This is a genomic window from Bacillus sp. FSL K6-1006, from assembly GCF_038593175.1.
Taxonomy (GTDB): domain Bacteria; phylum Bacillota; class Bacilli; order Bacillales; family Bacillaceae; genus Bacillus; species Bacillus safensis.
The window spans coordinates 2,474,067-2,531,737 of sequence record NZ_CP151970.1; the positions used below are offsets into that span (position 1 = coordinate 2,474,067).

The following is a 57,671-nucleotide window of genomic DNA, read 5'->3' on the forward strand; positions in this document are numbered from 1 at the left end:
GATGCTGTGCAAACATTTGGAAAGATTCGTGTGTCCATCAAAGAACTGGGAGTCGATGCCGTGTCCATCTCAAGTCATAAAGTGTATGCTCCTAAAGGCGCTGGTGCCGTTTATATGGGCGCACATGTTCCTTGGAAACCTTTATATACAGGTGCAGTTCAGGAAAATGGCTTACGTCCAGGGACAGTGAACGTTCCATGTATCGGTGCTTTTGCGGCCGCGAGCGAACAAACGATGCTTAGGCTGGATGAACAGCATAAATTAGATAAGCAGCTGCGTGATTATTTTCTTCAGCAGTTAAAAATAAGACAGCTGCCAGTTCGTACACTTCAGGACAATGACAATCGCCGCACGCTGCCTCATATTATTGGTTGTTTTTTTGAAGGGTTTGAAGGACAATATGTAATGTTAGCATGTAACCGGCATGGGATTTGTCTTTCAACTGGAAGCGCATGTGCTTCTGGTTATCACCATCCTTCCCCTGCTGTGAAGGCATTGCGTGTATCAGATCGTGATGCCCTTCAATTTATTCGACTATCATTTGGATGGCAGTCATCAAAAGAGGACATCGATCAGCTTTTGCATACATTTGAGCATTTGCAAAAGGAGAAGAAGGGAGCTTAGGACGTGGAGCAAGAGAGGAAACTCATTGGCGAAGAAAGAAGAAACGCCATTTTAGAGTGGCTGAAAGAAACAGACACACCGCTTACTGGAAGCTTTTTAGCTAAAAAGGCGGCTGTCTCTCGGCAAGTCATTGTACAAGATATTTCATTATTAAAAGCAAAAAACGAACCCATTATTGCCACAAGCCAAGGCTATGTGTATATGGCAGCGCAGCATGCGCCAGAAAGAGAAATTGAACAAATCATCGCCTGCAAGCATGATCCTGCTCGTACAGAAGAGGAACTGACCTTGATTGTAGACTTTGGTGTGACGGTGAAAGATGTGATCATTGAGCACCCTGTTTATGGTGAACTGACGGCCTCTATTCGCGTCAGTACACGGAAACAAGTCGCTGATTTTGTGCATCATATTTCTAACACCGGCGCTTCCTACTTGTCAGAACTAACAGACGGCGTGCACCTGCATACTCTCACTTCTTACAGCCAAAAGCAGCTTGACCAAGCCATTCAAGCGCTGGATGATGCTGGGTTTTTAATAAAAGACTAAAAAAATAGTGTCCTGCACGGGACACTATTTTTCATTCGTTAATTCATATGTTTGATAGCTGCCGAGCAGCTTAACCTCACAGCCAATCGCCTCTAATTCTTGAATCGCACCAGGAACGAGGACATCATCCATTTCTTTTTCAATATCAATAATAAATAAATAATGTCCAAGACCTGTTTTTGTCGGACGAGATTCAATTTTTGACAAGTTGAGATTCCGCCAAGAAAAAGCAGACAGCACGCGGTGCAATGCGCCTGATTGGTCATCCTTAGGCAGACTGACCACAATGGTCGTTTTTGGCTTTGATGAGAAACCAGAATTCATTGGGAACGATGCGTTAGGATCTTTATGTAAAATCACAAAGCGTGTATGGTTGTGCGGATAATCATGAATGTCTTTTTTTGCAATCGTCAAACCATACGTTTGTGCGGCAATTTCATTAGCAATAGCCCCGACAGCTTCATCTGGATGCTCACTGATGTATTTTGCTGCATAGCCTGTTGATTCCACTGGCCGATGAGGAATATGAGGGTACTGCTTTTTCAGAAATTGATGACACTGGGCAATCGCGTGAGGATGTGATTGAATGACATCTAACGTCTCCCAGCTCTCGGCTCTTGATGGGTGGACAAGCAAATGCTGCCGAATTGGTGCTGTCATTTCCCCTACAATGGACAGCGCTTCTTCATGAATTAAATAATCAATCGTTAAGTTCACAGAGCCTTCGAGTGCATTTTCAAGTGGAACGACCGCCAAGTCGACTTCGCCCTTTGACACAGCATCCATACATTGCGGAATCGTTGCATAGGCACGCTGCACCGCATCTTTTGGAAAACAAGAGCATACGGCCAAATGAGTAAATGTTGCCTCTGGTCCAAAATAACCTACAGTTAATTGCTTCATCTGCTATGATCTCTCCTTTTACGCCCCGGAACCTAAAATTTCGACTTTTTCGACAAATTCAAGCTTTCTTAATTGATTCATGACGGTGTTGATATCATCTTCCATACCAGCTGTACTAATTGATAAGGTGACATTCGCTCTTCCTTGCAGCGGAATCGTTTGGTGAATGGATAACACATTACAGCCAGAGTCAGCCACAATTTGAAGCAGTCTTGATAAAGCCCCAGACCGGTCCTCAAGGTGGAAAAACAATGTGATGATCTGCTCTTTCACCATTGTATAAAATGGAAAAACAGCATCTCGGTATTTATAAAAAGCACTGCGGCTTAAATCCGCTTTTTGAACAGCATCGGCAACTGAATCCGCTTTTTTGCGATCGAGAAGCTTTTTGACTTCAAGCGTTTTTCGCATCGCATCTGGAAGTACATCCTCTCTTACTAAATAGAACGTTTCTTCTTTCACCTGTTTTCTCCCCTTTTAAAAACGGGAGAGCCCATGGTCTGGACCCTCCTTTTGATCAATCAATAAATTCGAATTCAAATTCAAGCAGACGAATGATGTCGCCATCTTTTGCTCCGCGCTCACGCAAGGCATCATCGACACCCATTCCGCGCAGCTGTCTAGAGAATCGTTTAACAGATTCATCTCTTGAGAAGTCTGTCATCTTAAAGAGCCGCTCAAGTGCTTTACCCGTTAAGACAAATGTGCCATCAGGATCTCTAGAGATCTCAAATGGTGCATCGCCTTCATCAAACCTGTACATCACGCGGTTATCCGACAGCTCCTCTTCATTATAGAGCGGGAATTCCGGTGTTGTTTCAAGCTGATTGGCGATTTCAAATAAGAGCTCACGAAGCCCTTCTCTTGTGATCGCACTAATCGGGAACACTTTATAGTCATCCGTTAATTTTTCCTTAAATGCCTCTAGATTGTCAGCTGCATCTGGCATGTCCATTTTGTTCGCAACAATGATTTGCGGACGCTCTGTCAATCTCATATTGTACTGCTCAAGCTCTTCATTAATCGTCACGTAGTCTTCGTATGGGTCACGTCCTTCAAGTCCAGACATATCAATGACATGGACAATGACACGTGTACGCTCAATATGACGTAAAAATTGATGACCTAAGCCAACGCCTTCGTGCGCTCCTTCGATCAGTCCTGGCAGATCCGCCATAACAAAGCTTCGGTTATCGTCTGTTTCAACAACCCCGAGGTTCGGTACAAGCGTTGTAAAATGGTAATCCGCAATTTTTGGTTTCGCAGAAGAGACAATCGAAAGCAGCGTTGACTTCCCGACACTTGGGAAACCAACAAGTCCAACATCTGCAAGTACTTTTAATTCTAAAATGACGTCACGTTCTTTACCTGGCTCACCGTTTTCAGACAGCTGTGGTGCAGGGTTTGCTGGTGTTGCGAAGCGTGAATTCCCACGTCCGCCACGTCCGCCTTTGGCAATTACAGCCCGCTGCCCATGCTCTGTCAAGTCAGCTAGTACTTGTTCCGTCTCTGCATCTGTCACAACCGTACCCGGCGGAACTTTGACAATCATTTCTTCCGCATTTCGGCCATGCTGGTTTTTACTCATTCCGTGCTCGCCGCGGTCAGCCTTGAAATGGCGCTTATAACGAAAGTCCATTAACGTTCTGAGTCCTTCGTCTACTTCAAATACAACATCTGCACCATTTCCGCCGTCGCCGCCTGCTGGGCCGCCCTTTGGTACATATTTTTCACGACGGAACGCCACCATACCGTTTCCGCCGTCACCGCCTTTAACATACACTTTAACCTGATCTACAAACATAACTTCCTCCGTTTCTCTGCATCACATATCTCGTTCTTGCCTCAAACAAAGCTCAATCATGGACTCATGAGGCGTCACATGAAATTGCGTTATACTCATACATGGATAGTTTGCGTCATGAAACGCATTTAACGCATCCAAACTTGTTAATTTTCCTTTGAAATCAAAATATAAGATCACATCATTTTCTTCATGATCTGTTTGGAACGTGACCGTTAAATGATTTTCAGTTTTTTGGCAAACTGATTGATCGAATATCGAAAACAACTCCTGTGATACCGTTAGCAGCTGCGATTCATATGCTGATAAGTCTCGGGTTTCACCAAGCACTTCATATTCTAAGGTGATAAAATGCGACTCCCAATTAAATGTTAGAAAGTAATAGGCCAATTGGGGAATTTTTAAATTTGAGAGTTTGGATTCATGCTGTGCTTCAATGACCATTTCTTCTATAATTTCAAACACGCGGTCATATTTTTCTAATGTCAAGTTGCCTTTGATCAGCTGTAATTTATTCATCCAGTCGTGTCTTGAACGACTGAGCAGATCAATCAATTCATTTGTTAATGCAACGTGAGTTAATTTTTCATTTTCTTTACTTGGTATCTCTTCCATTATCGCACTCCCAATCGTTTGGTCTCTCTTTTAGGAGTCTTATCATCAATATGTCTCCCTGAATTATAACAGAGAAGACAGCATAGAAAAACACTAGTTATGTGAGGAAAGGTTGTTTTTTCTGATCGTATAGGAGAAAATGAGGCAAAGTCAGCAAACGTTCTTTGATATTTATGGAGTGCATCTTCTTTTATCATCTTCGGTACTGCTTGTAAAAAGTGAAAAAAACTCCAGTCAATGACCGGAGTTTTTAGCAATTATTGTGCCGCAGGATATACGCTCACTTTTTTACGGTCACGACCGAAACGTTCGAATTTAACTGTTCCGTCGATTTTAGCGAAAAGAGTGTCGTCGCCTCCGCGTCCAACGTTTTCACCTGGATAGATTTTCGTTCCACGTTGACGATAAAGGATAGAACCACCAGTTACGAATTGACCATCAGCACGTTTAGCGCCTAAACGTTTAGACTCAGAGTCACGTCCGTTCTTTGTAGAACCTACCCCTTTTTTAGATGCGAAAAATTGAAGATCTAATCTAAGCATGAAGTTCACCTCCTATTTTTTTGTTGATATTCTCACATAATCGTGATAATCTCGTTCAATTGTCTCTAAGGAAACGACCATGCCTTCTAAAAGCAGCTGGGCTTTTTCAAAGGATACTGGATCTGTATCAGCTGGCAGTTCAAAAGAGAAATAGCCGCCTTCTTCACCAATATCAAGCAGTGGGTCCAATCCTGTCAGTGCAATAATTGAATTGACTGAGCCGAAAACAACAGCAGATACACCTGCACAAACGAGATCCTGACCTTTTTCAGCAAACTCGGCATGTCCAGTCATCTGAAAAGACGTAATGCTTTCATCTGCTGAAGACCGAGTAATGGTTGCTTTGATCATATCACTCACACGCCTTAAGCGTTGATTTTTTCGATAACAACTTTAGTGTAAGGTTGACGATGACCTTGTTTCTTGTGGTTGTTTTTCTTCGGTTTGTACTTGAACACAGTAATTTTCTTACCGCGACCTTGTTTTTCAACTTTAGCCGTTACTGTTGCTCCAGCAACTGAAGGGTTACCCACTTTGACAGTGTCTCCGCCGACAAACAATACGTTTTCGAAAGTTACTGTTTCACCTGCTTCAGCAGCTAGTTTTTCAACATAAACAGTTTGACCTTCTTCAACTTTTACTTGTTTACCACCAGTTTCGATAATTGCGTACATCTCTGCACCTCCTAATAAACTCAGACTCGCCGAATACAGGGGGCCATAGGCACTTTACACCTGCTCCGCGCGGTTGTAGCACGGGTGCTACATATCCATAACATTAAAAAATATATCAAACTAGACGCAGAATGTCAATGTATTTTCACCATTAGTACGGTAAAAGAAGCTCTTCCATTGAGGAGGTGGTTCTGCGGTCTGAAAAATACGCATGGAGCAGTTCATTTTCATCAAGCTGGCTCATCTTCACGCCATCTCTTTCAATAATAATCGGATGTTTGCAGCCCCTTTGAAATCGTGCCATCACTTCGTATACTTTTTCCTCTGCACTTGCTCTCAGCGGAATCAGTTTTTCTACCTTTTGCTCTTTTTTACCGTAATACCGTTCTAGTAAAAAGCGAACCCTGACGTAATGCCGCTGCCTGTGCTCCATCACGAGTGAATAAGCTAAAAAAGTGAGCAGCACCCAGCCATTGAATTGCAGCGGTGCAAACAAAAGTAACCCTCCTGTCAATAGACCGAAAAAGACAAGTGAGCCTTTTATTGCTAGGGCATGTGCACGTTGGAAAGGGTAAAAAACGGATAAGAGCAAAAAGAATAATTTTCCGCCATCAAGCGGCCAAACGGGCAAAAGATTCACAAGAAAAATCGCCATATTATAAAAGGTAAACATCGTAAAGACGTCATGCGAAATAAGAGAAGCCTCCATGAAAAGCCATGCCATGAGCTGGAGCGGTACATGCTGAAGCGGCCCGCACAAAATGACCGCCAGCTCTTCTTTTAACGGACGGTTCCCATGTTCCTCTACTTCCACCGTTCCGCCAAATGGCAGTAAAAAAATCCGCCGAATGCGCCAATGATAATAGCAGGCAGCCGCTGCATGTCCAAGTTCATGGACACAGACGATGATAAGCAGACAAAGCAGCGGCTTAATTTGGCCTGACAGAACCGCAAACGCCATCACAATCCACAGCAGCGGATGGATATGAATTTTCGTCAGCATGAGCAGCCATCTATTCAAAGGTCATCACCTGAATAGGATCGATAAATTGTTCATTTTGCTTAATGGCAAAATAATACGTGCCCTTCCCTTGATCATCAAGCGAAATCTGGCCAATTTTTTCACCCTTATCGACAAAATCGTATAAGGCCACATCCGCTTTCTTTAATTGACCGTACCAGCTATAGCTGTTATCTGCATGCTGCACCACCACGGTAAGCCCTGTATCGCTTTTCTTTTTCACCTCAACCACATAGCCTTCCTTCATACTATCTATGGCTTCAGCGGATGTCTCCACTTTGACACCTGCTCCATTTTGCGTAAAGGATTCCTGCACTTTACCAGAGGCAGGAACAGCCAGTTCTTGATTCGCTTGTACGTCCTTTTGGCCATCTTTTTTCTCTGTTAAAAAGGCCAGCGGATGTCCAACTGTTTTTTCAAACCAGCGGTTAACAGCAGCAAATTGAAAATCTTGCTCAAAGGTCTGAGTAATCATCGGCTTCAGCTGCTGAAACGGACCTGTCTGACCTTTAAATGAAATGGCTGCAATCAACACAAGGGACGCTGATAATAAACATTTAAGCACAAAGGTATTCGGGTTAAATAAGGGATGACGATATTTCTTTGGCTGATGGGACGCCGGTTCATAGGAGGTCGAGCCAGAATGCTTTTCTTCCTCTGTCAGCATAACCCATGGCGGGATATCTTCTTTTTTCTTGAAAGCCGTCTTCTTAGGGAGAGCAGCTGGCTGCATCGTTTTGCGGCGCTGCGCGATTTTCTTTCGGTACTCGTCCACTCTTTTCATGAGATCACCCTTTACATACAAACAGTTTGTACATTTTATGTGACAACCCCATCTGATATGCAACAAAAAGACCGATTCACATCGAATCGGTCTCAGCGTGCAGAGAAACCCTCGCATTCAGTGTCGGTCTGCGCTCCGGTGCTCACGAATGTCAAATTCGCTTCGCAAAGGTTTTCTATCACGGTTCAGTGATTATGCTCTTACACCAAAAAATGCTTTCAGCTTTGCAAACATTCCCTTGTTTTCTTCTTCAAAAGATTGAAGCGGTACTGATTCGCCTAGTACGCGGCGGGCAATATTGCGATAGGCAATCGATACTTTGTTTTTAGCATCCATGACAATCGGTTCACCATTGTTTGAAGCCTTAATCACATCATCATCATCTGCTACGATGCCAAGTAGATCAATCGATAAGTGATGTACCACTTCATCTACATCCATTGAATCGCCATTTTTCGCCATGTGTGTACGAATACGGTTGACAATCAAACGAGGCGGTTCGATATCTTCTTGTTCTAACAAACCGATGATTCGGTCCGCATCTCTCACAGCTGAGATTTCAGGCGTCGTCACGACAATAGCCTTGTCTGCACCGGATACAGCATTTTTAAAGCCTTGCTCAATTCCAGCAGGGCAGTCAATGACAACATAATCAAAGTCTTGTTTCAATGATTGAATTAATTCTTTGATCTGTTCCGGCTCTACAGCCGTTTTATCGCTTGTTTGAGCAGCAGGTAAAAGATACAAAAGATCCTCGAAACGCTTATCTTTTACAAGCGCTTGGTGAATTTTGCATCTTCCTTCTACTACATCGACTAGATCATAAATAATGCGGTTTTCTAGCCCCATCACGACATCCAGATTCCGAAGGCCGATATCGGTATCAACTAGACACACTTTTTTCCCTTGAATTGCTAGTGCTGTGCCTAAGTTTGCAGATGTTGTTGTTTTGCCAACGCCGCCTTTTCCTGAGGTAATCACAATAGCCTCGCCCAATTTCACATTCCTCCCTCAAGCCTTGTCAGATTAGGTCTTATATGAGCCAATTGCTGCAGGCGTTCAATGATCATATTGCCATCTATATCTAAATAAGCACATTCCATTTCATTTCCATCTTCTTTTTGATCTGGTGCACGGTTAATAACTTGTGCGATGCGAAGCTGTGTTGGAATCATATGTGATGCCGCAATAACAGCCTGTTTGTTGCCATTACATCCAGCATGCGCCACACCTTTTAATGCGCCAAGCACAAAAATATTTCCCCCTGCGCGAATCGTTCCGCCAGGATTGACATCTCCTATTAATAAAAGATCTCCTTCGACATACAGCACCTGTCCAGAGCGTACAATTTTTGCTACAGAAGTAATTTCAGCCTCTGCTTTTAATCGTCTCGCCTCTTCAGTTGACATGACGTCACTTTCAATGGAGTGGATAACGAGATGTTCATTTTCAGACACCGCTTCGGTCAAACGTGTCTCCTGATCCTCTGTTAAATAACGAAAACCAAGCTTAATATGCACATTGACCTTATGTCCTTCTCTTCCATCTGTATATTGCTCAAGTAATAGAACCTCTCGCAAGCCAGAAAGAAGGTCATCAAACGAACAGTCATCATTTAACTGTAATGTTAATCCGTTTTTTGTACCTTTTATCGTCACATATTGCTGTTTTTGAGTTTTCAAGATGCTCACCTCAACAACATACTCATTTCGCCGTAATTGGACAAACTCCTGCTTTTATTCGTCGATCAGTTCTTGTTTCACATGGGTGAAAAAGAGCCTTAGCGGCACAACAAGTATGAGAGACGCAGCAGTATTTAAAAGAATCGTTGGAATAAAACGTTCAATGACATACGTATTAAACGGCATAATCCCTGGTTGAATTGTTGCTTGAACGCCGTATACATAAAACTCCATCACGGAAACAGCAATAATCGACAGAAAGACGACAACTAACATATTCGTTTGCAGAACTTTAAAGGCTTTTGCTAACAAATAGCAAAGCGCCCCAAAGCCAAACATATGAACACCAAGTATACCTGTATATGAAATATCATATAAAAGTCCAAAGATAAATCCGTAAATCACACCATATTTTTGATTCACAAAAGCAGTCATAAATACAAGTGCGAGTAAAATGAAATGAGGAGCTAAAATTTGATTCTCTGAAACAAATGGGAGCTTCACTAAATCAACAAAAATGCTGTCAAATACGAAGATAAACAACATGACGAAAGCAAGAAGGACACGTTTCACGAGCCTTCCTCCTTCGTCAATTCAGATGCATCTGCAGTACTTGTGCTGCGATTCACCACAATCACGCGGTCTAAATTGTTGAGTTCAGCCGCTGGTTCTACGTAAATGATCTTTGTCAGGCCGTAATGGTCTGGCTCAATTTCACTCACCTTACCAATCGTTAAGCCTTGCGGGAATACGCCCCCTGCTCCAGATGTTTCAACAAGATCTCCTTTTTTGACATCCCCATCTGCATCGGATTTCAGAATATTCATAGTCAGCATTTTTTTCTTGCTGTCATAACCGTTAATGATTCCATTGAGTTCTTCTTTGCCCTTTTTCGCAAAAATTTTCGTTGAAATTCTATTATTTTGGTCAGTAGAGCTTAGCAACCTTACAGTCGAAGTAAAATTGTTGAGCTTATCACTTTCAATTTTCCCAATTAACGCACCACTCTCATTTGTGACCGCCATATCTTTGTCCACGCCTTGTTTTTTCCCTTTATCAATCATCACAAAGCTATCCCAAAGAGATGGGTTTCTTGCGATAACAGTTGAGAGAATTGGCGTGTAGTCACGAATAGAGTTCACATAGCCAAGCTGTTTGCGAAGCTTTTTGTTCTCATCTTCTAGTTCTTGAAGTTTCGCCTCATATTGGGTTTGTCCATCAAGTTTTTTTCGAAGACGCTCGTTTTCATCATATGTGTTCTTTAAATCTTGTACGTTCCCATAAATACCGGCAATAAATTGTGATGGTTTATGAAAGACACCTTGAAAAAAGCCTGTCGTATCCCCCACTAATTTTTCCGGCCATGAAGCACCTCTGCCGCTTTTCACTGAAAAACCAATCATGGCCACCAGTACGATGACACAGACAAGGAGCAACATTAATCTTTTATTCATAAAAAACTGCGGCATGTCTTACACCTCTTTAATTACGACCGATTATCTTTTGATTTTCCTTTGAACAAATGAATATGTTCTAGTGCTTTCCCTGTTCCGATTGCCACACAGTCAAGCGGGTCTTCTGCAATAATGACTGGCATTTTCGTTTCATCACTAATGACTTTGTCAAGATTACGAAGCAATGCACCGCCTCCTGTTAAAACAATTCCGCGGTCCATAATATCTGCTGCCAGCTCAGGCGGGGTTTTTTCAAGAGTCATTTTCACTGCATCGACAATTGTTTCCACCGTATCGCGAAGCGCTTTTGCAATCTCTTCTGCCGTAATAGAGATTGTTTTTGGCAGACCTGTTAAAAGGTCACGGCCGCGAATGTCCATCTCATCATGTACATCAGGCTGCGCAGAACCGATTTCCATTTTAATCGCTTCTGACGTACGATCACCGATCATTAGGTTATACGTTTTACGGATGTAGCTGCTGATCGCATCATCCATTTCATCTCCTGCCACGCGGATTGATTGTGATGTCACAATGCCGCCAAGAGAAATAATCGCTACCTCTGTTGTACCGCCGCCAATGTCCACAACCATACTTCCTGTTGGCTCCCATACAGGCAGGTTAGCACCAATTGCCGCAGCAAATGGCTCTTCAATCGGGTATGCGTCACGTGCACCAGCTTGTCTTGTTGCATCAATGACTGCACGCTCTTCTACAGCTGTAATACCAGATGGTACACATACCATGACGTAAGGTTTACGAGCAAAAAGCCCTTTGCCTTTTAATGCTTGATTAATGTAATATTTCATCATTGTTGCTGTCGTCTCGTAATCTGCAATGACTCCGTCTTTCATTGGGCGTAATGCCACAACATTACCAGGTGTACGGCCAATCATGTTTCTAGCATCATTTCCGACTGCCACTATAGACTTCGTATCAGTTTCCAAGGCTACGACCGAAGGTTCTCTCACAACAATGCCTTTTCCTTTAATAAAAACAAGCGTGTTCGCTGTTCCAAGATCTATTCCAAGGTCTTTTGTACCAATTCCAAACATATGTATGTATCTTCCTTTCTTAAACCAAAATTCCCTTAGGGAAAAACTCATAAACTCTATTATATCGTAAAACATTGAAAAAAAAAGTGTTACAAATACCCTTTTTCCTTCAAACTCACAAATTTTTGATCACCTATGACAAGATGATCAAGCAGCTGTATTCCAATCAGCTTTCCACATTCAAAAAGTCGCTGTGTGACTTCAATATCTTCCCTGCTCGGCGTCGGGTCTCCAGATGGATGGTTGTGCACACATATAAATGAAGCAGCCGAACGTTTAAACGCCTCTTTGAAAATTTCACGCGGGTGAACGATGGATGAGTTCAAACTTCCAATAAACACAGTATGTTTATGAAGAACTTGATTTTTTGAATTGAGATAAAGACAAACGAAATTCTCCTGTTGTAAAAACCTCATATCTTCCATCACATATTTTGCCCCATCCTCTGGTGTGCGGATCACATAGCGGTTGTCCGTCGTTTGATGGTGTAATCTAGTGCCGAGTTCTAAAGCAGCTAATAGAGAGACCGCCTTCGCCTTTCCAACTCCTCGAATCTTCGACATTTCTTCAATTGAGGCTTCTCTTACAGAGCGAAGACCGCCAAATGTTTGCAGAAGTCTTGCAGAAATTTGGAGAACTGATTCCTTTTTTGTGCCTGTCCTTAAAAGAATCGCAACAAGTTCATGGTTTGACAGACTGCCGGGACCATATTTCATAAATCGTTCTCTCGGCTTTTCATCTTGAGGAAAATGCTTTAGCAACATAGGGAAATCGTTCATGATGCCCACTCCTTTTAGATTCCTTCCTGTCATCAAAAAGGGGTGATTCCAAATGTTTCGAGCACTCTAACTGTTTTGGCAATAGGGAGACCGACAACGGAAAAATAATCACCATCTATTTTTTGAACAAACAGTGCGCCTTTTCCTTGAATGCCATAGCTTCCCGCTTTATCAAGCGGTTCTCCCGTTTCGATATAACGGTCTATTTCATTTTGCGCAAGTGTCCAAAACGTCACTTCTGTTTGTTCATAAAATGTTTCTTTTCTATTCTCTGACTGAATCGTGACACCCGTCAAGACTTGATGTGTCTTTCCTGACAATAATTGAAGCATTGAGGCCGCTTCTTCCTTGTCTTTTGGTTTCCCAAGACATTTGCCGTCAATTGCAACAATCGTATCTGCACCAATAATCACAGCTTCGGGATATAATCTTTGAATATTACTTGCTTTTTGTTCTGCCAACCATTGGACGTTCTCTGCAGGAGAAAGGTTTCGATTTATTTCTTCTTTTAATTGACTTGCTTGAATGTCATAAGAAAACCCTGCTAGATCAAGCAATTCTTTTCTTCTAGGGGATTGAGATGCGAGAATCAATTGGTTCATGTTTGTTCATCCTTTCAGGGTTTAGCCTAAGAAGTAAGATACCCATTCATCCTATCAAATGTACATCTTACCGACAATTTACGAAAATTCATTTTTCATGTTCCTTCATCATTATGTTGGATGCAAAAGAAAAAAACTAGTCATTTTTTGACTAGTTTGGTTTCTTAAAATATGATTTTACGTATTTAATTGATCAAGCAGTGCCTGCTGAGATTTCCACCCGTTTTCAGCAGTAGGTTCATTTAACAGCTGCACCGCTTTCAGCAAACTGCTTTTAGCTGGTGCGTCCGTTGTTTTGGCACTTTCAAGCTCAGAGATCAGCTGCGCAACGTCCTTTTGATCCACATCATCCCCTGCAATGACCTTAGAGGATAAAACAGATGCCTTTTCTATTAAACTAGTCAGCTCCTCCGGTACTTGAAATGAGAGCTCCTTGCCTCCCCACGCCTCAAAGTGCTGATCAATCAGCTTCTTCCCAACAGCACTTGTCATGCCCTGTTCTGTCGCAAGCCCGGCAATAACATAATAGCCATCATCCATTGAGACCTTTTTCCCCGCGTATCCTGCTTCTTTTAAACTGCCAACTAATTCATCTGCTCCTTTTTCAGAGGAAAACTTTCCAGCCTGTACAACATATGTTGAAAAGCTGCCAGAGGCGCTTTTTTCATCTTTATTCTCTTTTGATTCATCAGCAGTATCTGCTGGCGGCGCATCCCCGCCCGCTCTCATCGATGATTGATTTCCGGAAGCTGAAACACTGATATCTCCCCCTGATGGATTCTGATTACCATCTTGACTTAAGCTAAGTGCAAACACACCTAGGCCTGTCCCAAGAACCACTGCAAACACAATCGTTGTCATCACTCTCTTAAACGGGCCGCGGTTTTTACCGAACTTCTGATCAAAGGAGCCTTTTTTCTTTTGATAAGGTGTGACGACCTTTGGATCAGAATGATAAATATGATCAGCTGCATCATCCCACTGGAAATCTTCTTCTTTCGGTTTAGCCGGTTCTTCCTCGGAAGCAGCAGTCTCCAGTTCTGACTGCCTTTTTTCCTCCCAATTCGAAAACGTCACTTGATCATCCTCTTGTTGTTTTAGCGGCTGATGGTCATCTTCATGAAGCATTTCTTCTTTGCCATTAATATTGACTTTTAACCCTTGTTTTTTTGCCTGCCTTTTTTTCACTGTCATTCCCCGCTTTCTGACATTGTTTGTAAGAAAGACCTTTTTGTCCAATGAATCAGCGCGAATGTAACCCGTCCTTCTTTCTGTTTCACACTTTAACATAGCGGATAAAAAAAAGAACAAGACTTTTGTCGGCAGGGAAAAAAAGTGTTCGCCAATTTTTTTAACCGGTCGACCCGGTGAATGGGAGCATGACATGAGCTCCATAGAGATACAGCCAAAAAGAAAAAGAGATCGCAGGAACAAAGGGAAATGGCTCATCTAATCGAAAGGAAAAAACCTTCGCATAGACGATTCCAGCGATACACGAGAGGAAAAGAATGAGAAGGAATGGCTTGAATCCTAAGCAAAATGCAATTACTCCGAACAGCTTGACATCAGCTCCGCCCATGCTATTTGGCTTGAGACGATCTAAACTATAAAACAAGAGAAAGCAAAAAAGAAGCGAAGCCGCTCCTTCCCACCAAATAAGAAGAGGTTCAAGCGTGCGGTATATGACGAAAAGAGGGAAAAAGAAGAGAAACAGCTCGTTTGGCACCCTCATATAAAGGAGATCGCTCACGACAGCAATCACAAATAAACTACAAAGAATCACAAGAAAAAGACCTTCAAACGAAATACCAGCGATTCTATACATGAGCAAAAAAAGACTGCCTGACAGCAGCTCAATCAGTGGATATAGCAAAGACAGCCGAGTGCCGCAATGTTTACAAGCCCCCCTCAATAATGCATACGAAACTAGCGGAATCATCTCGCGCAAGGAAAGCGGCTGTTTACAGGCTGTGCAGTGAGAACGAGGAAAAAGAATAGACCGCTTCAGTGGCAGCCTTTCACCGACTAGATGAAAGAATGACCCCATGGTGATGCCCGCAAGAAACACAAAAATGCCTATCATATATCGTGACCCCTTCTGAGAATAAGATAGACCGGATTTTACCACGACCGTATTCATTGAGCACATAGCAAAAATATGATTTCACTTCCCTCCTGCGTATCAAAAGAAAAAAACGCAAGAGGCATTGAAGCCATTTGCGTTTTTTTGTTACCCGATCATACGATTTCGTATATCTGAAATAAAATAAAGAGAGCCTGTCACAAGAATCACCGCTGAAGGATCATCACTTTTTTTCTGAATGAACTCAAGCACTGTACGAGGGTCATCATCATACGACTTTGCGTCTAAATGACTGCATACATAAAGCTTTTCAGCTGATTCGGCTCTTGGAAAATCAAATGAAACAAAATGGATAGAAGAACTAACGGCTTCAAGCTTTTGAATCATTTGCTTGTACGGCTTATCTTTTAAAGCACTAAAACATATATGCACCTGTTTAGTAGAAAAATGAGCTTGCACAGTTTCAATTAAACGGTCGATCCCTTCTTCATTATGAGCACCGTCTAAATACACTGGAGGATGATCTTTGACTTTTTCAAACCTTCCAGCCCAAACTGCCTGCCGAATGCCTTCATATATTTGCTCTTCTGTCACGCTAATATAGCCTTCTTGCTCCAGCCATTCAATGAGTAAAACAGCAAGGGAAGCATTTTGCCTTTGATGCGTTCCAATTAATCCTGTTTCAAGCTGAGGATACTGCCTTTTTGATGTGCGTAACGTGAATCGTTCACCTGTTTCTGTCGGCTGCTGCTCATCAAAACTACAAGTATCATGTAATGAAATACATTCGGCATTCTTTTCTTTGGCTGTGTTTTGAATGACAGAAAGAGCTTCAGGCTGGTGAACTGCCGTGATCATCGGAATACCCTCTTTGATAATGCCCGCTTTTTCAGCTGCAATTTGTTCAAGTGTGTCACCTAAAATGGCCATATGATCATGACCAATCGATGTAATCGTTGTTAAGATAGGCACAGCAATATTTGTAGAATCAAGCCTTCCGCCAAGCCCTGTTTCCAAGAGGACAAAGTCTACTTGGTGCACATGATCAAAATAAGCAAATGCACATGCTGTAATGATTTCAAATTCTGTTGCTGCGCCAAGCTCTGTTTGATCTAATTCATCAACAAGAGGCTTGATTTCATTCACCAAACTCAGCCATTCTTCATCCTCTATAGGCGCTCCGTTCACGCTGATTCTTTCATTGAACGTTAGTATAAATGGGGAGGTGAAAGTTCCGACCGAATAGCCGGCTGCCTGTAAAACAGAACGCGTAAACGCAATGGTTGATCCTTTACCATTTGTACCTGCAACATGTATTGCTTTTATGCTTTGTTCCGGATTTCCTAGTCTGTTCATCAGCCATTTCATTCGTTCAAGACCCGGTTTTACACCAAAGGCCAGTCTGCTGTGAATCCACTCAATCGCTTCATGATAGGTTGTAAACAATGTCATCTCTCATTTCATACGAAATTTTCAAAAAAGACGACTCCATTTCATTAGGAGCCGTCTTTTCAACCTTATGCTTTCAGCTCTTCAATACGCTTTTGAACAGCTTCGCGTTTTGCGACATAATCACGTTCTTTCGCACGCTCTTCTTCTACGACACTTTCAGGCGCTTTTTTCATAAAGCCTTCGTTGCCAAGCTTTTTCTGTACTCGTTCCACTTCTTTTGTCAGCTTATCAAGCTCTTTTTGCAGACGTGCAATTTCTTCATCCAAGTTGATTAAGCCTTCAAGCGGCAGAATGAGTTCTGCTCCAGAAATAACAGCCGTCATCGCTTTATCACTAGCTGGAACGTCTGTGCCAATTTCAAGAACACTTGGGTTCGTGAAGCGCTCAATATATGAACGATTATTCTCTAAACGTTCCTGAACATCAGACGTAGATGCTTTAATGTAAAGCTCAACTTGTTTGCTCATTGGCGTGTTCACTTCACTGCGAATGTTACGAACAGAACGAATGAGTTCAACAAGCAGCTTCATATCAGCAGAAGCTTGTTCGTTGGAAAGCTCTGGCTTCACTTCAGGCCATGCCGCTACAGTAATGGACTCACCTTCATGCGGCAGATGCTGCCAGATTTCTTCTGTTAAGAACGGCATAAACGGATGTAGAAGCCTCATCGTTTGATCTAATACATACGCAAGGATCGAACGAGTCGTTTTCTTCGCCGCTTCGTCTTCACCATAAAGCGGAAGTTTCGCCATTTCAATGTACCAATCACAGAAATCATCCCAAATGAAGTTGTATAAATGTCTGCCCACTTCACCGAATTCATACTTGTCAGCAAGCTGTGTGACACTTTCAATCGTTTCATTTAAGCGTGTTAAAATCCATTGATCAGCAACTGATTTTTCCCCTGATAAATCAAGCTCATCATACGTTAAACCATCCATATTCATTAAAGCAAAACGGGATGCGTTCCAAATTTTGTTCGCAAAGTTCCAAGTGGATTCAACCTTTTCAAAGCTAAAACGAAGATCCTGACCTGGTGAGCTTCCAGTCGCTAAGAAATATCTTAATGAATCCGCACCGTATTTGTCGATGACCTCCATTGGATCAATTCCGTTGCCAAGCGACTTACTCATTTTACGTCCTTGTTCGTCGCGGATGAGCCCATGAATGAGGACATCTTTAAACGGTTTTTCTCCTGTGAATTCAAGTCCTTGGAAGATCATGCGGGATACCCAGAAGAAAATGATGTCATAGCCTGTTACAAGCAGATTGGTTGGGTAGTAGCGCTTGAAGTCTTCACTGTCTGCATCTGGCCAGCCCATTGTAGAAAACGGCCAAAGTGCTGAACTAAACCATGTATCAAGCACATCGTTATCCTGTTCCCAGTTCTCAATATCTTCTGGTGCTTCAAGTCCAACGTATACTTCTTTCGTTTCTTTATGATACCAAGCCGGAATTCGGTGTCCCCACCATAGCTGACGAGAAATACACCAGTCACGGATATTTTCCATCCAATGTAAATATGTCTTTTCAAATCGGTCTGGAACAAATTGAACTTGGTCGTCCCCTTTTTGCAGATGAATGGCTTCGTCTGCCAGCGGCTGCATTTTCACAAACCATTGTGTCGATAAATACGGTTCAACGACAGCTCCACTTCGCTCACTATGACCAACTGAATGCATGTGGTCTTCAATTTTGAACAAAATGCCTTCCTCTTGTAAATCCTTCACAAGCTGTTTGCGGCATTCGAAGCGGTCCATCCCTTTATATTGCAGTGCATTCGCATTCATTGTGCCATCTTCATTCATGACAAGAATACGCTCTAACCCATGGCGGTTTCCAAGCTCAAAGTCATTCGGGTCATGAGCAGGTGTAATTTTCACAGCACCTGAACCAAACTCCATATCGACATAGTCATCACCGACGATTGGGATTTCACGGCCTGTAATTGGTAAAACCACTGTTTTTCCAATCAAATGCTGATAGCGTTCGTCATCAGGGTGTACGGCTACGGCTGTATCCCCCAGCATAGTTTCAGGTCTTGTTGTCGCAATTTCAATTGAACCTGTTCCATCTGAAAGCGGATATCTCAAGTGATAAAACGCACCTTGAACATCCTTATAAATCACTTCAATATCAGAAAGTGCCGTTTTCGTTGCTGGATCCCAGTTAATGATGTACTCTCCGCGATAAATAAGCCCTTTTTCATACAATTGAACAAACACTTGGCGAACGGCTTTATTCAGACCTTCATCTAAAGTAAAACGTTCACGGGAGTAATCGAGGCCAAGGCCCATTTTCGCCCACTGGCTGCGAATAAAATCTGCATATTCTTCTTTCCACTTCCACGTTTCTTCTACAAATTTCTCCCGGCCAAGGTCATACCGGCTTACGCCTTCTTCGCGAAGCTTTGCCTCGACTTTTGCTTGAGTTGCAATACCGGCATGGTCCATACCTGGAAGCCAAAGAACGTCATAGCCCTGCATCCGTTTCATACGTGTCACGATGTCTTGTAGTGTAGAATCCCATGCATGCCCAAGATGCAGTTTTCCTGTCACGTTTGGTGGAGGAATGACGACTGTATATGGATCTTTCGTTTTGTCATTTTGTGCTTCGAAGAATTTCCCTTCAAGCCAGTACGTATAGCGGTCTTTTTCAATCGCATTTGGATCGTACTTTGTTGGCATTTCTTGATTATTTGTTCCCATTTGTGTAACCTCCACATTTTTTCGGCTGATGAAACATAAAAAAAAGCCTTTCCATCCTTATAAAAGGACGAAAAAGCTTTTTCGCGGTACCACCTTTTTTCACGAGACACATATACGTGTCCCATACACTCTAAAGGATAACGGGGTTCTCCCGAATTTCTCTACTTGTTCATTCAAGAAATTAAGCTCACAGGCGACCTTCCAAACAAGTACATCCTAGGAAACCTTTCAGCTCTTGGTTTCCCTCTCTTTAGGGTCTTGCTCGTACTCTTCCTGATCCACGCTTACGATATATCACGTTCATCAGCACATACTCATCTTTTATTAATATTACTAAATGCCTTTTGTTTTCGTCAATCATCTTTTCCGCTTTTCTTCTTCTTTATACAAATTGGGCAGGCACCCTTCGCCCTTTTGCCCATATGATAATAACAAAATGAAGAAGGAGGGCGTTTGATTTGAAGAAGATCAATCCTTACACACTTCCCCCCTGGTTGAGACAAATTCGGGCAGTTGCTTCCCAAGTCGTTCTCCCGATTGCTATATTTCAAGGATTTCGTACGATCATTTTCCCTACGACATTTGACGTCCTCATTCTAGGTATTCTTATTTTTCTCGCCTGTGCCTTTCACCTTGATTGGTTTTAAAAACTTATCATTATGTACCTGCCCATATAAAGCCAGCGCAGCATAACCTCGTCATTCCGCCGATGACGAGGCACTTTGTTCTTCTTCAAGCCGTCTAGCCTGCTCAATCTCGTGAATCTTCATGACAGTCGGCTCTGAATTTTTCATCTGCCAATACGCTCTTAACAGCTGCTGGCAGCTTTCCATTTCATCCTGCCCGCCTGCTTCATAGGCTTTTACTGTATCAAACAGACCTTGCGGATAAGCGAGGTAGCTTAGGAATAAATGCAGTTCTTCCTCCCGAAGTGGGTTTCCTTTTTGATACGTATAAAACAAGGAAGTGCATTCAGGACAAGACGTGGGATAGGTTTTGAATGTCCGAAAGTAAAAGGTCAGAAGATCATAAATGGGGGCGGCTTTTTTAGACCGCTCAAAATTGGTGAAATGTCCTGTCCCTACATCATTATACAAAAAGTGATGGATCGATAGCTGTCCATGATTTAGCACAACACGCGTTGTCTCTTTGTCTGTCATTTCTTCATGCCAATCTTCTAAACGTTCAAGCGCAAATTCACTGGCAGACATCGCCTCTGAAAAATACATAGCAGCGGCCAGCTCAAATGGCGACATATACCACGTTTGTTCTGCCCGCTCTATGAATCGTTCATACATGTCTTTCTCTGTTTCCCATTTGGTCTTGATTTGTGTGTAATGTGCTTCTATCTCTTGCGCTGTGATATCCATCATGACTTCAGTCCGCTTATGAAGTCTTGCAATCTCTTGAAATAAATATTCATGCTTATCGTCCTGCTCTTCTCTCTTTTCATTCGTCAGCCACGGCATCAAATAGTATGCATACCGGCTTTCCCGATGACTTGAGAAAAAGGAACCGCTCTTCGTCCGATAAATCGGCACAAAGGAGCGATAGCCCTTTGATTCCAGTTCAAGCATTTGTTCTGTAAATTGCATATGCCGGCTGGCTTTTACTCGTTTCAGAGCAAATACACCCTGCTTAGTATAGACCTTGATGACAGCAGGACTGACAGGTTCAATATATTCAGCCTCAAGCCCGTATTCGTATAAGACAGATTGGATTTCATCCACGTTCACTCACCACATTTTCTCGGTCAGTCATCGCTTGCTATGCATTGCTTTTTTGATATTCAGGAATATAAAGAATCTGCCCTTCCTCAAGCTCCGCATCCATCGATAATGAGTTTGTGCGAAGAAGCTGCTGCACATTCAACTGATATCTCTCACAAATACGATCGACCGTATCTTCTTGCTGCACTATACATATTTTCATGCGGGAAAAATCTTCCTCCTCCTGCTTAGCGAACAGCTTTGTTAAATAAAGAGAGTTCTCACTGCCAGACGTTTCTCTCACGTCTTCTTCAAGCTCCTCTTCTTCTTGAGCTGACTCATATATTTTAGGTGCTTCCCGTTCATATAAGCGCCCGAGCTGATATTCATCATCGTGCGCCTCATGCTCAGGTTCCACTTGATCAGCAGGTGTTTCAAAAGCCGGATACGACTGTACCGTTTCTTCCTGCTCTTCAGCAGCTTCCGGATCCTTTCTCACTTCCACTTCAAAGAACGGATCTTCTCGGTCCTCTTCTTCTAAAAGCTTTGGCGGTTCAAAAAATGGCGGTTCCTGCACCTGAGCTTCAGGAATAGATCGATAGCCAGACGCCACCGCTTCTTCTTGGTTATTAGGCTGTTCCGGCTGTTCCGGCTCTTCTTGTTCTTCCGTTTCTTCGGGCGTTTCCGCTACTTCCCTCACCAGCTCTATCTTAATTTCTTCTTCCTCTTCTTGTTCTTCTTGTTCTTCTTGTTCTTCTTGTTCTTCCTGCACTTCCTGTTCCTCTTGCTCCGCGCGCGTGGCATGTTGGAATACAGGCTGATTCTCATCATGCTCACGTTCTTCGCTTTGCAGCTCTTCTTGTTCTTCTTGTTCCGGCTGCAACTGATAATCGTAGGCCATATCGCCATAATCCTCTTCAGGACGATGGACAAATTCATATGGCTCCTCTACAGGCGCTTCAGGCGTTTCCTCGTCTAACAAGCCCTCAATGGCTAAATCAGCCTGAATGGTGAGCAAACGATTCTCTGTCAGCTGGTAATCAAACGCATCAATAAACACAAACACATCATTTAAATGACTAATTTTGTTCTTCGGAATGGTGATATCGACTGGAAATTGATGCAGAAGCTCCGCCGTTCCGTCTTCTCTGACCTTTACCTCATCTGCTTCCCTGTATGTTGGAAAGGAACTCAATTCACCCAATAGCTCCTCTTGATTTATGTTGTATTCTCCTGTTAGCTCGAGTGAACCTCTAATGGAAACATAATCATTCACTTCTTGAACGAGAATGTCAGGGTCGAGAGAAATTGACAGCAGCTCACTGACTTCCTGTCCGCTTTTGAAATAAATGGATTCTTCTACCGAAAACTGTAATCGATTGTTTTGAGACAAGTCGGTGTCCTCCTTTCATCTAATCCTTAAAAAATAAAATTAGATGTCAATACAGTTGTATGAGGGAGGGAGTGAAAATATGATTGGTTTTCTCCAATGCAAAAAAGCCGATATGTCTCCATATCGGCCTTTTGTTTTATCGACGTAGTTTTTGAAAAACCTTTTCCACTGTCTCAATTGTATATTCGATGTCTTCATCTGTATGAGCTGTTGACAGGAATAGTCCTTCAAATTGAGAAGGCGGGAGGAAAATGCCGTGATCGGCCATTTCCTTGTAAAATTCAGCGAATAAAGCAAGATCAGCTGTTTTCGCTTTGTCATAATTGATCACTTCTTCATTTGTAAAGAAGAATCCGATCATGGAACCCGCACGGTTAAACGTTAATGGAATTCCGTATGCTTTTGCCGCTTTCGAAATGCCTTCTTCTAAACGGTCACCTTTTCGTTTAAATTCTTCATAAGACTCAGGTGTCAACTGTTTTAGAGTTTCTAAGCCTGCTGTCATCGCAAGAGGGTTACCAGATAACGTTCCTGCTTGATAAATTGGACCATTTGGCGCAATTTGTCTCATAATATCCGCTCTTCCGCCATAAGCACCGACCGGAAGACCGCCTCCAATCACTTTACCAAGGCACGTCAGATCAGGTGTGATGCCAAAATAGCCTTGCGCGCAGTGATAATCCACACGGAAGCCTGTCATGACCTCATCAAAAATGAGTAATGATCCATATTGCTCCGTGATGTCTCTCAGCCCTTGCAAGAAACCTTCTTGCGGAGGGACAACCCCCATATTTCCTGCAACCGGTTCTACAATGACACCCGCGATATCGTCTCCAAATTCTTGAAAAGCAACTTGAATGCTTTCTAAATCATTGTACGGTACTGTGATTGTGTTGCTTGCAGTCCCTTCAGGAACACCAGGACTATCCGGCAGTCCAAGCGTCGCCACTCCAGAACCCGCTTTGATGAGCAAAGAATCACCGTGGCCATGATAGCAGCCTTCAAATTTCACAATTTTATTTCTGCCTGTAAAACCGCGAGCTAGACGAAGTGCACTCATCGTCGCCTCTGTACCAGAGCTGACCATACGAATAACTTCGATGGAAGGAACCCGTTCTGATACAAGTTTAGCTAATTCATTTTCAACTAACGTAGAAGCACCGAAGCTTGTCCCATTTTCCGCTACTCGCTGAATGCTTTCAACAACACGGTCATTTGTATGTCCTAAAATAAGCGGTCCCCATGATAAGACATAATCGATGTATTCATTCCCATCAATATCATAGATCTTGGCACCTTTGCCTCGTTCCATAAAAATCGGGTCTGTGTTGACTGATTTAAATGCACGTACAGGGCTGTTGACACCACCAGGCATTAAATGCTGTGCTTCTTCAAATGCTTGCTTTGATTTTTCATAGCTACGTCCCATTTCAACGTCCTCCTGTCTATCCGTTCTTTATTCTGAGAGCCATTTTGCTGCATCTTTTGCATGATACGTAATGATGAGTTCTGCTCCTGCACGTTTCATGCTTGTCAGCATTTCAAGAACAAGCTCTTTTTCAGAAATCCAGCCATTTTGAGCAGCGGCTTTCACCATCGCATACTCTCCGCTCACATTGTAAGCAACAACAGGGAGTGTAAATTCATTTTTCACATCACGCATAATGTCTAAGTAAGAAAGAGATGGTTTAACAATCAAGAAGTCAGCTCCCTCTTCTACATCAGATTGCGCTTCTCTTAGAGCCTCTAAACGGTTTGCAGGGTCCATTTGATATGTTTTACGATCTCCAAACTGCGGTGTACTATGTGCCGCATCACGGAACGGACCGTAAAAAGCACTTGCATATTTCACCGCATATGACATGACAGGTACATGAATAAAGCCTGCTTCATCAAGTGCCTCACGAATGGCAACAACAAATCCGTCCATCATATTTGAAGGCGCGATGATATCTGCACCTGCACGCGCTTGGCTGACAGCAGTTTTCGCTAATAGCTGAAGAGATTCATCATTTAAAATTTCTCCATCTTCAACGATTCCGCAATGCCCGTGATCTGTATATTGGCATAAGCAAGTGTCTGCAATGACCACGAGCTCTGGGAAATGCTTTTTGATCTCAAGCGTTGCCCTTTGAACAATGCCATGGTCGTGATACGCCTCACTGCCTACATGATCTTTATGATCCGGCACACCAAATACAATGATCGATTTGATGCCAAGATCAACAAGCTCTTGAACTTCTTCTTTCACAAGGTCTACAGAAATGTGATATACACCCGGCATTGAAGAGACTTCTTTTCGTACATTTTCTCCCTCTACAAAAAAGATCGGGTAAATGAAATCAGATGGTCTTAAAAAGGTTTCTCTGACTAATTCTCTCATTCCTGCGCTTGTCCGCAATCTGCGGTGTCTGTTAAATTTCATCAATGGTTCAACTTCCTTTCAGATAAACGGCACATTAAATCTAGCATTCCGTCTATCGTATAAGTATCTGGGGTTTCAGAAGAAATCCCGTATTGAAGCAGTGCCTCTTTTGTCAGAGGACCGATCGTCACAAAACAGGTGTCAGATGCAGCCAGCATCGCTGCGTCTGGTTCCATCACATGCATAAAAGAATGAACAGTGGATGAGCTCGTAAATGTAATAAAATCAAATGATTGCTTTGTCATTGCCGATTTAAGTGCAGCAATTCCTTCCTCATCCTTGACTGTTTCATATAAAATCCATTCTTTTACTTCTATGCCGAGCGGAACGAGGGTCTCTTTCACCACATCTCGTGACAGATGCCCTTTTGCTACAAACACACGCTCTCCTGGGCGTACATGATCAAGTAATGCATCTGCCAGCTCTTCCGCTATAAATCGTTCTGGCACCACATCCACCTTCAAGCCGTGCTGCTCAAGATAGGCAGAGGTTTTCTCTCCTACAGCAGCGACTTTCAAATGGGTTAAGCTCTTATGTAAATGATGGTCTTTTATGTAATTCAGAAAAAAAGACGCACCATTCACACTCGTGAAAACAAGCCAGTGGCTATTTTGTAAGTCCTTTAAAAAGGCCTGCGCTTTTTCTTTTGTGAGCGTAGGCTCAAACCGAATAAGAGAGGTTAAAACCGCATGGCCGTTCAGCGCTTCGATCTTTTGCTGAAACACGCCCGCTTGACGTTCATTTCGAGTGACAAGCACCGTCTGTCCGTGAAGCGATTTGCCTATGCTCATTGAGACAGATCCTTTTTCACCTTGTCGATCAAATCCTTTGCTCCCTTATCGGCCATCTGCTTCGCACACGCTGTTCCTATGGCTTCAGGGTCAGTGCCTGTGACGGTTTCTCGAATAATCGTGTGCCCATCAGCAGATGCAACAAGACCTGTTAGTTCAATTTCATTATGCTCATTCATCGTTGCATAGCCGGCGATCGGCACCTGACAGCTTCCATCCATTTGTTTGAGGAAGGCTCTTTCTGCGAGGACCGTTTTCTTCGTATATTCATTCGTAAATTGGGCGAGAAGCTTAAGCAGCTCTTCATCATCCCCGCGGCACTCAATCGACAGCGCGCCTTGTCCAACGGCAGGAAGGCACGTCTCAGGAGATAAGAATTCCGACACGACCTCTTTGCTCCATCCCATTCTAGACAGACCGGCGGCCGCTAAAATAATGGCATCATACTCTTCATTTTTCAGCTTTTCCAATCTTGTATCAATGTTTCCTCGAATCCATTTAATCTCAAGATCTGGTCTCTCCTGAAGAAGCTGGGCGCTGCGCCGTAAGCTGCTCGTTCCCACAATTGCGCCCTTAGGCAGTTCGCTGAGACTCAGATGATCCTTCGAAATAAGTGCATCCCGCACATCTTCACGCTCAGGAATACAGCCAATCACTAAACCTTCCGGAAGAGCAGCCGGCATATCTTTCATGCTGTGCACCGCCATATCGATGTCATGATTCAGCATCGCCTGCTCGATCTCTTTAACAAACAGTCCTTTTCCGCCAACCTTAGATAAGGTCACATCTAAAATTTGATCACCCTTTGTCACAATTTCTTTTATTTCAAAAGAATAAGAAGGGTTTAGTTCAGACAGCTTTTGAATGACCCATTTTGTTTGTGTAATTGCCAGCTTACTTCGTCTAGAACCTACTTTAATTGTACGCAATACGTCTTCCTCCCGACAATGCCTTTAAGACTCATCATTATTGAAACCAATGAAAGGTTGATAAGCTACCAAGCAGAAAATAATTGATCATCAGCACAAGAAATGAAGCGACATTCCATAGTGCCACGATTTTGCCCTGCATATTTCTCACCAATCTGATATATAAGTAAAAGCCGTATAAAAACAGCATAATAAACGAACCAAGCACCTTTGCATCTGTCCAGTACAACGTATCATACGAAATATATGCCCAAATGATGCCAAGAATTAAACTAAGCAAGAGCATTGGCACACCAATAATGTTTAATACGTACGCCATATGATCGAGCTTTGATAAGTCTTCAATTCTCAGAAGCCATTTTCCCCATTTTTTCTTTTTCAGTAAACGATATTGAAAGAGATAAAGCAGTGAAAACGCAAATGAAAGTGAAAAGGCACCGTAGGATAAAATCGCCATCGTAATATGAATCACGAGCAGTTCACTCGTGAGCTTCCCCGTTAGTTCTGCTGAATGGAGGTCAGATGGTGTAAAGGTGTGAATCGCCATCATGGAAAAACCGATCACATTTGTAAAAAAGACAATAAATTCAACGCGCAATACCTTTGTTAGGACAAGAGAAAGTGTCACAAGCACCCACGTATAAAAATATAACCCCTCTGCTACATTCAACACAGGGAATCGGTCTGTTTCCATCATAATATAGAACATGTAGACTGTTTGCAGCAGCCAGACAATAGAAAGCAACCAGAAAGCCATTTTTCCAGCCTTCCGGTTGTGTTGAAGAAAATCTATGAAATAGAACAAGACACTTAGTGCATAGATTAAGATCGTCGCTTCATTGAGTCTCGCTACAATGGATTCCATCATCGCTTAATCACTCACTGGCAACTGTAGCAAAGCCTTGTGCCATATTTGGTTTGAACAGCTGAAATGATCCTTGCTCCACCTGCATTGGCTCGACCTTTTGCTCTTCATCTTCAACCTGTAAATCAAAGATTTCTTTAAAGAGTAAAAGCTTTTCCTCTGCATTCGGCTCCGCGGCAATTTCTTTTGCCTTTAAGATAGGATCTTTCAGCATTTGGTTGATGATGCTTTTCGTATGTTTATTTAACAGCTTCATTTCACGGTTTGTGAGGTTTGGAAGCTTCCGCTCAATACTCTGCATCGTATCGGCTTGAATTGTAAGTGCCTTTTCTCTAAGGGCAGAAATGACCGGAACAACACCTAACGTATTCAGCCATTGCTTAAATTCCACAATTTCTGCTTCAATCAGGAGCTCGACCTGCTCAGCTACTGCACGGCGCTCTTTTAAGTTGGCAGCCACGATGCCTTCAAGGTCATCAATGTCATACAAAAAAGCACCTTCTACTTCAGAAATGGCTGGATCTAAATCACGTGGTACAGCTATATCTACCATAAATAGAGGTCTGCCCTTCCGCTTTTTATTCGCACTTTCGACCATTTCTTTTGTAATGACAAATTGTTTCGCACCCGTTGAGCTGATTAAAATGTCTGCTTCGGATAATGTTTTTTCTAATTGGTTTAAGCTCTTAGGCTCTCCTGAAAAACGACCGGCCAATTCCTTTGCTTTTTCAAACGTTCGATTGATGACCGTTACTTGGCCGATTCCTTGACCTTGAAGGTTTTGAGCCGCCAGTTCGCCCATTTTGCCCGCGCCAAGAATCAGGACATGCTTATCAGAAAGACGTCCAAAGATTTTTTTGGCAAGCTCAACAGCTGCATAGCTGACAGATACGGCATTAGACGCAATATCCGTTTCCGCATGAGAGCGCTTTGCAACGGTTACCGCCTGTTTAAATAAATAATTGAAAACGGTACCAATGGTCTTCTCCTCTTGAGCTACTTTAAAGCTGGAACGTACTTGACCGAGTATTTGCGTTTCACCAATGACCATGGAATCAAGTCCACAGGCCACACGGAATAAATGCTCAACCGCTCCATCGTTTTCATAGAACTTCAAATAAGGAGAGACATCTTCCTTTTCTAAACCGAACCAATCGGCTAAAAATCTTTTTATATAAAACCGTCCAGTATGAAGCTGATCTACTACTGCGTAGATCTCTGTTCGATTACATGTTGAGATGACGATATTCTCTAGAATGCTTTTTTCTTCTTTAAGCTTGGACATCGCTGTTCCGAGCTCACTCGGTTCAAAGCTCAGCTGTTCCCGTATCTCAACAGGGGCTGTTTTATAATCTAAACCCACAACAAGAATATGCATAACTTCAGCTTGCACCCCCAACGCCCTGTCTAATTTATAATAATTACAATATAGAATTTATTATTTATAATGATTATAACATATATTCATTTTTAACTGGATAAAAATTGTGAACAGATTTCAAAAATGTTGTGATATAGTAGAAAAATGTTCGACACTGTTTATGCCATATCATCACTTCAAGCAATTTACCAGATTTGGCGCGTGCGGACAAATGATCTGCTTAAAAGAAGGTGACATCTTTGAAGAAGAAATCCATTTTGCTGCCGCTTACTTTACTGGCTGTAGCGCTATATGCCATTCTCTCAGGAGGTCAATTTGACATTTGGAAGGATCAAGAGAAATGGTATACACTTGTACTGCTTTTTGGTCTCGCTTTTTTATATCAAGGAAAGAAGGAGCAAGAAAGCGCTCATGTGTTTATCGGTATGCTTATGACAGGCCTTTCGCTACACTTTATTCTTCAGCCTAAATTGGACCACTGGCCAGACACATTTACAATGATTGTGTTCATCGTAGGACTTGCACTCTTTGTGAAATCATCTCAGAAAAAAGAATATCGTATTGAAAGTGTTGTGCTGATCGCACTCGGTCTGTTCCTTTATTTCTTTCAGCAAATTACAAAACAGCTAAGTTCCCTTTCGATTCCTACTTCTGGCTTTGAATTGTACTGGCCTTATGTACTGATTGCTGTCAGTCTCCTCTTATTATTTTTAAAAAGGAAATAACTTATACAATAAAAAAGCATCTGCTCATCGCAGATGCTTTTTTTAGCCGTTTACTTTCGCAAGGATCGCATTCCAGGCTTCGTCTTTTCCCTTTTTTGTTTCAGAAGAGAATAAGATGAGTTCATCTGATGGGTCAATGTCGAGCGTCTGTTTGACGACTTTCGCATGTTTTTCCCATTTGCCTTTTGGAATTTTATCCGCTTTTGTTGCGATGACGATCACGGGAACTCCGTAATATTTAAGGAATTCATACATGTTCACATCGTCTACTGATGGCTTATGGCGCAGATCCACAATTTGGACAACTGCTTTTAATTCTTCACGCATTGTAATATACGTTTCGATCATTCTACCCCAGGCTTCGCGCTCTGTTTTTGATACTTTGGCAAAACCGTAGCCCGGAACGTCCACAAAATGGAGCATATCATTAATAATGTAGAAATTAAGCGTCTGTGTCTTACCTGGTTTAGAAGACGTACGCGCTAAATTTTTACGATTAATCAATGAGTTGATGAACGAGGACTTTCCAACATTTGATCGTCCAGCAAGCGCGATTTCAGGCAGCCCGCCGCTCGGGTACTGCTCTGGTTTCACCGCACTAATGACGATATCTGATTTTGTTACTTTCATCTTCCCTCTCCTACCAACGCTTTCTCAAGCACCTCATCTAAATGTGAGACCGGAATAAAGGTTAGTCCTTCTCTCACACTTTCAGGAATATCATCAATATCCTTCTCATTGTCCTTTGGAAGAATAATGGTTTTCAATCCTGCACGATGTGCGCCTAATGCTTTTTCTTTTAGTCCGCCAATCGGAAGCACTCTTCCTCTTAACGTTATCTCTCCTGTCATACCAACCTCTTTTGACACAGGACGTCCTGTGAGTGCTGATACAAGAGCCGTCGCAATGGTGATACCAGCTGATGGCCCGTCCTTTGGAACCGCACCCTCTGGAACATGGATATGAATATCGTGCTTTTCATTAAAATTAGGATCAATGTTCAGTTCATCTGCTTTGGATCGAATATAACTGAATGCCGCCTGTGCAGATTCTCTCATGACATCACCTAGCTTACCTGTTAACAAGAGCTTGCCTTTACCAGGCGAAAGTGATACCTCAATTGATAAAGTATCTCCGCCAACAGTCGTATACGCAAGTCCTGTGACAACCCCCACTTGGTCTGTCGTTTCAGCCTGACCATAACGGTAAAGTCTTTTTCCGAGAAATTCAGATAAGTTCTTTTCCGTCACTGTGATGCGTTTGCGGTCTTCAGCCACAATCGCTTTTGCCGCTTTCCGGCAAATGGCCGCAAGCTGACGCTCTAATCCACGAACACCCGCTTCTCTTGTGTAATAGCGAATCGTATCATAAATCGCGGCTTCACGAAGCTGCAAGTTCCCTTTCTTTAATCCGTGCTCCTTTAGCTGCTTCGGCAGAAGATGGTCTTTCACAATCTCTGCTTTTTCAACCTCTGTATACCCTGCAATCGTGATAATCTCCATTCTATCACGAAGTGGACCTGGAATGGTTGCTAAATTGTTGGCAGTGGCAATAAATAACACCTGCGATAAATCAAATGTCTCTTCAATATAGTGATCGCTAAAGTTGTGATTTTGCTCAGGGTCCAGCACTTCAAGCATCGCAGAAGACGGATCACCTCTAAAATCAGAGGACATCTTATCGATTTCATCTAAAAGAAACACTGGATTCATAGTGCCTGCCTTACTCATCCCGCGAATGATACGGCCTGGCATCGCCCCTACATATGTTCTTCTATGTCCACGAATCTCAGATTCATCACGCACACCGCCAAGAGAGATACGGATAAACTTTCGGTCAAGTGATTTAGCAATCGATTTGGCAAGTGACGTTTTCCCTACCCCAGGAGGTCCTGCTAAGCAAAGAATCGGTCCTTTTAATGAATTGGTCAGCTTCTGTACAGCAAGGTATTCAAGCACACGTTCTTTGACTTTCTCCAGCCCATGATGCTCATCATCTAAAATTTCACTTGCAAGCTTTAAATCTAGACGATCTTCTGTATAGATGCCCCATGGGAGATTGATCAGCCAATCAATATAATTTCGAATGACAGAGCTCTCCGCAGAGCTTGAAGGAATTTTTTCGTAACGGTTCAATTCTTTTAACGCCGTTTCACGAACAGAATCCGGCATGCTGGACTCTTCAATTTTAGACATTAATGAACTGACTTCGCCTGTTTTTCCTTCCTTGTCTCCAAGCTCCTTTTGAATGGCTTTCATTTGTTCACGCAAATAATATTCTTTTTGCGTTCGTTCCATTGAACGTTTGACGCGCTGTCCAATTTTCTTTTCAATTTCCAGCACTTCTTTTTCATTGTGGATTAAGCTGATGACGCGATTCAGACGTTTTTTGACATCCACTGTTTCCAGCACTTCTTGCTTGTCCTTTAACTTGAGCGGCAGGTGAGAAGCGACGATATCTGCCATTCTCCCCGGTTCTTCAATATCCGTCACCGTTGCATATGTTTCAGCTGAGATTTTTTTTGAAATTTTTATGTACTGATCAAAGTGATCTAACAAAGTGCGCATGAGTGCTTCTGCTTCTGCGTCTTTTAATTCTTCTTCTGCCAATTCTTTAATATCGACGGACGTATAGTCCTCAAGCTCCACGTATGATTCGATCTGCGCTCGATTTAAGCCTTCAACGAGTACACGAATCGTTCCATTCGGCAGCTTCAGCATTTGTTTGATTTTTGTGTAGGTGCCGACTTTGAAAATTTCCTCTTCACCTGGTTCATCTATTGAAATTTCCCGCTGTGTTGCTAGAAAAATCATATGATCGTTCATCATCGCCTGTTCTAAAGCTTGAACAGACTTCTCGCGTCCAACGTCCAAATGCAAGACCATTGTTGGATAAACAAGCAAGCCTCGCAGTGGAAGGAGCGGAACATTCTTTTTGATTTCATCTGCCATGTTGATTGACACCTCCGTCACTAGTATGAATCATTATAATATACCTGTTTCAGTCTTGTACAATGTAAAAGACTTGAGAAATGATGATCTTACCGTAGTATACCCTTTCTTTTTATCTTGAAAAAGAAAAAAAGATCTATTTCACTAAAAAATCCCCATATGTGATGGGGATTAAACAGATTTTCTTTTCATTTCCTCTTCTAGTCCATCTTTCTTCTCGTCTGGCGGGTTGACCAAACACTGATCCAGCACCTCTTGGAAGTGCTTCACAGGCACAATGGTGACGCCTTCAATCTCTTTTAAGATCGACTGCTGGTTGTCATAAGGAATAATGACGGTTGTGGCACCAGCCTGCTTCGCCGCCTTAATCTTCGGTATCACACCGCCGATCGGCTTCACTTGACCCTGCAATCCGATTTCACCTGTCATCGCTGTCAGATGATCAATCGGGATTTGATGAATGGCAGAGAAAATCGCCGCCGCCATGGCAATCCCAGCAGACGGTCCATCAATAGGGGCACCGCCTGGGAAATTAATATGGATGTCATATTCATTTGTCCGAATGCCCAAGTTTCTCAGCACTGTTAATACATTTTCAACAGAACCTTTGGCCATACTTTTTCGTCTAATGGATTTAGACTGACTGCCAATGCTTTCTTCTTCTGCAATGCCTGTAATATTGATACTGCCTTTTTCAAGCGCCTTACATATATTCACTTCAATCTCAAGCAAGGCCCCGCTGTTTGGTCCGTAAACAGCCAGACCATTCACTACACCGACTTTTGGCTTTTCCGGTACTTTTTGTTCATATCTTGGTGTCAACTGGCTCGAATGAATGACCCACTCGACATCGGCGATCGTGATGTCTTTTCGGTTTTCTGTGACAGCCATTCCAGCAGCGATCTGCACCATATTGACAGCTTCACGGCCATTTTTCACATATGAGGTTAACAGGTTCAGCCCTTCATCACATAATTCCTTTTGAATTTTTTGGACAGCTTTAGCAGCGACAATTTTCAGTTCATGCTGGTCAAGGTCCTTAAAGAAAATTTCCAAACACCTCGATCGAATCGCTGGTGGAATTTCTTCAGGTGTTCTTGTCGTGGCACCTATCAATCGAAAATCAGCCGGAAGTCCATTTTGAAAAATGTCATGAATGTGATTCGGAATTTGAGTGTTCTCCTCACTGTAGTAAGCACTGTCTAAAAATACTTTCCGATCTTCAAGGACTTTCAGCATTTTGTTCATTTGAATCGGGTGCAGTTCGCCAATTTCATCGATAAACAGAACCCCGCCATGCGCATGCGTAACAGCTCCTTGTTTTGGCTGCGGTATGCCTGCCTGGCCCATCGCTCCTGCCCCTTGGTAAATCGGGTCATGCACGGAACCAATGAGCGGGTCTGCGATACCTCGTTCATCGAATCTTGCGGTTGTGGCATCGAGTTCTACAAATACCGCATCTTTCTTAAACGGTGAATCAGCATGACGTTTCGCTTCTTCCATGACAAGACGGGCAGCGGCTGTTTTACCAACACCCGGGGGTCCGTAGACAATGACATGCTGAGGATTCGGTCCGCACAGCGCTGCTTTTAGAGCACGAATGCCGTCTTCCTGCCCTACAATATCTTGAAATCCCTTTGGCCGGACTCTCTCTGATAAAGGCTCACTCAGCTTGATTGACCGCATCTTTCTGAGTGCTTCCATTTCTTTTTTTGATTCTTTGTCTATCGTCACCTTTTGTGTGCGCTGATTTCGCAGTAAGTTCCAAAAGTACAGCCCGATGACGATACCAAAGAACAGCTGTATAAATAATACGATTCCTGTCCAGCTCAATCGGTGCTCCCTCCTTCATCTATCGTATGTATTGGTTTCTGTCTGCTAGTATTTCCTAGAGCTGGACGGAATAAACACGTCTTCTGCGATAAATAAAAAACTCCTGAATCAAAATGATTCAGGAGTGATAACTTCTCTTATGCAGATGTTTTTGTATCTTTATTGACGACTGTGCCATCCTTTAGCACAAGACGCGGCGGCTCACCATCAGCAACCGTTGCACCAGTGATGACACATTTTTCAATATCATCACGAGATGGAAGGTCAAACATGACATCAAGCATGATGCCTTCAATGATCGAGCGAAGACCACGAGCCCCTGTTTTACGCTCAATTGCTTTTTTCGCAATTTCGCTAAGAGCATCTTCTTCAAATTCAAGCTCTACATCGTCAAGCTCAAGCATTTTTGTATATTGCTTAACAAGCGCATTTTTAGGCTTCGTCAAGATTTCTACAAGTGCTTTTTCATCTAACGGCTCTAGGCTTGCAATAACCGGCAGGCGGCCGATGAATTCTGGAATTAAACCGAAGCGAAGCAAGTCTTCTGGCAGTACTTTTGATAGAAGGACTTCTTTTTCAAGATCTTCGACTTTATTTTCCGCACCGAATCCAATTACTTTTTGACCTAAGCGGCGTTTGATGATTTGCTCAATCCCGTCAAAGGCTCCTCCACAAATGAAGAGGATATTCGTCGTATCAATTTGAATGAATTCTTGATGCGGGTGCTTACGTCCACCTTGAGGCGGTACACTAGCGACTGTTCCTTCAAGAATTTTCAAAAGGGCTTGCTGGACGCCTTCCCCAGATACATCGCGAGTGATAGAAGGGTTTTCTGATTTTCTTGCTACTTTATCGATCTCATCGATGTAGATAATGCCTTTTTCCGCTTTTTCTACATCATAATCCGCTGCCTGGATCAGCTTTAGTAAAATATTCTCTACGTCTTCACCAACATAACCTGCTTCAGTTAATGATGTAGCATCTGCGATCGCAAATGGAACATTTAAAATACGTGCAAGTGTTTGAGCAAGTAATGTTTTACCGCTTCCTGTTGGTCCAATCATAGAAATATTACTTTTCGAAAGCTCAACATCATCAATCTTGCTGTTGGAATTGATCCGTTTGTAGTGGTTATACACCGCTACAGCTAAGGATTTTTTCGCATTGTCTTGTCCGATGACATATTCATCAAGAATCTCCCGAATTTCATGAGGCTTCGGAACATCCTTGAATTCAACTTCTTCCTCTGTGCCGAGCTCTTCTTCAACTATTTCCGTGCAAAGCTCGATACATTCATCACATATATATACGCCAGGTCCTGCGACCAGTTTACGCACTTGATCTTGCGTTTTTCCGCAAAACGAGCATTTTAATTGACCTTTTTCCTCGTTGAATTTAAACATTCTTTCACCCCTTATTCTTCTTCACTTGCCTGTAGCTAACAGTCAGCTACCTTTCTGGGTCCAGTATGTATGCATTTTACCATACTTTCCTAAAAGACGGTAACGATGTGTTTCTAACACTGCACATTGAGATATGTATGACAGAAAGATGCGACTTACACTATCGTTTCCAAAAGAAGCGATGATAAGTCAAAAATTGTACAAAACAAGGCACGAGTCACTCGCGCCCTGTTTTATTATTATGCACCATATTAACGGTTTTCTACAAGAAAATCAATTGCTTTACGAACTTTTAGATCTTCTTTCATTGCTTCAGTAGATCCGATCGCTTGTTTGATATTTTCAATTGGCATGTTGTATGCTTCAGCCATTTTTGAAAGTTCTTCTTCCACTTCTTCGTCAGACACTTGTAAGTTTTCTGCAGCAGCAATTGCTTCAAGTGTTAGGTTAGATTTTACGCGTTTAGCAGCATCTTCTTTCATTTGCTCTTTCAGCGCATCTTCATCTTGTCCAGAGAATTGGAAGTAAAGCTCAAGGTTCATTCCTTGCATTTGAAGACGTTGTTCGAATTCTTTCATCATGCGGTCTAGCTCAGTGTCAACCATCGCTTGTGGGATGTCAACTTCCGCATTTTCAGAAGCTTTCGCAACTAGCTCTTCACGAAGTTTTCCTTCTGCTTCGTTTTCTTTTGCTTCTTCAAGACGTTTCTTCGTTTTTTCAGTTAACTCAGCAAGCGTTTCTACTTCTTCATCAACATCTTTAGCGAACTCATCGTCAAGTGCTGGAAGTTCTTTTGCTTTGATTTCATGAATTTTCACTTTGAATACAGCTGGTTTACCTGCAAGGTCTTCAGCATGGTATTCTTCTGGGAATGTAACTTCTACGTCTTTTTCAGCGCCAGCTTCAAGACCAACTAATTGCTCTTCGAAACCAGGGATGAATGAACCAGAACCTACTTCAAGAGAGTAGTTCTCAGCTTTTCCGCCTTCGAATGCTTCTCCATCAACGAATCCTTCGAAATCAAGAACAACTGTATCGCCGTTTTCGATTGCGCCTTCTTCTTTGACAACAAGCTCAGCTTGACGGTTTTGCATGCCTTTAAGCTCTTCTTGTACATCTTCATCAGTAACAGCTGTGTCGTCTTTTTCTACGTTAAGACCTTTGTAGTCACCAAGTTTTACTTCAGGCTTCACTGTTACTTTTGCAGTGAAGATTAAGTTTTCGCCTTTTTCGATTTTCTCAACATCGATTTCAGGGCGGTCAACTGGCTCGATACCAGCTTCGTCGATTGCTTTTGGATATTCAACCGGAAGAAGAATATCTAATGCATCTTGATAAAGAGATTCTACACCAAAACGCTGCTCGAAAAGACCACGTGGTACTTTCCCTTTACGGAATCCAGGGATCGATACTTGCTTAACCACTTTCTTAAATGCATCATCAAGTGCTTTGTTAAATGTTTCAGCGTCAACTTCTACAGTTAGTACGCCTTCGTTACCTTCTTGTTTTTCCCATTTTACTGACATGTGTGTTTCCCTCCAAAAATCTATTCAGATTGTGCGTTGCTCCATTCTAAAGCATCATAAAGACTTCGTCCAATCAAAAACCACGCACTCCGCTAAGAAGCTTGCATTATGTATACAACATTTGACTTGATTATACATATCGTCTTTCAACCGTTGGAATCTGACAACTGCACTATATATGCACAAATACAACCATTATATTATAACATAACAAGTCCGTCTTTCAACTAAATCGACAAATTACAAATAAGAAATTTCTTCAATATCTTTCAGCATTGTGCAAGCTTCTCTCAGCTCTCGTTCGTTAAATTCATACAATAGATGCAATTCTTCGAGTTCAATCTCAATCCCATGCATTTCATAGCCGACTTTATGAAGTGCCGCTGCCCAAAGACTCGGATCTGTGTATTTAGGAAGAAATGGATACAGCACAAATAAGTGCCGGCGCCATAACTCTTCCACGGCTTGGTAAAGGGTCGGATTCTCATTGCCAAGCGTGTCATCAAGCATTCGAAGGACTTGCTGAAGAAGCGGCATCTGCTCTGGCTTTACAGCCTCAGAAGGAATAAGGGTTAAAGAATCACCGAATTTTGTCACATGAACCGGTTTTGCCACATCATGCTCTGCCAGAAGCTGCAGGATCATTGATTTGACCAAAGGGTTCCCATCAGGATTTTGTAAGATGGTATTTAATAGACCCATATGCGGTGTAATATTCCGGTCTTTCAATGAATGAATGAACTGGACCTGTTCTTCCGGACGCTTCAGCATATCATCTATGTTGACCTCACTTCCGGCGTCCTCATCTTCATCTAAAATCTCTTCAGGTGATTCGATCATTTTTCTGCTAAATTCGAGCAGCTTGTAAAAATGCTCCGCGCTTTCTGCCGGAAGGTGGTTTTCCTCGAGCACAGCCTCAATCGTCTGTTTGACTTCTTCATATTCTTTCAGCTGAATGAGGATCGTCATATACACTTGGAGCACAGTGAAATAGTGGCCATATCCTTCATGCAGCATTTTTTCACAAACACGCTTTGCATCCTGTAGCTCACCCAGCTCCAGAAAACAAATGGCCATTCCAAGGTGAATATCGGATTCTTCATCGTCATCGTACGATTTAGCTTCTGAAAACAAGTGAAGCGCCTCTTGATACTGCTTATCTTTTAATGCTGCCATTCCTTTTTCAATCAGTCTTTCTTTCAGACCAGGAAACAAAATGACATTATCTTTCTTCTTGTCATGCTTCATGCTTACGTTCCTTTCGGGCGCATATTTTTTATCAGTTTACCAACGAAGATTAGTAAACACAAGTAACGAGAGGTTTTCATGCAAAAAAGAAGCCGTCACACCTCGGGCGGACAGCTTCTCGTTGCTTAAGCGCGCAGCCAGCTGCTGCGCTTTTCTTCAAATGCTTGAATGTCATCTTCTAGAAGTAATGTTAATGAAATCTCATCATAACCATTTAGGAGCATTTCTCTCCAGTGAGGGTCGACTTGAAAAGGGGTGATATTCCCTTCATGATCTTCTATCTGCTGTTTTTCAAGATCAACCGTCATCTCATACCCTTTGTTCTCATATGACGCAGCGAAGGTTTTCCACACATCATAATCAAGGCGAATCGGAAGCATCCCATTTTTAAAGCAGTTTTGATGAAATATATCTGCGAATGATGGTGCAATGACAATTTTAAAGCCATAATCATCAAGCGCCCAAGGAGCATGTTCCCTAGATGATCCGCAGCCAAAGTTCTCCCCTGCGATCAAAATGGATGCTCCTTCATAGATCGGCTGATTTAGTTCGAAATCTGGATTTGGGCTGCCATCGGCTAAATAACGCCAGTCGAAAAAGGCAAAGCGGCCATATCCTGTTCGTTCGATTCTTTTTAAAAATTGTTTTGGAATAATTTGATCTGTATCTACATTGATACGGTTAAGCACAGCGGCTTTTCCTTTATGAGTGACTAAAGGCTCCATCTATGACAACTCCTTACACGACTGTTTTCTCTTGATTAAACTTCCTGACATCGACAAAGCGGCCATGTATCGCAGCCATTGCAGCCATTGCCGGGCTGACAAGATGCGTTCTCGCACCCTTCCCTTGACGCCCTTCAAAGTTACGGTTTGATGTGGACGCGCAGCGTTCGCCCTCCGGTACCACATCGTTATTCATACTAAGGCACATACTGCAGCCTGATTCTCTCCATTCAAATCCTGCTTCAAGGAAGATTTCATGAAGACCTTCTTTTTCTGCTTGCAATTTGACACTTTGAGAGCCAGGCACCACAATCGCTCTGACATGATCTGCTACTTTTTGTCCTTCAATCATAGAAGCAGCTTGACGTAAATCAGTCATTCTTGAGTTCGTACATGAGCCGATAAAGACATGCTCAATCGTAATATCTTCTATACGCTGATGCGGGTGGACACCCATGTATTCGTAAGCACGAATTGCTTCTTTTTGATCATCTTCTTGTGCAAAGTCCTCAGGTCCTGGGATTGATGCATCCACAGGGAGTACCATTCCTGGGTTAATTCCCCACGTAACCATTGGTGAAATCTCATTTCCATCTAATACAATGGTTTTATCGTAGGTTGCACCTGGATCTGTTCTAAGTTCTTCCCATTCTTTAATAGCTGCTTCGAAGTCTTCACCCTGCGGTGCATATTTGCGGCCGCGGCAATATTCGAAGGTGACTTCATCAGGTGCAATCAATCCTGCTCTTGCGCCTGCTTCAATTGACATATTACAAACGGTCATCCGCTCATCCATCGTCATGTTTCTGAATACTTCCCCAGTGTATTCAATGACATAACCTGAGCCGAACTTCACGCCGTGCGCACCAATGACGGCTAAAATGACATCTTTGGCGGTTACCCCTTTTTGAAGCTTTCCGTCTACTCTAATTTCTAGCGTTTTCGGACGCTGCTGCCAAAGTGTTTGTGTAGAAAGTACATGTTCAACCTCACTAGTACCGATCCCAAAGGCAAGTGCACCAAACGCGCCGTGAGTTGATGTATGACTATCTCCACAAACGATTGTTTTCCCCGGAAGTGTCAATCCAAGCTCAGGTCCAACGACATGGACGATTCCTTGGTCAACACTGTGAAGGTCAGCAAGACGAACGCCAAATTCCGCACAGTTGCGCTCTAAGGCACTTACTTGCTTTTTAGCAATCTCATCTTTGATCACAAATCGATTCACAGTTGGGATGTTGTGATCCATCGTCGCAAACGTGTTTTGAGGTCTTCTCACCTTGCGCCCTTTTTGTCTTAATCCTTCAAATGCTTGAGGTGATGTCACTTCATGCACCAAGTGCAGATCAATATATAAAAGGTCTGGTTTTCCCTCGCCGCTTTTGACTACATGCTGATCCCATATTTTTTCGATGATTGTTCGAGGCATAACCCTTTTCCTCCCTCTACCTAATTCCACAAGATTCTATTTACACAATGGTTTGCACGCGCTGCTTGAGTGCGTCTACAACCGCATTAGTGATTTCTTCAGTCGTTTGATAAGTTCCCTCTTTTGCTGCTAAATCTTTTGTTCGTTTGCCAGAGGCAAGAACAGCTTCGACAGCTTCTTCTATTGCATCCGCTTCTTCTTCTAATGAAAAGGATGTTCTAAGCAAGCTTGCTGCTGATAAAATGGTTGCCAGAGGGTTTGCAACGTTTTGCCCCGCAATATCGGGTGCTGAACCATGAATTGGCTCATATAAATGAAGGCCACTGCTTGATAAACTAGCAGATGGCAGCATGCCGAGTGATCCAGTAATCATAGAAGCTTCGTCACTTAAAATATCACCGAACATATTCTCCGTCACAATGACATCAAATTGAGCGGGCTTGTAAATCAGCTGCATGGCAGCATTGTCGACGAGCATATGCTCAAATTCAACTTCTGGATATTGAGCAGCAACTTCTTCTACTGCATCCCGCCATAGTTTACTAGAAGCAAGGACATTCGCTTTATCCACAGACGTCACTTTTTTCCGTCTTGTTAAGGCCATGTCGAACGCTTCTTTTAATACGCGGACAATTTCTTCCTTTGTATAAAGGAGCGTATCAACGGCAGCTTCTTTTCCTTCATCATCCGTATAGCGTTCGCTTGGTTCACCAAAATAGAGACCGCCTGTTAATTCACGAACGATGACGAAATCGACTCCGTTAATGTGATCTTGTTTTAACGGAGATGCCTCGCTTAAGCTATCGAACACCTTTACAGGGCGGATGTTGGCAAATAAGTCCAGCTGTTTACGAATGGCAAGTAAGCCTTTTTCTGGACGAAGCTCTGGCGGGTTTTGATCCCACTTTGGTCCGCCGACTGCTCCTAATAAAATCGCATCAGAGCCCTTGCATACATCTACTGTTTCCTTTGGAAGCGGGTTGTTTTTTTCATCTATTGCGATACCGCCAATGAGCGCAGTTTCGAATTCGAATTCGTGCTTAAATTGAGCCGCTGTCTCTTGAAGGACTGCGACTGCAGATGTCACGACTTCCGGTCCGATTCCATCGCCGGGCAAAAGTGCAATTTTCTTTTTCATGAGAACCTTCCTCCTTTCCTATGAGATCGCGTGATGTTTCTCAATTTCAATCAGATTTGATTTGAAGATTAAATGTCTGTTCACTGCATTGACGTAAGCTTTTGCAGATGCTTCAAGTACATCTTGCGCTACACCGCGCCCTGCTGTTTCTTTTCCTTCTATTGAAACAGTGACATATACTTCTGCTAGTGCATCTCTGCCTTTTCCATTTGATTGAATGCGGTAGTCCAGCAAATGAATTCTTTCTTCCATACAGCGCTCAAGCGTGTTGTACACAGCCTCTACACTGCCTGCTCCTGTAGCTGCTTCTTGAATGACTTCCTGTGTTTCTTGATTTTTCAGAGAAACTGTTGCTGTTGGCATTTGTTCTGTTCCATAGTGCACTTGCAGACTTTCAAATTCGTAGCCGATTTTTCGGTCTGCTACTTTTTCTTCTAATATAATAGAGATCAAGTCATCATCTGTAATTTCTTTCTTCTTCTCTGTCAAGTTCTTGAAAGTCTCAAAGAATTTATTGATTTCGTCTTCCGTTAGTTTAAAGCCTAGTGTTTTCATGCGGTCTTTAAACGCGTGTCTTCCGGAGTGTTTTCCAAGGACAAGCACATCTGTTGTCACGCCGACAAGCTCTGGAGAAATAATTTCATAGGTTGTTTTTTCTTTGAGGAAACCATCTTGGTGAATACCTGATTCATGTGCAAATGCGTTGTTTCCAACGACTGCTTTATTACGCGGCACAATCATTCCTGAGTATTTGCTCACTACATCACTTGTACGCTTAATTTCATTCAATTGAATCGTTGATTCGACCTGATAAAAGTCTTTTCGAATATGAAGAGCTACTGCAATCTCTTCTAACGCGGCATTTCCAGCGCGCTCGCCAATTCCGTTGACAGCCGTTTCAATTTGATCTGCTCCATTTTCAATGGCAGCAAGTGAGTTTGCTACAGCCATTCCTAAATCATCGTGACAGTGAGCGGACAAGTTAACGCGGTGGATATTTGGAACGTGTTCCTTCATATATTTAAAGATGTTTCCGTACTCTTTTGGCGCTAGGTATCCTACTGTATCTGGCAAGTTAATGACACTCGCCCCAGCGTCAATGACCTTTTCTACAATAACTGCCAAGAAAGCAAGATCTGTACGGCACGCATCTTCTGCTGACCATTGGACAACTGGAAAACGTTCTTTCGCATATTTCACCATTGCGACAGCCTGTTCTACGACTTCTTCACGTGTTTTCTTTAGTTTATGCTTCAGGTGAATGTCAGAAGTGGCAATAAAGACATGAAGCCTTGGCTCCACTCCATCTTTTAATGCTTCCCATGCAGCATCAATGTCACCTTTCACACATCGTGCAAGACCAGCAACAGAACAGTTTTTAATCGTTCTTGCAATTTCTTGTACGCCTAAGAAATCCCCTCGGGATGAAGCGGGAAATCCCGCTTCAATGATATTAACCCCAAGGCGCTCAAGCTGCTTTGCAATGATTAGCTTTTCTTGTGCATTTAAGTTCACTCCTGGTGATTGCTCTCCATCCCGAAGTGTTGTGTCAAAAAAATTAATTTTCCGCACCGACGCTCACCGCTTCCTTTTTCTTTCCTTGTTTAACGAAAGGCATCATTTCACGAAGCTTTCTACCAACGATTTCAATTTGGTGCTCATTTTCATTTGCATTGATCGCATTGAAACGTGGACGATTCACTTGGTTTTCAACAATCCATTCTTTTGCAAATGTTCCGTTTTGGATATCAGTCAAAACAGCTTTCATTGACTCTTTTACTTTTGCATCCACAACGCGTGGTCCTGATACGAAGTCACCCCATTGTGCTGTATCAGAAATTGAATATCTCATGCCTTCTAAACCTTCTTCATACATAAGGTCAACGATCAATTTCAGTTCATGCAGACACTCGAAGTATGCAAGCTCTGGCTGATAACCAGCTTCTGTTAACGTTTCGAATCCTGCTTTTACTAGTGAAGTAAGACCTCCACAAAGAACTGCCTGCTCACCGAATAGATCCGTTTCTGTTTCTTCTTTAAATGTTGTTTCAAGAACGCCCGCTCTTGCTCCGCCGATCGCTTTTGCATAAGCAAGTGCTTTGTCTTTCGCTTGGCCAGATACATCTTGATAGATAGCAAATAGGGCAGGTACACCAGCGCCTTGCTCATATGTTCTTCTCACAAGATGTCCTGGTCCTTTTGGAGCTACAAGATACACGTCTACGTCACTTGGAGGAACAATTTGATGGAAGTGAACGTTGAATCCGTGTGCGAATACAAGTGAGTTGCCAGCTTCTAATTGATCTTTGATTTCTTCATCATATACTTTCTTTTGCTGCTCATCTGGAAGTAGTACCATCACGACGTCTGCTTGTGCCGCTGCTTCTTTTACTGTGAATACTTGATGACCGTCTTCTTGTGCTTTTGTATAAGATCCGCCTTTTCTTACGCCGACGATCACATCTACGCCGCTTTCTTTTAAGTTCAATGCATGTGCATGACCTTGTGAACCGTAACCAATGATTGCTACCTTTTGACCATTTAATACGTTTTCTTGAATATCACCGTTATAATATACTTTTACCATTTGACTCTCTCCTTTTGTTTAGACAATTGAAATTGTTTTATTTGTTTGCGGCTTTTGCTGATTATCTCTCGCAAAGGCCGTAGTGCCAGTTCTGGCGACTTCTTTAATGCCGTATGGCTTAAGTAATTCAATGAGTGCTTCAATTTTTGAAGACTCACCTGTCACCTGAATGACGACACTCTCTCTGCTCACATCTACAATAGAAGCTCTAAACGGTTCAATGACCCCTGTGATCTCCATTCTAGATGCTGGTGCAGATACGACTTTTATCAAAGCCAGCTCTCGCTGAACGATTGATTGGTTTGTAATGTCTGTTACTTTCAGCACATCGATTTGCTTGTTCAGCTGTTTTGTCAGCTGCTCGATGTCTTTCTCCTGGTCTACATGGACGACGAACGTGATGCGTGATACATCTTGAATCTCAGAATGGCCGACCGTAATGCTTTCAATATTGTAGTGTCTTTTAGTAAAGAGGCCTGTGATTCTGTTCAGTACGCCTGATCGATTTAATACAGTCAACACAATAATTCTTTTCAAGGTTTCACCCCCACCATCTCATGAAGTCCTTTCCCCGGTGCTACCATCGGGAATACTTTTTCATCTCGCGCTACATTGACATCGATGAAAACAGGCTCTCTAGAGGTTAAGGCTTCTTCAAGCTTTTCTTTCGCCTCTTCGTCTGATGAGATTCTGATTCCTTTAATGCCATAAGCTTCAGATAATTTGACGAAGTCTGGCTGCTCTGAAAATTTAGAATGTGAGTAGCGTTCTTCGTAGAAAATTTCTTGCCATTGTCTTACCATTCCAAGGCTGTGATTATTGAGTACAATCACTTTGACTGGAAGGTTCAGCTCACGGATAACGGCAAGCTCTTGCAGGGTCATTTGGAAACCTCCGTCTCCTAAAATCGCCACAACAGTTGCCTCTTGATCAGCCAGCTGAGCGCCGATGGCTGCTGGTAATCCGAAGCCCATTGTGCCAAGACCTCCAGATGTTACCCACTTATCTGCATTTTCAAATGGATAGAACTGCGCTGCCCACATTTGATGCTGTCCGACATCAGTTGCGACAATGGCTTCACCTTTTGTGAATTGATGAATGTATTCAATCAGCTTTTGAGGCTTAAAGCCTTCTGCTTCGTTTTCAACGTACCAGAGTGGATATTCTTCCTTCCACTGATTTAATTGATTTTTCCATTCGTCTGATTCCCCTTGCTTCCCGTCCTGCTTGATCAGCTCTTCAAGAACGAGCTTACTGTCTCCAACAACCGGGATATGGGTATGAATGTTCTTGCCAATTTCCGCTGGGTCGATGTCAATATGAGCCACCTTCGCATGTTTCGCAAAATGATTAAGGTTGCCTGTTACCCTGTCATCAAATCTTGCTCCGATTGAAATGAGCAGGTCACATTGATGAAGAGCCATGTTCGCTGCATATGTGCCATGCATACCGGCCATCCCTAGGAAAAGAGGATGCTTTGCCGGGAATCCGCCAAGTCCAAGCAATGTATGAGCGACTGGGATTTGCTGCTGCTCTACATACTGTCTTAATTCTTCAGATGCTTTGCCATGAAGAACGCCAGCTCCTGCTAGAATGACTGGTTTCTTCGCTCTGCTGACAGCTTCTACTAATTTGCGAATTTGCAAATAGTTTGGCTCTACTTTTGGCTGATAACCAGGTAAATCAATTGGCTGATCATATTCAAACGTTCCTTCAATGCCTGCGACATCTTTTGGAATATCAATCAAGACTGGACCAGGTCTGCCTGTTGTTGCGATATGGAACGCCTCTTTAATGACACCCGGTAATTCCTCTGGATTTCTTACTTGGTAGCTGTGCTTTGTAATTGGCATTGTGATGCCGAGTACATCAGCTTCTTGGAAAGCATCCGATCCAATGACTGACGTTGCCACCTGCCCTGTGAATACAACAAGGGGAAGTGAATCAATCATCGCATCTGCAATTCCTGTCACAAGGTTTGTCGCTCCCGGCCCTGATGTGGCTATGACAACACCCGGTTTACCAGATACTCTTGCGTATCCTTCTGCTGCGTGAATCGCTCCCTGCTCATGTCTTGGCAGGACATGAAATAAACCAGAATCGTAAATTTTATCGTAGATTGGCAAAACCGCTCCGCCCGGATAGCCGAAAATGACTTCTACTTTTTCTCTTTTAAGTGCTTCAATTAACATGAGTGCACCGTTCATCGTTTGTGGCGCTTTTGATTTTTCCGTCTCCATTTGTACATTTGTCCCCATTTGATTTCCTCCTCTTTGTCTTGCTTCAGTCAAGTCCTTTCACCCTTTTCTATTCAAGATAGAGATATGAGACCATATAAAAAAGCCTTCTCACCCCACAATGACACTACTTTTCACTAGGTCAAAGGGGCGAAAAAGCTTTGTTTTTCGCGGTACCACCCTTGTTCACGGCAATCCTACTGCCGTCTCATGGACATCTTTCGTCCATTTTGGTAACGAGTGAGCAATGTCACTCGGTCTGCCCTACTATCATTTCAAGCAGACACTCAGAGGTGAGTTCACTTTAGAAAGTAACACCGGTTTCCAGCTAGCACCGGCTCTCTGTAGATACTGACTCTAAAGCTACTAGTCCTCTTCAACGTTTATCGATATCTATTTAACTTGCATGAATGTTTTCATCTGCAAAAACGACTTTTTCTCCCTCTTCAACTACTCGCTTACGGAATTGTTCAAGAAGTTTGTTTGTGTGGAACCCAGGTTTTCCTTCACCGATTGTACGGCCGTCAACTTTTACAACGGCGATGACTTCGGCTGCGGTTCCTGTTAGAAATACTTCTTCAGCTGTATACACATCATGTCTTGTGAATGGTTCTTCTTTCACTTCGTAGCCTAAGTCTTCTGCAATCTCCATGATGGCATTTCTTGTGATGCCTTCAAGTGCGCCGATATAACCTGGCGGTGTATAAAGCTTGCCTTTTTTATAAATAAACACGTTGTCTGCAGAACCTTCCGCCACGTACCCTTGATCGTTCAGCATCAGCGCTTCACTCACACCGGCCATATGGGCTTCGATTCGGACAAGAATGTTATTTAAATAATTTAATGATTTCACTTTTGGGCTAAGGACATCTGGACGATTTCGTCTTGTTGGAACCGTCACAATATCAATACCCGTTTCATATAGGTGCTTTGGAAAAATGGCCAGCGGCTCTACAATGATCACTGTGTTGGCTCTCCCGCAGTTGTTAGGATCTAAACCAAGATCACCCGCTCCTCTTGAGACGACAAGGCGAATATAGGCATCCTTTAGGCCGTTCCTTTCAACTGTATGAATCATTTTCTCCGTGAGTTCCTCAAGTGAATATGGAATGTTCAGCATAATAGATCTAGCGGAATCATACAGGCGGTCTAAATGTTCTTTCATTCGAAAGATATTTCCGTTATACACGCGAATCCCTTCGAAAACACCGTCGCCATATAAGAAGCCATGATCGTAAACTGAAATTTTCGCATCCTCTTTTTTCACGAGTTCATCGTTTAAAAAGATCCACTGTTCCTTTTGGTCTTCCATTTTCAGTGAGCACCCTCTCTTTCAAACAAAAAGTAGTTGAATTTTCAGACACTTTATATTGAAGTGTCTCTCGCTTGCACTGCGTGTTTGTTTAGCTTTTGTTGAACCCATCTTACGCCGCTTTCCATACAGTGTCAACAGCATTTTTAAAATTATTAGACAATTTAGACTAATCAAAATTAAATGTATACGCTTACACCTTTGCTAGACAAGGAATGAAAAAACTTAAAATTTTTTGTATTTTTTCTTCAATTTATTTACTTTACATGAACGGTTTTCTTTTGAGAAAACTTTTGTGATATTTTTTCACAACATTTTTGATGAATATTGTGAGATTTCTTTGGCTTTGTTTTTCTTTTGGCATGCCTTTCTAAAGCGTTTTCCTATGAATTTATGATAGAATGAGAGCATCTAATAGAAGGAGGGCAATACATGGCTAACATCAGAGGTTATATCGGTACGTATACAAAGGGAGACAGTAAAGGTGTTTATACGTTTACATTAAATACGGACAAGCAGCAGATTGAGCAAGTAGAAGTCGCTGCTGAGCTTGAAAATCCTACATATTTAACCGTGTCAGAGGATCAAAAGTTTGTTTATGCTGTTGTGAAAAAAGGATCACAGGGCGGCCTTGCTGCGTATCAAATTGATTCAACAACAGGCAGACTTCACTTCATCAACCAAGAGCTTGCCGATGGAGCTTCTCCTTGCCACGTCAGCGTGGACAGTCAAACGAAAACGGCGTATACAGCGAATTATCATAAAGGGACAGCAGAGATGTATGAAATCGATGCTGAAACTGGCTCAGTGATCCGCACGCTCTCACAGGCGCAGCATGAAGGAACTGGCCCTAACGAAGATCGTCAGGAAAAGCCGCACACTCACTTTATGGGTCTCACGCCAGATGAACAATTTGCAGTGGCTGTTGACCTTGGAACAGATGGAATTTATACGTATAAGAAAGAAGACGGCAAACTTGAGCTTGCTCATACATTTGAAACAAAGCCAGGCAGCGGACCTCGTCATATCACATTCCACCCAACGAAACCTGTGGCATATGTCATGACAGAGCTAAGCTCAGAGGTCATTGTGCTTCGTTACTTTGAAGATGGTCATTTTGAAGAGATCCAAACAATCGCGACCATTCCAAGCGATTTTACAGAGAACAATCAAGGCAGTGCCATTCATGTCTCTTCAGACGGACAATTTGTTTATGCAGGAAATCGCGGTCATGACAGCATTGCGATTTTTAAAACAGACGCTGACGGCCAATTAAGCCTTGTCGAGATTGCTTCTTCTGAAGGAAACTGGCCTAGAGATTTTGTGCTTGATCCAACAGAAGAATTCCTCGTCGGTTCAAACCAAGAATCTAGCAATCTTGTGTTATACAAACGCGACAAAGAAACAGGACGACTCACTGTCTTACAATCAGACATTACCGTCCCTCATCCAGTTTGCGTGAAATTTTTAGGGTAAAGAAAAAAGCCTCCAATAACGGAGGCTTCAGATTGTTGCCAAAGGGCTAAAATGAAAATCATTTTAGCCCTTTGTCTTCTTTTCAGCGTGATAGAAAACCTTTGCAGCCCTAGGAAGGACGAGCACCGGAGCGGAGCGAATTGAAACATTCGTGAGCACTGGAGCGCAGACCTGACAACGAATGCGAGGGTTTGTCTACACGCTAAAGCCTCCAATAACGGAGGCTTTTCTTTATACAGACGGCATACCGCCATCCTCAAGCTTTTGATCAATCAAAGAGGTATCGGTTTTTTCACCGAACCATTTTGACAGCCTGTCTTTTGCTTTCCCTTTCACATCATCATCAATGTACATCGCTACTTGAAGCAAAGCAAATGTAATGGCTCCTAAATCATCTGTATAGCCGACACCAATCAATGTATCAGGAATGAGGTCAAGTGGAAGGATAAAATAGCCGAGTGCTCCAATAATCAAGGTCTTTGCTTTGACCGGCACTTCGGGTTTTTGCAATGTATAGTAAAGTAATAGCACAGCATAGACAAGAGAGACACCAGCTTTTTGTGCCGTCTTTTTTAACTTTTCCCAAAAGGCATGATCATTAAAATGCTTCTTTGAACGCTTTAATAGTTCTTTTTTCTCAGAACGATTCATCATATCGCCTCCATCTACAGCATAGCCCTTTTCCCTCAGTTATACAAGATATCCGCTGATTCGACAAACAAAAAGCAGCAGAAAGCTGCTGCATTCTACTGCTCTTTGTAAAACTTTTCAATTGCCTTATCGATGTACACCCATCCTTTATAAGACACATGAATCGTATCTTTAAAGAAATATGGATCGTACTCATGCTTAGTCAAATCAGCGACTTCATACCCATTATCTCGAATTTGACGATTGATTTTTTCATAATAACCTGTACGGCCTTCTTTCGGAAAACCGGTGTAGTCATACCACTTTCCGTTGACAGGAATCGTTACAAACAAAGGCTTTGCCCCTGCCTGTTTTAAAATATCAAGCATGATTTGAAAATCTTTGTATTCTGGTGATTCCGCATAAGAATGACCTTCACGGGAATCCTTCATCTTTTTCATGATCGGTTTCAGCTTGTGGTCAAACAGTTTTTGATTAATATAAAACGGGTTGTCCCCTGCTCTTTTCGCACCAAAAATGCTCGCTTCTTTTTCAAGCTCAGCCCATGTTTTTCCTTTGACTGAAGGAGACGGTTGAAGCTTGCGCTCATGCCCCGATCCAATCGTATAGTACATGTCTTTCTTTTGAAGCATGCCATAGTACATTTTCGCAATAGGAGAAATCGCGCCATAAGCGAACTTGTTCCCAGATAGCTCTGCCTTAAAAAGCTCTGTAATCACCATGTCGTTTTTGACTGCTTTAAACTTCATAATTCTTTTAATCAGTTCTTTTTTCACAGTTGGATCAATTTCTTTATTATAGGCGAGATTCAGCGCTTGAAGCGCTGAATAGTTAGGTGCAAAGTGATTCTCGTCAGATCCCCATTTCACAAACCACTGCGGGGACACGATAAATACAAGCTTCTTCCCTTTTAATTCATCCATATGCGCTGCGAAGTTCATCGCATGAATTAATGATTGCGATCCACCTTTTCCAATAAGATAAGGTGTAAACCCTTGAGGATTCTCATGAAAGAAATTCGAAGGGTGATATGGATCAAAACGTGATAGTTCAGAAGATCCATAGATCGGCAAATAAGTTGGATCTTTTAGCATTTCATCTTGTAAATAGAGCCCTTGGAACATCCCTGGATCTAATTCTGTGGCTGACTTTTGTAATTTGTCTTTTGGGATCAGGTGTGAGAGCCATGCATTTGGTACAAGAAGAACACCAATGAATAGAACAGCCGCTAAAATAAGCGGCCCAAAAAAACGCTTTTTCATTACTTCATCTCTGCCAGCTGCTCAGCAATATGATTCGGCGTATCCCACACATCACGATCGAATTCTGTAATCGGAACAGTGATTCCGAGTTGACTTTCAATTGCCATAAGCAGTTCTACTGTACCAAATGAATCAAGAAGACCTTCTTCAAAAATCGCAATCTCTGGATTTTCTTTCACAACGTCGTCCTGACAAACCTCTGCAATAATACCGTATACTTGATTTTTAAATTCCATAATTTTCTACTCCCTTAATCATTAATGATGAAATGGTTTTCCTGAAAAAATATAAAATCCGAAACAAATCACATGGAATGTAATAATGATTGACACAACCATTGTGACCTTATTATCCGGCCACCACTTGTGCTTTTTATTCCATTTCTCAAATAAATTGTAACCGGACATGACAACTGCATGATATAGTCCGTAAATAATATATTGAAGGGCAAGGCCATGCCAAGCACCCATCAATAGAAAGAGGACAAAGTACCCAATATTTGATACAGCCATTCGGTTCTTGATCCACTTCTTTTTAGTCATAAAGAACACAAATCTCATAAACACGTAGTCTCTGAACCAGAAGGACAGGGACATATGCCAGCGATTCCAGAAGTCTTTAATGTTTCGGCTGATAAACGGTTTATTAAAGTTCTCTGGCGACTTAATGCCCATAATATAACTCACACCTACAGCAAACATTGTATATCCAGCAAAGTCAAAGAACAAATACATGCTGTAAGCATACATATACGTTAACTGCTGAACAAAGTGACTGCTGCTAATGTGATGAATATTCATCAGAATATATGTGTGAATTAGATAACCAATAATAAACTTATATAAGAAGCCAATGAAAATTTTATGAATACCGGCATATAGAAGATCACTGTATGCTTCCTTTTCAGGCGGCGTATCCATATCCTTTTCAAATCGGCGGTAACGGTCAATCGGACCTGATGAAATCGTCGGGAAAAAGACAATGAAATAGACCAAACGGTGAATCGGAATTTTCTTCTTAATCAAGCCGTCTCTTGTCTCAATAATTAACTGAACACCTTTAAATGTTAAGTACGAGATCCCCAAAAAGCTCAGCCAGTTCATTGGCGGCGGCTGGTGGGGCTGATGAGTTAAAAAGAACGGTAAAATCTTTGACAGCACAAGCGGCAAAATAGATGCCACCACTGCTGCATAGAAAACAGATGCCTGATTCGCCTTTAACCGGTATGCAAGGTACAGGCGGATGATGAAGACTTGCCACACCGTGAACAAGAAGAGCAGCAGCGCGCCATGGGCATCCTTTGAGAAAATAAGTGCCAGCGCCACAACCGTTGCAAACATGTTGTAGCCCTGCATTCTTTTGCCGCGAAGACCAAGAATGATCGTCGGCAAAAGAAGAATACCAATTAGAATGAAGAAAAAGAATGAACTAAACGGAATCATAGAAGAACCTCTTTCGCGATTCTCTTACGGTCAACCTTCCCGTTTGGCGTCATGTACAGCTGCTCAAGATACACAAACTTTCTTGGGATCATGTACGCTGGCAGTGAATCCGCCATTTCTTTCTTAATCGCACTTGTCAGCTGATACTCTTTTTCAAATGAATGAGCTGCTGGAACAATCGCTGCTATCAAGTACTCAACATGACCGTTTGGCTGGAATGGCACAATCACACAAGCATTGACATAGGTTGTCTCGCTCACATGATATTCAATTTCTTCAAGCTCCATCCGGTATCCATGAAGCTTAATTTGATAGTCGAGACGACCATGGCACGTAATTAATCCATCCTGCGCCACACCTGCGTCACCTGTGCGGTAAGCAGGGCGTCCTTCGTATTCAAAGAACACTTTATCCGTTAAGGCTTGTTCACCTAAGTAGCCTCTCGTGACGCTTGGCCCCACGATGACAATTTCCCCTTTTTCACCATCAGGAAGTGTCTTGCCTTCTTCATCTAAAATGACGATGTCTGTATCAGGTTTGGCATAGCCGACTGGTAAAGAATCGTGCTGATCAAGAATCGCCTGCGTGACTTCAATTGATGTGATCGCAACAGTTGCTTCAGTTGGACCATACGTATTAAAGACCTGCGCCTTTGGAAAACGCTCCAGAAGTGCACTTGCTACAGCTACAGGAAGCGCCTCACCGCAGAACAAGAAAACGTTCAGCTCTGGTAAAAGCTCCCCTGTAAAGGAAGGGTCCATTAAGCACATTTGCACAAAAGAAGGTGTTGATGTCCACACTTCAACGTCAGATTGACTAAGTGCTGCAAACATATCCTTTGGCTTATTCACAAGATCTTTCACTAAACAGTAAAGTGTGCCGCCTGATTGAAGCGCTGGATAGAGATCCATCACTGATAAGTCAAAAGAAAATGGTGCTTGATTTAAGAATGTGCGTCCCTCACCAATTGGGAAGTCGCGGCACATCCACTCTGTAAAGCTTTCTAAATTATTGGCTGTTACCTGAACGCCTTTCGGTTTTCCGGTACTGCCAGACGTATAAATGATGTAAAAGACATCATCTTGTTGAACCCACTGCGTGGATGGCGGTGCTTCTTTTTCAAGTGCTAAAAGCGATGCCGCACTCTTCACTTCAATGTGCTCTTCTACATCTATTACATTCTGCTCATTTGCACAAATCAATAGACTGGCTTTTGAGCTTTCAATAATTGAGACGATGCGCTCGACAGGTATTGAGATATCGACCGGAATATACGGTCTGCCTGATTTCACACTGCCTAAGAAAGAAATCAGCATCTCTGGCTCCATATGACCGTATACAATGACAGGTTCACTGCCAGCTGCGACTGCATCAATCGCACCAGCCATTTGGTCTGATAAATGCCAAAGCTCACCATATGTGATCGAAGCATGTTGAGAAACAAATGCTGGTTGTGTTGGTTTCGTTTGCTGGTATTCATGAATCGTGTGTAATAGTTTCATAGTTTAATCTCCAATTAAAAATCGTTGTAAATGAATGATCCCGTATTTGCTGTATGGAATCCGTAAATAAAGAACAATAATAGCAAAATAAGTAAGTAAAAGCTTGTATATCCTATCCATTTTACAGACTTATTTTCTGATAGCTTTTTGAATAGCATATTGATAACCTCTTTTCTTTTGACACTTATAGAGACGCACGGATCATCAAAAGAGTTTCATATCAAACCATAAAATTTTTAAGAAAATGCTAAAAAAATGTCGAACCTTAGAACGTCTCTTTTGCGCAAAGCTGTCTTATTGTAACAAAGATTTAATACATTTGAAATGAAATCCGATCTTAAATTTGCCTTAAAATTGCTGAAAGCTGTCGAGAAGCAGCATATTCTTCTTTATATTTATTCATTAACAGCTAAACAATTAAATAGAGTTCCATATTCATCTGAATTAAGTTACATTAAATCATATAATGATTAATCTTCTAAATGGGGGGCTCACCTATTGTCAAAAGGACTTATTCATCATATTGAACTAAATGTTTCGAATTTAAAGAATTCGATTATTTTTTGGGGGTGGTTTTTAGAGGAGTTAGGCTACGAGCCGTATCAAACCTGGGAAAGCGGTCGAAGTTGGAAATTGGGAGAAACTTATATCGTCCTCGTACAAACGGAGGAACGATTTATGGACATACCCTATCATAGACGCAGGTCAGGTCTAAACCACCTGGCTTTTCATGCCAGTTCCCGGCAGCAAGTAGATGATATGACTGAAAAGTTAAAAAGCATGGGGGTTAAAATTCTTTATGCCGATACACACCCCTTCGCAGGCGGCGATAAACATTACGCTGCTTATTTTGAAGATCCTGATAGAATGAAAGTTGAATTGGTGGCACCTTGATTTTAGTTTGACTAGAGAAATAAAAGAACCCATGATTTCATGGGTTTCTCGTCATTGCATGATAAGAAAATCCGTCACAAGACAAGCTGGTTCTCCGTTTTGATCTTATACACCTTACTTTTTTTAGTGGGAGAAAGAATGTTCTCTCTTTTGCATATTTACCGCTTTAATACCTTTTTCATTAGGAAGGTTAATTAAAAAACGCCCTTCCAATGGAGGGCTGTGTTATTAACTATGTTCTTTTGAGTATTTCTTAATCAATGCTTCGCTAATCCTGCTTACGATATAGATCGCAACCGCTAAAATCAGCATCAACGGAAACATGCTTAAACGATCATCTGCAACATATACAATGATCCCCACAATGATAGCCACTACGATTGCCGTTAAAAAATGCTGCACCGCCATCTCACCCCTTTGTATAAATCATATACATTTTATTACACAAAAGGTTTAATTGAAATGATTTCCATAAAAGCAGTAAGTTTCATTTGTCCGCTCTTAAAGTAGATTGCTATCCCCCTTATGTTGTTCGCACAATCTCCATATGTTAAAATCAACTAAAATATCTATTTAATGGATCAATCAGGAGGTCATTAAGTGTCACAGCAAAGCACTCCATCCAAAATGTTATTAATTACTTTACCCGCCTCTATTATTGCCCTTGTGATGATCTTAGGGAAAATTGATACACCTGTAACAAATGTTTTATTTTATCTTCTGGCTTTTAGTGTGATGGGTTTAGTTGTTTCAAGCTTAGTAAAAGACTACAGGAAAAAGAAAAATTAACTCCTCCTCTTGGGAGCTGTCGTTTATGCAGCTCCCTTTCTTTATGTGGACGCTTAATTGCTTCGAGTACTAACAGAAAGTAAAGGAGAACGGAATGAAAACCCTTGATGTCATTGAGTTGAAGAATGGAATTGACCAAACGCTGACCAAGTTGAAGCAGCAATCACATAATGTTAAGTCCTTAGAAAAACAAATCAATCAAATCATCTCTTTAGATGGCGCATTAAAGGGAGAAGCTGGACAAGCGATAAAAGATTTTTATACGGAGTGTCACATTCCCTTTTTGCAATTCTTTCAGATCGTCATTGAAGAATACAGCGGTGCGCTAAAAAAGACAAAACAGGCACTTCATGCTTTTGAATCAAACCCGAATGGTTTTATCTCTCAATCATTCATTGAACACGAGCTTGACCAAGGGTTAAAAAAAGCCGAACGGACCATTTCTGATATCGTATCCGATGTGAATCAAGCCCTCAGCAGGGTCAGCCATATTGCGCATTTGCCTCATGTAGATGAATCTGCTTTTCAACAAAGCTATCAAAAAGCCTGGCTTGAGACGTCCAAAACCATTGGACTACTTCATGCATTTGACAGAGAACAAACAAGTGCTCTAAATGAAACAAAAAATTCGCTTCACACAATGAAACAATATTTGGACACCTTAAGCACGATGTTCACTAGCCCAAAAATTGAGATTACCAGTTATCAAAAGGGCTCTATTTTCAAAGTTGGAAAAGAAGAAAAAATCAGCAGCAACATCAGCGAATTGAATGAAAAAATAGACACCCCTAAAGAAAATCCAATGACAATCATGCAGAAGAAGCTAAATGATAAAGAGCGATCAAATGTAGATACGATTTTAAATAGGAAACCGTCTAATAAAATCAATCAAAACGCCGTGTTCGTAAATGGAAAAGTATATAATACAAATGAAAAGATTGACTTCGCAAATGCCAAAACAGTTGAAGTTATTCGAGATGGAATGCTATATCGGTTACGAATATCGGATCAAAACAAAGTGAATATTGAAAGCATCACAAAGATTTCTGACTTGAAACAAACCTCAAACATCTTAAATACAGTGGTTGAATTTACAGGAATAAATGATGCCATTCGAGTCATCACAGAGAGAGACCCTGTCACAGGTGACAAAGTCGCTGACATGGACCGTCTAGTATCAAGCTTGTACATGATACCAGGAGCTAAAATCGCTAAAGTTGGAAAATACATATTTAAAATAATGAAAGGAGAGAAAGTAGCCAAGAAGATTGTCAAAACACCTTCCTTCGGAAAACACTCCGTACCAAAAGGTCCGTATCGTGAAGTAAATGGTTTCCCGGCAAAAGTAAAACCAGGAGCTCAAGAGAAACATATTCCTGATGCACCTAACTATAAACAGGAGATAGCTAATGGTAAAACAAAGAGTATCTTCTTTGGAGATAATAAAAAAGCACAAAAATTGCTTGATAAACATGCAGGTACTGGTGATATGTTAAAAACAAAAAATAAAGAAAGAGTGGATTTTGGTCAAGTCATAGGAAAGCATTACAATACAGAGACCAATAAGTATGAAGAGACTACAAGAGGCATTATACATTATAGTAAAAACGGCGCTCACATCGTGCCTTCACAACCATCCTAAATATGAGAAAAGAGGATTGACATGGAACCTGATTCTTTATTTAAAACATTATCAAAATACAAAAATAGAGACCTTAAA

Annotated in this window: 58 protein-coding genes and 3 other annotated features (2 of these 61 cut by a window edge); of the genes, 9 read left to right on the top strand and 49 right to left on the bottom strand. The window is 42.2% G+C overall.

Annotation, left to right across the window (positions count from 1 at the left end):
- Both NSS65_RS12830 and NSS65_RS12835 read left to right on the top strand, forming a co-directional pair.
- A protein-coding gene (locus tag NSS65_RS12830; protein ID WP_269199617.1) for an IscS subfamily cysteine desulfurase crosses the window boundary here: on the top strand, nt 1-624 show its 3' portion. 528 nt of this gene lie to the left of the window's left edge; only the last 624 of its 1,152 coding nucleotides appear in the window; the start codon falls outside the window, past its left edge; its stop codon occupies nt 622-624.
- 3 nt (nt 625-627) lie between these two features.
- The gene (locus NSS65_RS12835) at nt 628-1,170 is read left to right on the top strand and encodes a transcription repressor NadR (protein WP_024423154.1); all 543 of its coding nucleotides are present in this window, start codon (nt 628-630) and stop codon (nt 1,168-1,170) included.
- A gap of 24 nt (nt 1,171-1,194) precedes the next feature.
- On the opposite strand, the gene pheA is transcribed toward NSS65_RS12835, so the two are convergent.
- The 20 genes from pheA to NSS65_RS12935 all read right to left on the bottom strand — a co-directional run bounded on the left by pheA (nt 1,195) and on the right by NSS65_RS12935 (nt 19,328).
- Nucleotides 1,195-2,073, bottom strand: coding sequence for a prephenate dehydratase (gene pheA, locus NSS65_RS12840; protein ID WP_034279853.1), 879 nt, complete (start codon nt 2,071-2,073; stop codon nt 1,195-1,197).
- An 18-nt stretch (nt 2,074-2,091) separates the two neighbouring features.
- Nucleotides 2,092-2,535: an ACT domain-containing protein gene (locus tag NSS65_RS12845; protein ID WP_065214575.1), complete on the bottom strand. Its 444-nt coding sequence runs from the start codon at nt 2,533-2,535 to the stop codon at nt 2,092-2,094.
- Nucleotides 2,536-2,590: 55 nt separating this feature from the next.
- Entirely contained in the window at nt 2,591-3,877 is a 1,287-nt protein-coding gene (gene obgE, locus NSS65_RS12850) for a GTPase ObgE (protein WP_024423156.1), read from the bottom strand.
- A gap of 21 nt (nt 3,878-3,898) precedes the next feature.
- Nucleotides 3,899-4,492 carry a sporulation initiation phosphotransferase B gene (locus tag NSS65_RS12855; protein WP_034279849.1) on the bottom strand — a complete coding sequence of 198 codons (594 nt, stop codon included), beginning with the start codon at nt 4,490-4,492 and terminating at the stop codon, nt 3,899-3,901.
- A gap of 257 nt (nt 4,493-4,749) precedes the next feature.
- Nucleotides 4,750-5,034 (bottom strand): 50S ribosomal protein L27, encoded by a 285-nt coding sequence (rpmA, locus tag NSS65_RS12860; RefSeq protein ID WP_003216586.1) that lies wholly within the window; start codon nt 5,032-5,034, stop codon nt 4,750-4,752.
- A 12-nt stretch (nt 5,035-5,046) separates the two neighbouring features.
- Nucleotides 5,047-5,385 carry a ribosomal-processing cysteine protease Prp gene (locus NSS65_RS12865; RefSeq protein ID WP_034279847.1) on the bottom strand — a complete coding sequence of 113 codons (339 nt, stop codon included), beginning with the start codon at nt 5,383-5,385 and terminating at the stop codon, nt 5,047-5,049.
- Nucleotides 5,386-5,399: 14 nt separating this feature from the next.
- Entirely contained in the window at nt 5,400-5,708 is a 309-nt protein-coding gene (gene rplU / locus NSS65_RS12870) for a 50S ribosomal protein L21 (RefSeq protein WP_003216781.1), read from the bottom strand.
- A gap of 12 nt (nt 5,709-5,720) precedes the next feature.
- Nucleotides 5,721-5,793: a sequence feature (ribosomal protein L21 leader region), on the bottom strand.
- A 66-nt stretch (nt 5,794-5,859) separates the two neighbouring features.
- Nucleotides 5,860-6,729, bottom strand: coding sequence for a M50 family metallopeptidase (locus NSS65_RS12875; protein ID WP_034279844.1), 870 nt, complete (start codon nt 6,727-6,729; stop codon nt 5,860-5,862).
- Nucleotides 6,722-7,513 carry a M23 family metallopeptidase gene (locus NSS65_RS12880; protein ID WP_034279841.1) on the bottom strand — a complete coding sequence of 264 codons (792 nt, stop codon included), beginning with the start codon at nt 7,511-7,513 and terminating at the stop codon, nt 6,722-6,724. The genes NSS65_RS12875 and NSS65_RS12880 overlap by 8 nt, the downstream gene beginning before the upstream one ends.
- A 192-nt stretch (nt 7,514-7,705) precedes the next feature.
- Nucleotides 7,706-8,509, bottom strand: a complete 804-nt coding sequence (minD, locus tag NSS65_RS12885; RefSeq protein WP_017358134.1) for a septum site-determining protein MinD — start codon at nt 8,507-8,509, stop codon at nt 7,706-7,708.
- A gap of 2 nt (nt 8,510-8,511) precedes the next feature.
- Nucleotides 8,512-9,195: a septum site-determining protein MinC gene (minC, locus tag NSS65_RS12890; RefSeq protein ID WP_046311942.1), complete on the bottom strand. Its 684-nt coding sequence runs from the start codon at nt 9,193-9,195 to the stop codon at nt 8,512-8,514.
- A gap of 54 nt (nt 9,196-9,249) precedes the next feature.
- On the bottom strand, nt 9,250-9,768 hold the full coding sequence (mreD, locus tag NSS65_RS12895; RefSeq protein WP_061109422.1) for a rod shape-determining protein MreD: 519 nt from the start codon (nt 9,766-9,768) through the stop codon (nt 9,250-9,252).
- Nucleotides 9,765-10,664 (bottom strand): rod shape-determining protein MreC, encoded by a 900-nt coding sequence (mreC, locus tag NSS65_RS12900; protein WP_048239013.1) that lies wholly within the window; start codon nt 10,662-10,664, stop codon nt 9,765-9,767. The genes mreD and mreC overlap by 4 nt, the downstream gene beginning before the upstream one ends.
- Nucleotides 10,665-10,681: 17 nt before the next feature.
- The gene (locus NSS65_RS12905; protein ID WP_326134831.1) at nt 10,682-11,704 is read right to left on the bottom strand and encodes a rod shape-determining protein; all 1,023 of its coding nucleotides are present in this window, start codon (nt 11,702-11,704) and stop codon (nt 10,682-10,684) included.
- Nucleotides 11,705-11,793: 89 nt separating this feature from the next.
- Nucleotides 11,794-12,468: a DNA repair protein RadC gene (gene radC / locus NSS65_RS12910; protein WP_034280738.1), complete on the bottom strand. Its 675-nt coding sequence runs from the start codon at nt 12,466-12,468 to the stop codon at nt 11,794-11,796.
- Between the two features lie 47 nt (nt 12,469-12,515).
- The gene (locus NSS65_RS12915; RefSeq protein ID WP_120208305.1) at nt 12,516-13,085 is read right to left on the bottom strand and encodes a Maf family protein; all 570 of its coding nucleotides are present in this window, start codon (nt 13,083-13,085) and stop codon (nt 12,516-12,518) included.
- Between the two features lie 177 nt (nt 13,086-13,262).
- The gene (locus tag NSS65_RS12920; protein ID WP_259455943.1) at nt 13,263-14,279 is read right to left on the bottom strand and encodes an SPOR domain-containing protein; all 1,017 of its coding nucleotides are present in this window, start codon (nt 14,277-14,279) and stop codon (nt 13,263-13,265) included.
- A 157-nt stretch (nt 14,280-14,436) separates the two neighbouring features.
- Complete coding sequence (locus NSS65_RS12925) at nt 14,437-15,168, bottom strand: A24 family peptidase (RefSeq protein WP_144496269.1); 732 nt, start codon at nt 15,166-15,168, stop codon at nt 14,437-14,439.
- 147 nt (nt 15,169-15,315) lie between these two features.
- Nucleotides 15,316-16,620, bottom strand: a complete 1,305-nt coding sequence (locus NSS65_RS12930) for a folylpolyglutamate synthase/dihydrofolate synthase family protein (RefSeq protein WP_326134832.1) — start codon at nt 16,618-16,620, stop codon at nt 15,316-15,318.
- A 65-nt stretch (nt 16,621-16,685) separates the two neighbouring features.
- On the bottom strand, nt 16,686-19,328 hold the full coding sequence (locus NSS65_RS12935; RefSeq protein ID WP_144496271.1) for a valine--tRNA ligase: 2,643 nt from the start codon (nt 19,326-19,328) through the stop codon (nt 16,686-16,688).
- A gap of 60 nt (nt 19,329-19,388) precedes the next feature.
- Nucleotides 19,389-19,618: a binding site (T-box leader), on the bottom strand.
- 168 nt (nt 19,619-19,786) lie between these two features.
- Between NSS65_RS12935 and NSS65_RS12940 the strand changes: the two genes are divergently transcribed.
- Entirely contained in the window at nt 19,787-19,975 is a 189-nt protein-coding gene (locus tag NSS65_RS12940; RefSeq protein WP_003216497.1) for a hypothetical protein, read from the top strand.
- A 51-nt stretch (nt 19,976-20,026) separates the two neighbouring features.
- Here NSS65_RS12940 and ysxE read toward each other — a convergent pair whose 3' ends face one another.
- From ysxE to hemA, 8 genes are all read right to left on the bottom strand, one after another.
- Nucleotides 20,027-21,058, bottom strand: a complete 1,032-nt coding sequence (gene ysxE / locus NSS65_RS12945; protein WP_034279820.1) for a spore coat protein YsxE — start codon at nt 21,056-21,058, stop codon at nt 20,027-20,029.
- 37 nt (nt 21,059-21,095) lie between these two features.
- Complete coding sequence (locus tag NSS65_RS12950) at nt 21,096-22,430, bottom strand: LysM peptidoglycan-binding domain-containing protein (protein ID WP_342467270.1); 1,335 nt, start codon at nt 22,428-22,430, stop codon at nt 21,096-21,098.
- Between the two features lie 136 nt (nt 22,431-22,566).
- The gene (gene hemL / locus NSS65_RS12955) at nt 22,567-23,859 is read right to left on the bottom strand and encodes a glutamate-1-semialdehyde 2,1-aminomutase (RefSeq protein ID WP_326134833.1); all 1,293 of its coding nucleotides are present in this window, start codon (nt 23,857-23,859) and stop codon (nt 22,567-22,569) included.
- Nucleotides 23,860-23,886: 27 nt separating this feature from the next.
- Nucleotides 23,887-24,855: a porphobilinogen synthase gene (gene hemB, locus NSS65_RS12960; RefSeq protein WP_029706177.1), complete on the bottom strand. Its 969-nt coding sequence runs from the start codon at nt 24,853-24,855 to the stop codon at nt 23,887-23,889.
- Nucleotides 24,855-25,646: a uroporphyrinogen-III synthase gene (locus tag NSS65_RS12965; protein WP_120208317.1), complete on the bottom strand. Its 792-nt coding sequence runs from the start codon at nt 25,644-25,646 to the stop codon at nt 24,855-24,857. The genes hemB and NSS65_RS12965 overlap by 1 nt, the downstream gene beginning before the upstream one ends.
- Entirely contained in the window at nt 25,643-26,575 is a 933-nt protein-coding gene (hemC, locus tag NSS65_RS12970) for a hydroxymethylbilane synthase (protein ID WP_024423173.1), read from the bottom strand. The genes NSS65_RS12965 and hemC overlap by 4 nt, the downstream gene beginning before the upstream one ends.
- A gap of 37 nt (nt 26,576-26,612) precedes the next feature.
- Nucleotides 26,613-27,443, bottom strand: a complete 831-nt coding sequence (locus NSS65_RS12975) for a cytochrome c biogenesis protein (protein ID WP_024423174.1) — start codon at nt 27,441-27,443, stop codon at nt 26,613-26,615.
- Between the two features lie 7 nt (nt 27,444-27,450).
- Nucleotides 27,451-28,818 (bottom strand): glutamyl-tRNA reductase, encoded by a 1,368-nt coding sequence (hemA, locus tag NSS65_RS12980; protein WP_024427831.1) that lies wholly within the window; start codon nt 28,816-28,818, stop codon nt 27,451-27,453.
- Between the two features lie 242 nt (nt 28,819-29,060).
- On the opposite strand from hemA, the gene NSS65_RS12985 reads away from it, so the two are divergent.
- Nucleotides 29,061-29,546 carry a hypothetical protein gene (locus NSS65_RS12985; RefSeq protein WP_034279808.1) on the top strand — a complete coding sequence of 162 codons (486 nt, stop codon included), beginning with the start codon at nt 29,061-29,063 and terminating at the stop codon, nt 29,544-29,546.
- Nucleotides 29,547-29,588: 42 nt separating this feature from the next.
- On the opposite strand, the gene yihA is transcribed toward NSS65_RS12985, so the two are convergent.
- The 14 genes from yihA to ilvE form a co-directional block, all read right to left on the bottom strand.
- On the bottom strand, nt 29,589-30,176 hold the full coding sequence (yihA, locus tag NSS65_RS12990) for a ribosome biogenesis GTP-binding protein YihA/YsxC (RefSeq protein ID WP_024423177.1): 588 nt from the start codon (nt 30,174-30,176) through the stop codon (nt 29,589-29,591).
- On the bottom strand, nt 30,173-32,497 hold the full coding sequence (gene lon, locus NSS65_RS12995; protein ID WP_034279805.1) for an endopeptidase La: 2,325 nt from the start codon (nt 32,495-32,497) through the stop codon (nt 30,173-30,175). The genes yihA and lon overlap by 4 nt, the downstream gene beginning before the upstream one ends.
- Nucleotides 32,498-32,668: 171 nt before the next feature.
- Nucleotides 32,669-34,330 carry an ATP-dependent protease LonB gene (lonB, locus tag NSS65_RS13000; protein ID WP_024423179.1) on the bottom strand — a complete coding sequence of 554 codons (1,662 nt, stop codon included), beginning with the start codon at nt 34,328-34,330 and terminating at the stop codon, nt 32,669-32,671.
- Between the two features lie 137 nt (nt 34,331-34,467).
- Nucleotides 34,468-35,733 (bottom strand): ATP-dependent protease ATP-binding subunit ClpX, encoded by a 1,266-nt coding sequence (clpX, locus tag NSS65_RS13005; RefSeq protein WP_024423180.1) that lies wholly within the window; start codon nt 35,731-35,733, stop codon nt 34,468-34,470.
- Nucleotides 35,734-35,984: 251 nt separating this feature from the next.
- Nucleotides 35,985-37,259: a trigger factor gene (gene tig / locus NSS65_RS13010; protein ID WP_024423181.1), complete on the bottom strand. Its 1,275-nt coding sequence runs from the start codon at nt 37,257-37,259 to the stop codon at nt 35,985-35,987.
- A 240-nt stretch (nt 37,260-37,499) separates the two neighbouring features.
- Nucleotides 37,500-38,507 carry a DNA damage checkpoint antagonist DdcA gene (ddcA, locus tag NSS65_RS13015; protein ID WP_024423182.1) on the bottom strand — a complete coding sequence of 336 codons (1,008 nt, stop codon included), beginning with the start codon at nt 38,505-38,507 and terminating at the stop codon, nt 37,500-37,502.
- A 125-nt stretch (nt 38,508-38,632) separates the two neighbouring features.
- Nucleotides 38,633-39,232 (bottom strand): 3-isopropylmalate dehydratase small subunit, encoded by a 600-nt coding sequence (gene leuD, locus NSS65_RS13020; protein ID WP_024423183.1) that lies wholly within the window; start codon nt 39,230-39,232, stop codon nt 38,633-38,635.
- Nucleotides 39,233-39,245: 13 nt separating this feature from the next.
- Nucleotides 39,246-40,661 carry a 3-isopropylmalate dehydratase large subunit gene (gene leuC, locus NSS65_RS13025; protein ID WP_024423184.1) on the bottom strand — a complete coding sequence of 472 codons (1,416 nt, stop codon included), beginning with the start codon at nt 40,659-40,661 and terminating at the stop codon, nt 39,246-39,248.
- A gap of 40 nt (nt 40,662-40,701) precedes the next feature.
- On the bottom strand, nt 40,702-41,799 hold the full coding sequence (leuB, locus tag NSS65_RS13030; protein ID WP_326134834.1) for a 3-isopropylmalate dehydrogenase: 1,098 nt from the start codon (nt 41,797-41,799) through the stop codon (nt 40,702-40,704).
- Between the two features lie 18 nt (nt 41,800-41,817).
- Nucleotides 41,818-43,371 carry a 2-isopropylmalate synthase gene (locus tag NSS65_RS13035; protein WP_326134835.1) on the bottom strand — a complete coding sequence of 518 codons (1,554 nt, stop codon included), beginning with the start codon at nt 43,369-43,371 and terminating at the stop codon, nt 41,818-41,820.
- Nucleotides 43,358-44,386, bottom strand: a complete 1,029-nt coding sequence (gene ilvC / locus NSS65_RS13040; protein ID WP_024423187.1) for a ketol-acid reductoisomerase — start codon at nt 44,384-44,386, stop codon at nt 43,358-43,360. The genes NSS65_RS13035 and ilvC overlap by 14 nt, the downstream gene beginning before the upstream one ends.
- An 18-nt stretch (nt 44,387-44,404) precedes the next feature.
- Nucleotides 44,405-44,923, bottom strand: coding sequence for an acetolactate synthase small subunit (gene ilvN, locus NSS65_RS13045; RefSeq protein ID WP_007501584.1), 519 nt, complete (start codon nt 44,921-44,923; stop codon nt 44,405-44,407).
- On the bottom strand, nt 44,920-46,644 hold the full coding sequence (ilvB, locus tag NSS65_RS13050; RefSeq protein WP_326134836.1) for an acetolactate synthase large subunit: 1,725 nt from the start codon (nt 46,642-46,644) through the stop codon (nt 44,920-44,922). Before ilvB ends, ilvN begins: the two co-directional genes overlap by 4 nt.
- A 122-nt stretch (nt 46,645-46,766) precedes the next feature.
- Nucleotides 46,767-47,012: a binding site (T-box leader), on the bottom strand.
- An 8-nt stretch (nt 47,013-47,020) separates the two neighbouring features.
- A complete protein-coding gene (gene ilvE, locus NSS65_RS13055) occupies nt 47,021-47,935 on the bottom strand; it encodes a branched-chain-amino-acid transaminase (protein ID WP_024427825.1) in 915 nt (304 codons plus the stop codon).
- Between the two features lie 432 nt (nt 47,936-48,367).
- Between ilvE and NSS65_RS13060 the strand changes: the two genes are divergently transcribed.
- A complete protein-coding gene (locus tag NSS65_RS13060; RefSeq protein WP_326134837.1) occupies nt 48,368-49,411 on the top strand; it encodes a lactonase family protein in 1,044 nt (347 codons plus the stop codon).
- A 231-nt stretch (nt 49,412-49,642) separates the two neighbouring features.
- On the opposite strand, the gene NSS65_RS13065 is transcribed toward NSS65_RS13060, so the two are convergent.
- The 6 genes from NSS65_RS13065 to NSS65_RS13090 form a co-directional block, all read right to left on the bottom strand.
- Nucleotides 49,643-50,062, bottom strand: a complete 420-nt coding sequence (locus NSS65_RS13065; protein ID WP_024423190.1) for a YkvA family protein — start codon at nt 50,060-50,062, stop codon at nt 49,643-49,645.
- Nucleotides 50,063-50,157: 95 nt separating this feature from the next.
- Entirely contained in the window at nt 50,158-51,324 is a 1,167-nt protein-coding gene (gene dltD / locus NSS65_RS13070; protein ID WP_025092477.1) for a D-alanyl-lipoteichoic acid biosynthesis protein DltD, read from the bottom strand.
- A complete protein-coding gene (gene dltC / locus NSS65_RS13075; RefSeq protein ID WP_024423191.1) occupies nt 51,324-51,560 on the bottom strand; it encodes a D-alanine--poly(phosphoribitol) ligase subunit 2 in 237 nt (78 codons plus the stop codon). The genes dltD and dltC overlap by 1 nt, the downstream gene beginning before the upstream one ends.
- 21 nt (nt 51,561-51,581) lie before the next feature.
- Complete coding sequence (gene dltB / locus NSS65_RS13080) at nt 51,582-52,766, bottom strand: D-alanyl-lipoteichoic acid biosynthesis protein DltB (RefSeq protein WP_041107125.1); 1,185 nt, start codon at nt 52,764-52,766, stop codon at nt 51,582-51,584.
- Nucleotides 52,763-54,268, bottom strand: coding sequence for a D-alanine--poly(phosphoribitol) ligase subunit DltA (gene dltA, locus NSS65_RS13085; protein WP_142945574.1), 1,506 nt, complete (start codon nt 54,266-54,268; stop codon nt 52,763-52,765). Before dltA ends, dltB begins: the two co-directional genes overlap by 4 nt.
- 14 nt (nt 54,269-54,282) lie before the next feature.
- Nucleotides 54,283-54,432, bottom strand: a complete 150-nt coding sequence (locus NSS65_RS13090; protein ID WP_024427820.1) for a teichoic acid D-Ala incorporation-associated protein DltX — start codon at nt 54,430-54,432, stop codon at nt 54,283-54,285.
- A 334-nt stretch (nt 54,433-54,766) separates the two neighbouring features.
- Between NSS65_RS13090 and NSS65_RS13095 the strand changes: the two genes are divergently transcribed.
- Nucleotides 54,767-55,162, top strand: coding sequence for a VOC family protein (locus NSS65_RS13095; protein WP_214755501.1), 396 nt, complete (start codon nt 54,767-54,769; stop codon nt 55,160-55,162).
- Between the two features lie 228 nt (nt 55,163-55,390).
- Here the strand turns inward: NSS65_RS13095 and NSS65_RS13100 are convergent, their stop codons facing one another.
- Nucleotides 55,391-55,570, bottom strand: coding sequence for a hypothetical protein (locus NSS65_RS13100; RefSeq protein WP_214755500.1), 180 nt, complete (start codon nt 55,568-55,570; stop codon nt 55,391-55,393).
- A gap of 192 nt (nt 55,571-55,762) precedes the next feature.
- Here NSS65_RS13100 and NSS65_RS13105 point away from each other — a divergent pair, with 192 nt between their 5' ends.
- The 3 genes from NSS65_RS13105 to NSS65_RS13115 all read left to right on the top strand — a co-directional run.
- Nucleotides 55,763-55,951 (top strand): hypothetical protein, encoded by a 189-nt coding sequence (locus NSS65_RS13105; RefSeq protein WP_214755499.1) that lies wholly within the window; start codon nt 55,763-55,765, stop codon nt 55,949-55,951.
- A 94-nt stretch (nt 55,952-56,045) separates the two neighbouring features.
- The gene (locus tag NSS65_RS13110; RefSeq protein WP_214755498.1) at nt 56,046-57,593 is read left to right on the top strand and encodes a T7SS effector LXG polymorphic toxin; all 1,548 of its coding nucleotides are present in this window, start codon (nt 56,046-56,048) and stop codon (nt 57,591-57,593) included.
- Nucleotides 57,594-57,614: 21 nt separating this feature from the next.
- On the top strand, nt 57,615-57,671 hold the start of the coding sequence (locus tag NSS65_RS13115) for a hypothetical protein (RefSeq protein WP_214755497.1). 282 nt of this gene lie beyond the right edge of the window; 57 of the gene's 339 nt are visible here — the first part of the coding sequence; the start codon lies at nt 57,615-57,617; its stop codon lies beyond the right edge, outside the window.

Bases quoted from the DNA above. Each gene is read 5' to 3' on its own strand.
- NSS65_RS12915 (WP_120208305.1), bottom strand. From the start codon at position 13,085: ATGAACCAATTGATTCTCGCATCTCAATCCCCTAGAAGAAAAGAATTG.
- leuC (WP_024423184.1), bottom strand. From the start codon at position 40,661: ATGCCTCGAACAATCATCGAAAAAATATGGGATCAGCATGTAGTCAAA.
- mreC (WP_048239013.1), bottom strand. From the start codon at position 10,664: ATGCCGCAGTTTTTTATGAATAAAAGATTAATGTTGCTCCTTGTCTGT.
- tig (WP_024423181.1), bottom strand. From the start codon at position 37,259: ATGTCAGTAAAATGGGAAAAACAAGAAGGTAACGAAGGCGTACTAACT.
- hemB (WP_029706177.1), bottom strand. From the start codon at position 24,855: ATGAAATTTAACAGACACCGCAGATTGCGGACAAGCGCAGGAATGAGA.
- NSS65_RS12880 (WP_034279841.1), bottom strand. From the start codon at position 7,513: ATGAAAAGAGTGGACGAGTACCGAAAGAAAATCGCGCAGCGCCGCAAA.
- pheA (WP_034279853.1), bottom strand. From the start codon at position 2,073: ATGAAGCAATTAACTGTAGGTTATTTTGGACCAGAGGCAACATTTACT.
- clpX (WP_024423180.1), bottom strand. From the start codon at position 35,733: ATGTTTAAATTCAACGAGGAAAAAGGTCAATTAAAATGCTCGTTTTGC.
- lon (WP_034279805.1), bottom strand. From the start codon at position 32,497: ATGGCAGATGAAATCAAAAAGAATGTTCCGCTCCTTCCACTGCGAGGC.
- hemL (WP_326134833.1), bottom strand. From the start codon at position 23,859: ATGGGACGTAGCTATGAAAAATCAAAGCAAGCATTTGAAGAAGCACAG.
- ddcA (WP_024423182.1), bottom strand. From the start codon at position 38,507: ATGAAGCATGACAAGAAGAAAGATAATGTCATTTTGTTTCCTGGTCTG.
- NSS65_RS12935 (WP_144496271.1), bottom strand. From the start codon at position 19,328: ATGGGAACAAATAATCAAGAAATGCCAACAAAGTACGATCCAAATGCG.
- NSS65_RS13100 (WP_214755500.1), bottom strand. From the start codon at position 55,570: ATGGCGGTGCAGCATTTTTTAACGGCAATCGTAGTGGCTATCATTGTG.
- ilvC (WP_024423187.1), bottom strand. From the start codon at position 44,386: ATGGTAAAAGTATATTATAACGGTGATATTCAAGAAAACGTATTAAAT.
- ilvE (WP_024427825.1), bottom strand. From the start codon at position 47,935: ATGGAAGACCAAAAGGAACAGTGGATCTTTTTAAACGATGAACTCGTG.
- rpmA (WP_003216586.1), bottom strand. From the start codon at position 5,034: ATGCTTAGATTAGATCTTCAATTTTTCGCATCTAAAAAAGGGGTAGGT.
- NSS65_RS12975 (WP_024423174.1), bottom strand. From the start codon at position 27,443: ATGATGGAATCCATTGTAGCGAGACTCAATGAAGCGACGATCTTAATC.
- rplU (WP_003216781.1), bottom strand. From the start codon at position 5,708: ATGTACGCAATTATCGAAACTGGTGGTAAACAAGTAAAAGTTGAAGAA.
- obgE (WP_024423156.1), bottom strand. From the start codon at position 3,877: ATGTTTGTAGATCAGGTTAAAGTGTATGTTAAAGGCGGTGACGGCGGA.
- NSS65_RS12920 (WP_259455943.1), bottom strand. From the start codon at position 14,279: ATGACAGTGAAAAAAAGGCAGGCAAAAAAACAAGGGTTAAAAGTCAAT.
- dltA (WP_142945574.1), bottom strand. From the start codon at position 54,268: ATGAAACTATTACACACGATTCATGAATACCAGCAAACGAAACCAACA.
- radC (WP_034280738.1), bottom strand. From the start codon at position 12,468: ATGTTGCTAAAGCATTTTCCTCAAGATGAAAAGCCGAGAGAACGATTT.
- NSS65_RS13110 (WP_214755498.1), top strand. From the start codon at position 56,046: ATGAAAACCCTTGATGTCATTGAGTTGAAGAATGGAATTGACCAAACG.
- leuD (WP_024423183.1), bottom strand. From the start codon at position 39,232: ATGGAGCCTTTAGTCACTCATAAAGGAAAAGCCGCTGTGCTTAACCGT.
- dltD (WP_025092477.1), bottom strand. From the start codon at position 51,324: ATGAAAAAGCGTTTTTTTGGGCCGCTTATTTTAGCGGCTGTTCTATTC.
- NSS65_RS12925 (WP_144496269.1), bottom strand. From the start codon at position 15,168: ATGATAGGCATTTTTGTGTTTCTTGCGGGCATCACCATGGGGTCATTC.
- NSS65_RS12865 (WP_034279847.1), bottom strand. From the start codon at position 5,385: ATGATCAAAGCAACCATTACTCGGTCTTCAGCAGATGAAAGCATTACG.
- leuB (WP_326134834.1), bottom strand. From the start codon at position 41,799: ATGAAAAAGAAAATTGCACTTTTGCCCGGCGATGGAATCGGACCGGAA.
- NSS65_RS12930 (WP_326134832.1), bottom strand. From the start codon at position 16,620: ATGACATTGTTTACAACCTATCATGAAGCGATTGAGTGGATTCACAGC.
- yihA (WP_024423177.1), bottom strand. From the start codon at position 30,176: ATGAAAGTAACAAAATCAGATATCGTCATTAGTGCGGTGAAACCAGAG.
- NSS65_RS12855 (WP_034279849.1), bottom strand. From the start codon at position 4,492: ATGGAAGAGATACCAAGTAAAGAAAATGAAAAATTAACTCACGTTGCA.
- NSS65_RS12905 (WP_326134831.1), bottom strand. From the start codon at position 11,704: ATGTTTGGAATTGGTACAAAAGACCTTGGAATAGATCTTGGAACAGCG.
- NSS65_RS12965 (WP_120208317.1), bottom strand. From the start codon at position 25,646: ATGAGCATAGGCAAATCGCTTCACGGACAGACGGTGCTTGTCACTCGA.
- NSS65_RS13065 (WP_024423190.1), bottom strand. From the start codon at position 50,062: ATGAATCGTTCTGAGAAAAAAGAACTATTAAAGCGTTCAAAGAAGCAT.
- dltB (WP_041107125.1), bottom strand. From the start codon at position 52,766: ATGATTCCGTTTAGTTCATTCTTTTTCTTCATTCTAATTGGTATTCTT.
- NSS65_RS13060 (WP_326134837.1), top strand. From the start codon at position 48,368: ATGGCTAACATCAGAGGTTATATCGGTACGTATACAAAGGGAGACAGT.
- ilvB (WP_326134836.1), bottom strand. From the start codon at position 46,644: ATGGGGACAAATGTACAAATGGAGACGGAAAAATCAAAAGCGCCACAA.
- hemA (WP_024427831.1), bottom strand. From the start codon at position 28,818: ATGCATATTCTTGTTGTGGGTTTAGATTATAAAACAGCCCCTGTTGAG.
- dltC (WP_024423191.1), bottom strand. From the start codon at position 51,560: ATGGAATTTAAAAATCAAGTATACGGTATTATTGCAGAGGTTTGTCAG.